The sequence below is a fragment of the Actinomycetospora lutea genome, from assembly GCF_028737205.1.
Taxonomy (GTDB): Bacteria; Actinomycetota; Actinomycetes; order Mycobacteriales; family Pseudonocardiaceae; genus Actinomycetospora; species Actinomycetospora lutea.
In genome coordinates, this window is the sequence record NZ_JAQZAL010000010.1 from 1 (window position 1) to 56332 (window position 56332).

Annotated in this window: 51 protein-coding genes and 1 pseudogene; 25 read left to right on the top strand and 27 right to left on the bottom strand. The window is 75.2% G+C overall.

Going from position 1 to position 56332, the window contains the following annotated elements; translation table 11 throughout:
* Window positions 1–73: 73 nt before the first annotated feature.
* Window positions 74–1252 carry an alkaline phosphatase family protein gene (locus tag PHK61_RS12545; RefSeq protein ID WP_274281317.1) on the top strand — a complete coding sequence of 393 codons (1179 nt, stop codon included), beginning with the start codon at window positions 74–76 and terminating at the stop codon, window positions 1250–1252.
* 28 nt (window positions 1253–1280) lie between these two features.
* On the opposite strand, the gene PHK61_RS12550 is transcribed toward PHK61_RS12545, so the two are convergent.
* The 3 genes and pseudogenes from PHK61_RS12550 to PHK61_RS31915 form a co-directional block, all read right to left on the bottom strand.
* Window positions 1281–3158, bottom strand: coding sequence for a sensor histidine kinase (locus PHK61_RS12550; RefSeq protein ID WP_274281318.1), 1878 nt, complete (start codon window positions 3156–3158; stop codon window positions 1281–1283).
* On the bottom strand, window positions 3155–3451 hold the full coding sequence (locus PHK61_RS31910; RefSeq protein WP_337993959.1) for a response regulator transcription factor: 297 nt from the start codon (window positions 3449–3451) through the stop codon (window positions 3155–3157). The genes PHK61_RS12550 and PHK61_RS31910 overlap by 4 nt, the downstream gene beginning before the upstream one ends.
* Before the next feature lie 64 nt (window positions 3452–3515).
* Window positions 3516–3803 (bottom strand): annotated as a pseudogene (locus PHK61_RS31915) (response regulator); the annotation flags it as partial.
* 167 nt (window positions 3804–3970) lie between these two features.
* On the opposite strand from PHK61_RS31915, the gene PHK61_RS12560 reads away from it, so the two are divergent.
* On the top strand, window positions 3971–4351 hold the full coding sequence (locus PHK61_RS12560) for a hypothetical protein (RefSeq protein ID WP_274281319.1): 381 nt from the start codon (window positions 3971–3973) through the stop codon (window positions 4349–4351).
* 91 nt (window positions 4352–4442) lie between these two features.
* Window positions 4443–4844: an ankyrin repeat domain-containing protein gene (locus PHK61_RS12565; protein ID WP_274281320.1), complete on the top strand. Its 402-nt coding sequence runs from the start codon at window positions 4443–4445 to the stop codon at window positions 4842–4844.
* Here PHK61_RS12565 and pntB read toward each other — a convergent pair.
* Window positions 4831–6234, bottom strand: a complete 1404-nt coding sequence (pntB, locus tag PHK61_RS12570; RefSeq protein WP_274281321.1) for a Re/Si-specific NAD(P)(+) transhydrogenase subunit beta — start codon at window positions 6232–6234, stop codon at window positions 4831–4833. The two genes, PHK61_RS12565 and pntB, sit on opposite strands and share 14 nt — an antisense overlap.
* Window positions 6231–7778 carry a Re/Si-specific NAD(P)(+) transhydrogenase subunit alpha gene (locus tag PHK61_RS12575; RefSeq protein WP_274281322.1) on the bottom strand — a complete coding sequence of 516 codons (1548 nt, stop codon included), beginning with the start codon at window positions 7776–7778 and terminating at the stop codon, window positions 6231–6233. Before PHK61_RS12575 ends, pntB begins: the two co-directional genes overlap by 4 nt.
* Window positions 7779–7995: 217 nt before the next feature.
* On the opposite strand from PHK61_RS12575, the gene PHK61_RS12580 reads away from it, so the two are divergent.
* From PHK61_RS12580 to PHK61_RS12595, 4 genes are read left to right on the top strand one after another with little or no spacing between them, the layout of a single operon-like run.
* On the top strand, window positions 7996–9087 hold the full coding sequence (locus tag PHK61_RS12580; protein WP_274281323.1) for an LLM class flavin-dependent oxidoreductase: 1092 nt from the start codon (window positions 7996–7998) through the stop codon (window positions 9085–9087).
* Between the two features lie 35 nt (window positions 9088–9122).
* Window positions 9123–11234: a molybdopterin oxidoreductase family protein gene (locus PHK61_RS12585; protein WP_274281324.1), complete on the top strand. Its 2112-nt coding sequence runs from the start codon at window positions 9123–9125 to the stop codon at window positions 11232–11234.
* On the top strand, window positions 11231–12871 hold the full coding sequence (locus PHK61_RS12590; RefSeq protein WP_274281325.1) for an FAD-dependent oxidoreductase: 1641 nt from the start codon (window positions 11231–11233) through the stop codon (window positions 12869–12871). The genes PHK61_RS12585 and PHK61_RS12590 overlap by 4 nt, the downstream gene beginning before the upstream one ends.
* A 17-nt stretch (window positions 12872–12888) precedes the next feature.
* Window positions 12889–13707, top strand: a complete 819-nt coding sequence (locus PHK61_RS12595; protein ID WP_274281326.1) for a maleylpyruvate isomerase family mycothiol-dependent enzyme — start codon at window positions 12889–12891, stop codon at window positions 13705–13707.
* Here the strand turns inward: PHK61_RS12595 and PHK61_RS12600 are convergent, their stop codons facing one another.
* Together PHK61_RS12600 and PHK61_RS12605 are read right to left on the bottom strand one after the other, a co-directional pair.
* Window positions 13708–14034, bottom strand: coding sequence for a hypothetical protein (locus PHK61_RS12600; RefSeq protein ID WP_274281327.1), 327 nt, complete (start codon window positions 14032–14034; stop codon window positions 13708–13710).
* Window positions 14035–14303: 269 nt separating this feature from the next.
* Window positions 14304–15284: an NADP-dependent oxidoreductase gene (locus PHK61_RS12605; RefSeq protein WP_337993958.1), complete on the bottom strand. Its 981-nt coding sequence runs from the start codon at window positions 15282–15284 to the stop codon at window positions 14304–14306.
* A gap of 50 nt (window positions 15285–15334) precedes the next feature.
* Between PHK61_RS12605 and valS the strand changes: the two genes are divergently transcribed.
* Both valS and PHK61_RS12615 read left to right on the top strand, forming a co-directional pair.
* A complete protein-coding gene (gene valS, locus PHK61_RS12610) occupies window positions 15335–17929 on the top strand; it encodes a valine--tRNA ligase (RefSeq protein WP_274281328.1) in 2595 nt (864 codons plus the stop codon).
* A 14-nt stretch (window positions 17930–17943) separates the two neighbouring features.
* Entirely contained in the window at window positions 17944–18930 is a 987-nt protein-coding gene (locus tag PHK61_RS12615) for a DUF6925 family protein (RefSeq protein WP_274281329.1), read from the top strand.
* 23 nt (window positions 18931–18953) lie between these two features.
* Here PHK61_RS12615 and PHK61_RS12620 read toward each other — a convergent pair whose 3' ends face one another.
* On the bottom strand, window positions 18954–19271 hold the full coding sequence (locus tag PHK61_RS12620; RefSeq protein WP_274200145.1) for an adhesin: 318 nt from the start codon (window positions 19269–19271) through the stop codon (window positions 18954–18956).
* Window positions 19272–19442: 171 nt separating this feature from the next.
* Here PHK61_RS12620 and PHK61_RS12625 point away from each other — a divergent pair, with 171 nt between their 5' ends.
* Window positions 19443–20360, top strand: coding sequence for a hypothetical protein (locus tag PHK61_RS12625; protein WP_274281330.1), 918 nt, complete (start codon window positions 19443–19445; stop codon window positions 20358–20360).
* Window positions 20361–20432: 72 nt separating this feature from the next.
* Window positions 20433–20942: a hemerythrin domain-containing protein gene (locus PHK61_RS12630; RefSeq protein WP_274281331.1), complete on the top strand. Its 510-nt coding sequence runs from the start codon at window positions 20433–20435 to the stop codon at window positions 20940–20942.
* Window positions 20943–20949: 7 nt separating this feature from the next.
* On the opposite strand, the gene PHK61_RS12635 is transcribed toward PHK61_RS12630, so the two are convergent.
* Window positions 20950–22086 carry a hypothetical protein gene (locus tag PHK61_RS12635; protein ID WP_274281332.1) on the bottom strand — a complete coding sequence of 379 codons (1137 nt, stop codon included), beginning with the start codon at window positions 22084–22086 and terminating at the stop codon, window positions 20950–20952.
* A 254-nt stretch (window positions 22087–22340) separates the two neighbouring features.
* Here PHK61_RS12635 and macS point away from each other — a divergent pair, with 254 nt between their 5' ends.
* From macS to PHK61_RS12650, 3 genes are read left to right on the top strand one after another with little or no spacing between them, the layout of a single operon-like run.
* On the top strand, window positions 22341–23510 hold the full coding sequence (gene macS / locus PHK61_RS12640) for a MacS family sensor histidine kinase (protein ID WP_274281333.1): 1170 nt from the start codon (window positions 22341–22343) through the stop codon (window positions 23508–23510).
* Window positions 23511–23550: 40 nt separating this feature from the next.
* Window positions 23551–24177: a response regulator gene (locus PHK61_RS12645; protein WP_274281503.1), complete on the top strand. Its 627-nt coding sequence runs from the start codon at window positions 23551–23553 to the stop codon at window positions 24175–24177.
* Window positions 24178–24224: 47 nt separating this feature from the next.
* Window positions 24225–24917: a VC0807 family protein gene (locus PHK61_RS12650; RefSeq protein WP_274281334.1), complete on the top strand. Its 693-nt coding sequence runs from the start codon at window positions 24225–24227 to the stop codon at window positions 24915–24917.
* Here the strand turns inward: PHK61_RS12650 and PHK61_RS12655 are convergent.
* Complete coding sequence (locus tag PHK61_RS12655; RefSeq protein WP_274281335.1) at window positions 24914–25459, bottom strand: PadR family transcriptional regulator; 546 nt, start codon at window positions 25457–25459, stop codon at window positions 24914–24916. The genes PHK61_RS12650 and PHK61_RS12655 overlap by 4 nt on opposite strands.
* A gap of 71 nt (window positions 25460–25530) precedes the next feature.
* On the opposite strand from PHK61_RS12655, the gene PHK61_RS12660 reads away from it, so the two are divergent.
* Window positions 25531–26904, top strand: coding sequence for a carotenoid oxygenase family protein (locus tag PHK61_RS12660; protein ID WP_274281336.1), 1374 nt, complete (start codon window positions 25531–25533; stop codon window positions 26902–26904).
* A gap of 40 nt (window positions 26905–26944) precedes the next feature.
* Here PHK61_RS12660 and PHK61_RS12665 read toward each other — a convergent pair whose 3' ends face one another.
* The 4 genes from PHK61_RS12665 to PHK61_RS12680 all read right to left on the bottom strand — a co-directional run bounded on the left by PHK61_RS12665 (window position 26945) and on the right by PHK61_RS12680 (window position 30827).
* Window positions 26945–27748, bottom strand: a complete 804-nt coding sequence (locus PHK61_RS12665; RefSeq protein WP_274281337.1) for a transglutaminase-like domain-containing protein — start codon at window positions 27746–27748, stop codon at window positions 26945–26947.
* 73 nt (window positions 27749–27821) lie between these two features.
* Complete coding sequence (locus PHK61_RS12670) at window positions 27822–29387, bottom strand: N-acetylmuramoyl-L-alanine amidase (protein WP_274281338.1); 1566 nt, start codon at window positions 29385–29387, stop codon at window positions 27822–27824.
* A 152-nt stretch (window positions 29388–29539) separates the two neighbouring features.
* Window positions 29540–30154, bottom strand: a complete 615-nt coding sequence (locus PHK61_RS12675; RefSeq protein ID WP_274281339.1) for a hypothetical protein — start codon at window positions 30152–30154, stop codon at window positions 29540–29542.
* A gap of 25 nt (window positions 30155–30179) precedes the next feature.
* Window positions 30180–30827 (bottom strand): hypothetical protein, encoded by a 648-nt coding sequence (locus PHK61_RS12680; RefSeq protein WP_274281340.1) that lies wholly within the window; start codon window positions 30825–30827, stop codon window positions 30180–30182.
* Window positions 30828–31056: 229 nt separating this feature from the next.
* Between PHK61_RS12680 and PHK61_RS12685 the strand changes: the two genes are divergently transcribed.
* Entirely contained in the window at window positions 31057–32604 is a 1548-nt protein-coding gene (locus PHK61_RS12685) for a carboxylesterase/lipase family protein (protein ID WP_274281341.1), read from the top strand.
* On the opposite strand, the gene PHK61_RS12690 is transcribed toward PHK61_RS12685, so the two are convergent.
* The 5 genes from PHK61_RS12690 to recC all read right to left on the bottom strand — a co-directional run bounded on the left by PHK61_RS12690 (window position 32605) and on the right by recC (window position 42784).
* Entirely contained in the window at window positions 32605–32862 is a 258-nt protein-coding gene (locus tag PHK61_RS12690) for a hypothetical protein (protein ID WP_274281342.1), read from the bottom strand.
* A gap of 72 nt (window positions 32863–32934) precedes the next feature.
* Window positions 32935–34224: an SLC13 family permease gene (locus PHK61_RS12695; RefSeq protein ID WP_274281343.1), complete on the bottom strand. Its 1290-nt coding sequence runs from the start codon at window positions 34222–34224 to the stop codon at window positions 32935–32937.
* An 87-nt stretch (window positions 34225–34311) separates the two neighbouring features.
* A complete protein-coding gene (recD, locus tag PHK61_RS12700) occupies window positions 34312–36168 on the bottom strand; it encodes an exodeoxyribonuclease V subunit alpha (RefSeq protein ID WP_274281344.1) in 1857 nt (618 codons plus the stop codon).
* The gene (locus PHK61_RS12705) at window positions 36165–39560 is read right to left on the bottom strand and encodes a UvrD-helicase domain-containing protein (RefSeq protein ID WP_274281345.1); all 3396 of its coding nucleotides are present in this window, start codon (window positions 39558–39560) and stop codon (window positions 36165–36167) included. Before PHK61_RS12705 ends, recD begins: the two co-directional genes overlap by 4 nt.
* A complete protein-coding gene (gene recC / locus PHK61_RS12710; protein ID WP_274281346.1) occupies window positions 39557–42784 on the bottom strand; it encodes an exodeoxyribonuclease V subunit gamma in 3228 nt (1075 codons plus the stop codon). The genes PHK61_RS12705 and recC overlap by 4 nt, the downstream gene beginning before the upstream one ends.
* A 117-nt stretch (window positions 42785–42901) precedes the next feature.
* On the opposite strand from recC, the gene PHK61_RS12715 reads away from it, so the two are divergent.
* A complete protein-coding gene (locus PHK61_RS12715) occupies window positions 42902–43843 on the top strand; it encodes a zinc-binding dehydrogenase (protein WP_274281347.1) in 942 nt (313 codons plus the stop codon).
* Window positions 43844–43979: 136 nt separating this feature from the next.
* On the opposite strand, the gene PHK61_RS12720 is transcribed toward PHK61_RS12715, so the two are convergent.
* The 8 genes from PHK61_RS12720 to PHK61_RS12755 all read right to left on the bottom strand — a co-directional run bounded on the left by PHK61_RS12720 (window position 43980) and on the right by PHK61_RS12755 (window position 49784).
* Window positions 43980–44525, bottom strand: a complete 546-nt coding sequence (locus PHK61_RS12720; protein WP_274281348.1) for a DUF3558 family protein — start codon at window positions 44523–44525, stop codon at window positions 43980–43982.
* On the bottom strand, window positions 44522–44863 hold the full coding sequence (locus PHK61_RS12725; protein WP_274281349.1) for a PE domain-containing protein: 342 nt from the start codon (window positions 44861–44863) through the stop codon (window positions 44522–44524). The genes PHK61_RS12720 and PHK61_RS12725 overlap by 4 nt, the downstream gene beginning before the upstream one ends.
* Before the next feature lie 85 nt (window positions 44864–44948).
* Window positions 44949–45611, bottom strand: coding sequence for a response regulator (locus tag PHK61_RS12730; protein ID WP_274281350.1), 663 nt, complete (start codon window positions 45609–45611; stop codon window positions 44949–44951).
* Window positions 45599–46741, bottom strand: coding sequence for a sensor histidine kinase (locus PHK61_RS12735; RefSeq protein ID WP_274281351.1), 1143 nt, complete (start codon window positions 46739–46741; stop codon window positions 45599–45601). The genes PHK61_RS12730 and PHK61_RS12735 overlap by 13 nt, the downstream gene beginning before the upstream one ends.
* Window positions 46742–46866: 125 nt before the next feature.
* Window positions 46867–47649, bottom strand: a complete 783-nt coding sequence (locus tag PHK61_RS12740; RefSeq protein ID WP_274281352.1) for a MerR family transcriptional regulator — start codon at window positions 47647–47649, stop codon at window positions 46867–46869.
* Window positions 47650–47683: 34 nt separating this feature from the next.
* A complete protein-coding gene (locus tag PHK61_RS12745; protein WP_274281353.1) occupies window positions 47684–48049 on the bottom strand; it encodes a hypothetical protein in 366 nt (121 codons plus the stop codon).
* Window positions 48046–49086, bottom strand: coding sequence for an S-adenosylmethionine:tRNA ribosyltransferase-isomerase (locus tag PHK61_RS12750; protein WP_274281504.1), 1041 nt, complete (start codon window positions 49084–49086; stop codon window positions 48046–48048). The genes PHK61_RS12745 and PHK61_RS12750 overlap by 4 nt, the downstream gene beginning before the upstream one ends.
* Window positions 49086–49784, bottom strand: a complete 699-nt coding sequence (locus PHK61_RS12755) for an SDR family NAD(P)-dependent oxidoreductase (protein WP_274281354.1) — start codon at window positions 49782–49784, stop codon at window positions 49086–49088. Before PHK61_RS12755 ends, PHK61_RS12750 begins: the two co-directional genes overlap by 1 nt.
* Window positions 49785–49878: 94 nt before the next feature.
* Between PHK61_RS12755 and PHK61_RS12760 the strand changes: the two genes are divergently transcribed.
* The 8 genes from PHK61_RS12760 (at window position 49879) to PHK61_RS12795 (ending at window position 56312) form a co-directional block, all read left to right on the top strand.
* Complete coding sequence (locus PHK61_RS12760; protein WP_274281355.1) at window positions 49879–50196, top strand: hypothetical protein; 318 nt, start codon at window positions 49879–49881, stop codon at window positions 50194–50196.
* Entirely contained in the window at window positions 50193–51350 is a 1158-nt protein-coding gene (locus PHK61_RS12765) for a putative T7SS-secreted protein (protein ID WP_274281356.1), read from the top strand. Before PHK61_RS12760 ends, PHK61_RS12765 begins: the two co-directional genes overlap by 4 nt.
* Complete coding sequence (locus tag PHK61_RS12770; protein WP_274281357.1) at window positions 51323–51721, top strand: hypothetical protein; 399 nt, start codon at window positions 51323–51325, stop codon at window positions 51719–51721. The genes PHK61_RS12765 and PHK61_RS12770 overlap by 28 nt, the downstream gene beginning before the upstream one ends.
* Before the next feature lie 69 nt (window positions 51722–51790).
* On the top strand, window positions 51791–52657 hold the full coding sequence (locus tag PHK61_RS12775) for a LysR family transcriptional regulator (protein WP_274281358.1): 867 nt from the start codon (window positions 51791–51793) through the stop codon (window positions 52655–52657).
* 110 nt (window positions 52658–52767) lie between these two features.
* Entirely contained in the window at window positions 52768–53859 is a 1092-nt protein-coding gene (locus tag PHK61_RS12780; RefSeq protein ID WP_274281359.1) for a hypothetical protein, read from the top strand.
* A gap of 9 nt (window positions 53860–53868) precedes the next feature.
* The gene (locus tag PHK61_RS12785; RefSeq protein ID WP_274281360.1) at window positions 53869–54774 is read left to right on the top strand and encodes a fumarylacetoacetate hydrolase family protein; all 906 of its coding nucleotides are present in this window, start codon (window positions 53869–53871) and stop codon (window positions 54772–54774) included.
* Window positions 54771–55748 (top strand): MBL fold metallo-hydrolase, encoded by a 978-nt coding sequence (locus PHK61_RS12790; RefSeq protein ID WP_274281361.1) that lies wholly within the window; start codon window positions 54771–54773, stop codon window positions 55746–55748. The genes PHK61_RS12785 and PHK61_RS12790 overlap by 4 nt, the downstream gene beginning before the upstream one ends.
* A gap of 165 nt (window positions 55749–55913) precedes the next feature.
* A complete protein-coding gene (locus PHK61_RS12795) occupies window positions 55914–56312 on the top strand; it encodes a hypothetical protein (protein ID WP_274281362.1) in 399 nt (132 codons plus the stop codon).
* Window positions 56313–56332 lie beyond the last annotated feature (20 nt).

The following is a 56332-nucleotide window of genomic DNA, read 5'->3' on the forward strand; positions in this document are numbered from 1 at the left end:
CTGCTCGCCAGCCTCGTGCTCTGGTCCCGGTCGTGATCCAAGAGACACGCCCTAGGCGGGCCATACTCCGCGCATGACGGTCGCGTCGGGTCCCGGCACGCTCGCCGACGTCACGCCCTCGTTGGCCGCCGCCCTGGGCGTCGCGGGGTTCGACGACGTGCTGGGCGTCGGCGAGGCCCGCGGGGTGGCGCTGCTGCTGGTCGACGGGCTCGGCGCCGAGCTGCTCGACGCCCACGCCGACCGGGCGCCGGCCCTGGCCGAGCTCGCGGCGCGCGGCCGCACGCTGGTCGCCGGGTTCCCGGCGACCACGGCCGTCAGCATCGCGAGCCTCGGCACCGGGCTGCCCTCCGGCGAGCACGGGATCGTCGGCTACAGCATGGGCGTGCCGCCGCTGGACGACCCCGCGGCGCCCGCCGACCTCGTGCTCAACACGCTGCGCTGGTGCGCGCACGGCGCCACCGACCCGGTCGACCTGCGCCGGGACCTCCCGCCCGAGCAGGTGCAGGCCGCGCCGACGGTGCTGGAGCGCGCGGCGCGGGCGGGCGTCGCGGTCACCACCGTCGCCCCGGAGATCCAGCGCCGCTCGGGGCTGACGCGCGCGGCGCTGCGGGGCGGGCGGTTCCACGGGGTGTCGGCGCTGGGCGACCTCGGTGCCGCGGTGCTCGACGCCCTGGACACGGACACCGCGGCGGAGCGGACGTTCTACTACGCCTACCACGGCGAGCTCGACATGATCGGGCACACGCACGGCCCGGGGAGCCGGCCCTGGCGCCTCCAGCTCGCGGTGGTCGACCGCCTCGTCGCCGCGATCGCCGAGGACCTGCCCGCCGACACCGTCCTGGCGGTCGTCGCGGACCACGGCATGATCGGCACGGACGCCGGCTGGCGCATCGACATCGACACCACCCCCGCCCTGCTCGGGGGCGTGCGGCGGCTGGCCGGGGAGGCGCGCGTCCGGCACGTGTTCGTCGCCGACGGCGCCCTCGACGACGTGGCCGCGGCCTGGCGCGCCGAGCTGGGCGACGCGGCGTGGGTGCGCACCCGGGACGAGGCGATCGAGGCGGGCTGGTTCGGTCCCGAGGTCACCGAGGCCACCCGCGGCCGCATCGGCGACGTGGTGGCGGCGGCGCAGGGCAACTGGACGCTCGTGCGCTCGCGGATCGAGCCGATGGAGACCGGGCTCGTCGGGCACCACGGCTCGCTCACCGACGCCGAACAGCAGGTGCCGCTCCTGCTCGCCCGCGCCGTGTGAGTCCGGGCCCACCGTCGCCGCGAAGGACTCACGGCGGGCCGACGAGCGGCAGGCGCGCGAGCACCCGGCCGCCGTCGGGGGTCGCGCCGGCCTCGAGCGTCCCGCCGAGCTGCGCGAGCCGCTCGCGCATCGAGGTCAGGCCGACCCCGGGCGTCCAGGCGGCGTCGCGGCACCCGTCGTCGGCGACGAGGAGCTCGAGGGTCGCGTCCTCGCGGCGGACCGTGACCCGCGCGTGGCGCGCCCCGGCGTGGCGCACGACGTTGAGCACCGCCTCGCTGACCACCCGGTAGGCCGCGACCTCCACCGCCGCGGGCAGCGTCCCGACCGCGCCGGCCTCGACCGTCACCGCCGGCCCGGCCCCGTCCTGCGTGACCCGCTCGGCCTGCTGGCGCACCGCCGCGACGAGCCCGAGCTGGTCGAGGACCGGGGGCCGCAGGTCGTGCACCAGCCGGCGCACCTCGGCGATGGCGCCGCCGACGTCCTCGCGCAGCGTGGCGAGCAGCTCCGCCGACCGCTCCGGGCGCGCGTCGAGCACGTTGCGCGCCGCGTCCGCGGTGTAGCCGACGCCCGCGAGCACCGGGCCGAGGCCGTCGTGCAGGTCGCGGCGCAGGCGTCGGCGCTCCTCCTCGGCGGCGAGCACGACGAGGCGGCGCGACTCCTGCAGCTGCGCGGCCAACCGGGCGCTCTGCAGCGCGCGGGCCAGCGGGCCGGCCACGAGGCGCAGCACGGCGTCGGTGGCGCGGGGCAGCTCGCGGTGGTGCTCGGGCAGCCCGACGACGAGGTCGCCGACGTGCTCGTCGCCGGCGTGCAGGGCGATCGTCGTGACCGGCTCGACCGGGCGCCCGGACGTCGCGACGACCTCGTCGTCGTGGTGCAGCGCCGCCCACGGCAGGTCGACCGAGGCCCGCAGGGCGTCGAGCCACTGCTGCGGACCGCCGCCGCGGCGGAACTCGTCGCCCAGCGACGACACCACGCCCACCGGGTCGGGGCGGCCGCCGAACAGGACCTGGTCGAGGGTCTCGCGCACCCGCACGAGGGCCGGGTGGAAGCCGGCGGCCACCACCACGCAGACCACCGAGGCCACCGCCCGCGGCGGCGGGCGCCCGGTGATCGCCTCCAGGGTCGCGAGCGTGCCGGCGAAGACGCCCAGCGCGAGGTCGACCATGACGATGACGACGGCGACCCCGGAGATCGCGCGGCGAACATCGGTGACGCGGGGCGCCACGAGCGCGACGACCAGCGCCGCCGGGATGCCGAGCCCGCACAGCAGGACCACGGTGAGCAGGGCGGTCTCGACGGCCGAGCCCGCGAACTGCTCGGCGGCGAAGAGCAGGTGCCCGCCGACGACCACGACCGTGCCCACGCCGAGGAGGACCCAGAGGATCCGCTCGCGGTCGAGGTCGCGCGAGCGCTCGAAGCGCGCCCACACCGCCCCGACCACCGCGGTGCACAGCAGCACCCCGGCCGGGAGGGCGACCGGCTCGACGGGCGCGACCACGACGGCGAGCCCGCACGCGGCGACCACCCCGGCCGCCACGCGGTCGGTGAGGTGCTCGAGGCGCCCGGTCGGGAAGGTGATCACCAGGCCGGGCACGAGCAGCGCCAGCACCGCGGCCAGCACACGCAGCTCGACGCCGCGCAGGCCCGGGTCGTGGTCGACCGCGGACTCGAGCACGGCCAGCACCAGCAGCGCGGCGCCGGTGACCGTCATCCCGGCGGCCGGGCCCCGCGCGCCGCCGAGACGGCGCACCACCGCGGCCCCGACGAGCCCCGCCGCACCCAGCACGAGCGCGCCGGCCGTCCACGCCGCGCCCGTGCCGGTCACCGGCGGGCGGGCCACGACCGCCCCGGCCGCCGCGAGCACGGCCGCGCCGGCGGCGAGCTCGCCGGCGGTCGGGCGCGTCACGGCGACCCGCCCAGCCCGCCCCGGCGCGCGAGCACCGCCGCCTCGGCGCGGGTCTCGACCCCGAGCTTCGCGAGGATCGCCGACACGTGGTTGCCGACCGTCTTCGCCGCGAGCCCCAGCTCGGCGGCGATCGCGCCGTTGCGCCGGCCCCGCGCCACGGCGGCGAGCACCTCGCGCTCGCGGACGGTGAGCTCGGGGAACGGGACCGTCGGCGCGGGGGCGGACAGGCGCGCGAGCACGTGCGCGGCCGCGCTCGGCGCCACGATCATCTCCCCGGCCACGACGGCGTGCACCGCGCCGGATCTCCTCCTGGTCGGCGCCCTTGAGCAGGTAGCCGCGCGCGCCGGCCCGCAGCGCGGCGACCACGGTCTCGTCGTCGTCGTGCATGGTCAGCACGAGCACCGCGACGCCCGGGCTCGCCGCCGCGATCCGCCGGCTCGCCTCCACCCCGTCGAGGTCGGGCATCTGCACGTCCATGAGCACGACGTCCGGCGCGAGCAGCTGGGCCTCGCGCACCGCCTCGCGACCGGTCGACGCCTGCCCGACCACCTCGACGCCGTCCACCGACTCGAGCAGCGCCGCGAGCCCGCGCCGGACCACCGGGTGGTCGTCGGCGAGCACCACGCGGATCGGCGGGCGGGACACGATCCCGATCGTGACACCTCGTGGCCACGGTGTCCCCGTCCTCGCGCGCCCGGTTCACCCGGGAAGATGCCCGATCCGGTCGGGACCGCGCCCGTTGTCACCGGACGTGTTCGGCGCGCACGCTCGTCGACGTCCCGCCGCCCAGCACCCGTACCAGGAGCACCGCCATGAGCACCCTCACGACCCGCGCCACGGTCGGGTTCTGGCTCGCCGTCGTCCTCGCGGTCGCCGACATCGCCGGCGTGTTCGTCCCGCTGCCCGCCGACGGCCAACCGGGGCCGCCGCTGGTGGTCATGGTCTTCTGCGCCGTCATGGGCGTCGTGACCCTCGCCGCCGCGGTGGTCGTCGCGCGCACGGGCAGCCGGGTGGGGGTCCGGGTGATCGCGGTGACGCGGATCCTCGCGGCGATCACCTCGCTGCCGGCGTTCTTCGTGCCCGACGTCCCGCCGCCCCTCGTCGCGTGGGGTGCGGCCACCGTCGTCCTCACGGTCGTCGCCGTGGTGCTGCTGATGAGCCGCGCCCGCGCCCGGGTGCCCGCCGGCTCCTGAACCCGTGGTCCCCCCGGGGCGAGGGACGCCCTCGCTGCTCCCCAGGCAGCGAGGGCGTCCCTCGCTGCGTCCGTCCCTAGACTCGGCGCCGATGAGCGACGAGCCGGACCAGCCCGACGACGCCGTCCGCGACCTCGCGAGCCGGGTGTTCGACCTCGCCCGCGCCGGCGATGCGGCATCGCTGGCGGCCTACGTCGACGCCGGGGTGCCCGCGAACCTGACGAACGAGAAGGGCGACACGCTGGTCATGCTCGCCGCGTACCACGGGCACGCCGGCGCGGTGGCCGCGCTGGTCGCGCGCGGCGCCGACGTCGACCGGCTCAACGACCGCGGCCAGTCGCCGCTGGCCGGGGCGGTGTTCAAGGGCGAGGACGCCGTGGTCCGCGCCCTCGTCGCGGGTGGCGCCGACCCGCACGCCGGCCACCCCACGGCGGTGGACACGGCCCGGATGTTCGGGCGGGAGGATCTCCTGGAGGTCCTCAGAGCGCCTTGATGATGTCCTCCACGCGCACGCGCGCGTCGCCGAAGATCATCGAGGTGTTCTCGCGGAAGAACAGCGGGTTCTGCACGCCGGCGTAGCCCACGGCCATCGAGCGCTTGAACACGACGACGTCCTTGGCCTCCCACACGCGCAGCACCGGCATGCCCGCGATCGGGCTGGCCGGGTCCTCCATCGCCGCCGGGTTGACGGTGTCGTTGGCGCCGATGACGAGCACGACGCTGGTGGAGGCCAGGTCGTCGTTGATCTCGTCCATCTCGAGCACGATGTCGTAGGGGACCTTGGCCTCGGCGAGCAGCACGTTCATGTGCCCGGGCAGGCGGCCGGCCACCGGGTGGATGCCGAAGCGGACCTCGACGCCACGCTCGACCAGCCGGCGGGTGAGGTCGGCGACCGGGTACTGCGCCTGCGCCACCGCCATGCCGTAGCCGGGGACGATCACGACCGACGAGGCGTCGGTGAGCATCGCGGCGACCTCGTCGGCGGTGACCTCGCGGTGCTCGCCCTCGACGGCCGCCGAGGTGCCCGACTCCACCCCGAAGCCGCCGGCGATGACCGACAGGAACGAGCGGTTCATCGCCTGGCACATGACGTAGGAGAGGTAGGCACCGGACGAGCCGACGAGCGCGCCGGTGACGATCAGCAGCGTGTTGTCGAGCAGGAAGCCCGAGGCGGCCGCCGCCCACCCCGAGTAGCTGTTGAGCATCGACACGACGACGGGCATGTCCCCGCCGCCGATCGACGCGACGAGGTGCCAGCCCAGCGCCAGCGCGACCGCGGTGATCGCGATCATCAGGCCGAGCGAGGGGGCCACGGTGAACCCGACCGTGAGCGCGGCGAAGGCCACCAGCGCGCCGAGGTTCAGGGCGTTCTTGCCCGGCAGCGCCAGCGGGCGCGACTTCATCCGCCCGGAGAGCTTGCCGTAGGCGACGAGCGAGCCGGTGAAGGTCACTGCGCCGATGAAGACGCCGATGCCGACCTCGACGGAGTGGATGCCCAGCAGCTCCGGCGCCACCGTGGTCTGGGCCGGCCCGAGTGCTTCGACCTCGAGGTAGCCGTTCCACCCGACGAGCACCGCGGCGAGGCCGACGAAGCTGTGCAGCAGGGCGATGAGCTCGGGCATGCCGGTCATCTCGACCACGCGGGCGCGCCACAGCCCGATGCCGCCGCCGACGACCATGGCGACGGCCAGCAGCGCGACGGCGCCCGCGGAGACCGACTCGGCCACCATGACCACGGTCGCGACGAGGGCGACCGCCATGCCGGCGATGCCGTAGGCGACGCCCGAGCGCGCGGTCTCGTGCTTCGACAGCCCGGCGAGGCTCATCACCGTGAGCAGCGCCGCGACGACGTAGGCCGCGGTGGCGGCGGCTCCGGCGCTCACTGGGCGGATCCCTTCGTGAACATGGCCAGCATCCGGCGCGTCACCGCGAAGCCGCCGACGATGTTGATGCTGGCCAGCAGCACGGCGACGAACGCGAGCACCGAGACCACGGTGCCGTGCTGGCCGAACTGCAGCAGCGCCCCGACCACGACCACGCCCGAGATCGCGTTGGTCACCGACATCAGCGGCGTGTGCAGGGCGTGGTGGACCTTGCCGATGACGTAGTAGCCGATCACGACGGCCAGCACGAACACCGTGAGGTTGGTGGCGAGCTCCGGGGGCGCGAACGCCGTCGCGACGAAGAGCAGCGCGAACGCGAGCGCGACGAGCCCGTAGCGCCGCGCCGGCGACATCGGCCGCTTCGGCTCCACGACCGGCGTCGACGCCGCCGGCTCGACCGGCACGCCCCCCGCCGCGGAGTGGGCCGCCGACACGGGGATCGGCGGGGGCGGCCAGAGCACGTCGCCGTGGTGGGTCACGGTCATCGAGCGGATGACCACGTCCTCGAGGTCGAGGACCAGGCGGCCGTCCTTCTCGGGGACCAGGAGCTTGAGCAGGTTGAGCAGGTTGGTGCCGTAGAGCTGGGAGGCCTGGGCGGGCAGGCGGGCCGCGAGGTCGGTGTCGCCGACGATGGTGACGCCGTTGTCGGTGACGACGACCTCGTCGGCCACCGAGCCCTCGACGTTGCCGCCCTGGCCCGCCGCCATGTCCACGACGACGCTGCCGGGCTTCATGCTCGCGACGTCGGCGGCGGTGAGCAGCCGCGGCGCCGGGCGGCCCGGGATCAGGGCGGTGGTGACGACGACGTCGACGTCCGCGGCCTGCTCGCTGTAGATCTCGGCGGCGCGGGCGTCGTAGGCCTCGGAGGTGGCGCGGGCGTAGCCGTCGCTGCTCGCCTCCTGCTCGACCTCGACGGCGAGGAACTCCCCGCCCAGCGACCGCACCTGCTCGGCGACCTCGGGCCGCGGGTCGGTGGCCCGCACGACGGCGCCGAGGCTGCTCGCCGCGCCGATCGCCGCGAGCCCCGCGACGCCGGCACCCGCCACCAGCACCGTGGCCGGTGGGACCTTGCCCGCGGCGGTGACCTGGCCGGTGAAGAAGCGCCCGAAGCGGTGGGCGGCCTCGACCACCGCGCGGTAGCCCGCGATGTTGGCCATCGAGCTGAGCACGTCGAGCGACTGGGCCCGCGAGATCCGCGGCACCGCGTCGGTGGCCAGCACGGTCAGACCGCGGGCGGCGAGGTCCTCGAGCACCGCGGGATGGCGGGCGAGGCCCACCATCGCCACCAGCGTCGTGCCGGCCGCCATGCGGTCGAGGCGTGCGGCGTCGGGCGTGCGGAGCGCGAGCACGACGTCGGCCGACCACGGGTCACCGAGCTCGGCCCCGGCGGCGACGTAGTCCGCGTCGGGGAAGCTCGCCAGCTCCCCCGCGCCCGGCTCGACGACGACCGTCGCCCCCAGATTGATCAGACCCACCACGGTGGCCGGGGTCGCGGCCACCCGGGTCTCGTGCTCCCCGGTCTCCCGGGGCACACCGATGCGCACGGTCGTGCTCCCTACTTCCCCACCGCCGGCGCCGTCGCCGGATGTTCACCGGATGATCGCGCCTGCGACCACCCGACGGTCGTGACCTTAGTCTCCGCAGGTGACATCCCCCGTGCGGGCTCGCTCACACCGGGTCCCGGGTGGTACATCGCGGACGACCGTCACACCGCAACACGACGGCGGAACACGCGCACGACGGAGCGACGTTGCACCGGACATGCGCGATCTCGAGCTCTCGGTCCTGGACCTCTCGCCGGTGCCCTCCGGCTCGTCGACGTCGGCGGCCCTGCACGAGACCGTCGAGCTCGGCCGGATCGTCGAGCGCGCCGGCTACCGCCGCATGTGGCTGGCCGAGCACCACGGCATCCCGAGCGTCGCGAGCTCCAGCCCCGAGATCCTCATCCAGGCCGTCGCCGACGCCACGAGCACGCTGCGCGTCGGCTCCGGCGGGATCATGCTGCCCAACCACTCGCCGCTGAAGGTGGCCGAGACGTTCCGCGCGCTGGCCGGCCTGCACCCGAGCCAGGATCCCTCGGGGACACGCATCGACCTCGGTCTCGGGCGTGCCCCGGGCACCGACCCGCGCACCGCGATCGCGCTGCGCCGCAGGGTCGGAGACCCGCTCCGCGGTGGCGTCGAGGCGCTCACGGCCGACGACTTCCCCGAGCAGTTCGCCGAGCTGCGCGGCTACGTCGACGGCCTGCCCGCCGACCACCCCTTCGCCGGCATCGAGGCGATGCCGAACGACGTGCCGCTGCCGCCGGTCTGGATCCTCGCCTCGAGCTATTACGGCGGGCAGGCGGCGGCCGCGTTCGGCACCGGCTTCGCCTACGCCGGGCACTTCGGCGGCGCCGACCCGGGCGAGGCGACGCGCATCTACCGCCGGCAGTTCCGGCCCAGCGACGCGGCGGGCGCGCAGGACCCGCACGTCATCCTCGCCGCCGCCGTGATGTGCAGCGAGGACCCCGGGCGCGCCCGCGCGATGGGCCGCGCGCACGCCCTGTCGATGGCGCGCCTGCGCACCGGCAACCCGGGCCCGCTGCCGAGCCCGGAGGAGGCGGACGCCCACGACTGGAGCCCCGTCGAGCTGCAGGTCGAGCAGGGCATGGCCGCGAAGATGACCGCCGGGACGCCCGACGAGGTCCGCGCCGACCTCGAGCGCCGCGCGCAGGAGGCGGACGCCGACGAGATCATGATCGTGAGCCCGATCCACGACAGCGACGAGCGCCGCCGCTCCTACGAGCTCATCGCGGACGCCTTCGGCGTGACGGGGACGACGGCGGATCGGGCAGCCGTAGCGTCCGCGTAACCACGCGGCAACGCCGCCCCCGCAGCGTGGGGGGCATGGCCGGGCCTCCTGCGCAGGGCGTCACGACGCACTGCCCGTACTGCTCGCTGCAGTGCGCGATGACGCTGACCCCGCGCGAGGACGGCGCCGGCCCGGTGCTCGAGGTGACCGGCGCGGCGTTCCCGACCAACCGCGGGGGCCTGTGCGAGAAGGGGCTGTCGTCCGCGGAGCTCCTCGCGCACCCCGACCGCCTGACCACCCCGCTGGTCCGCGACGCCCGCGACGAGCCGTTCCGCGCGGCGGGCTGGGACGAGGCGCTGCACCGGATCGCCGACGGCCTCACCGTCGCCCAGGAGCGCCACGGCCCGGACGCCGCGGGCCTGTTCGGCGGCGGCGGGATGACCAACGAGAAGGCCTACCAGGCCGGCAAGTTCGCGCGGGTGGCCCTGCGCAGCGCGTCGATCGACTACAACGGCCGCTTCTGCATGTCGTCGGCCGCCGCGGCCGCGACCAGGGCGTTCGGGATCGACCGCGGCATGCCGTTCCCCCTCGCCGACCTCGCCCGCGCGGACACGGTGCTGCTCGTCGGCTCCAACCCCGCCGACGTCATGCCGCCCGCGATGCGGTGGTTCGCCGAGGGGCGCGAGCGCGGCGCGCAGCACGTCGTCGTCGACCCCCGCCGCACCGCCACCGCGGCCGCGTCCGACGTGCACCTCCAGCCGGTGCCCGGCACGGACCTCGCGCTGGCGAACGGCCTGCTGCACCTCGCCGTGCGCCACCGGCTCGTCGACACCGCCTACATCGCCGAGCGGACCACCGGCTGGCCGGCCCTCAGGCGCGCGGTGCGCCAGTACTGGCCCGACCGGGTCGAGCGGATCACCGGTGTCCCGGTGCCGGCGATGGAGCGCGCGATCCGGGTGCTCGCCGCGTCCCGGGCGACGATGATCCTCTCCGGCCGCGGCGCCGAGCAGCACGCGAAGGGCTCGGACACCGCGCTCGCGTGGATCAACCTCGCGCTCGCGCTCGGCCTGCCGGGCCGCCCGCACGCCGGCTGGGCGACGATGACGGGCCAGGGCAACGGGCAGGGCGGGCGGGAGCACGGGCTGAAGGCCGACCAGCTGCCCGGCTACCGGCGGCTCGCCGACCCCGCGGCGCGCGCCCACGTCGCCGGCGTCTGGGGCGTCGACCCCGAGGAGCTCCCGGCGCCCGGCGTCTCGGCCTACGAGATGCTCGACCGCCTCGGCACCGCCGGCGGGGTCCGCGCGCTGCTGGTCATGGCGTCGAACGTCGCGGTCTCCGCGCCGCACGCCGCGCACGTGCGCGAACGCCTGCAGAGCCTGGACTTCCTCGCCGTCACCGACATCTTCCTGTCCGAGACCGCCGAGCTCGCCGACGTCGTCCTGCCCACCACCCAGTGGGCCGAGGAGAACGGGACGATGACCAACGTCGAGGGCCGGGTCCTGCGCCGACGCCGCGCCACCGACGCGCCCGACGGCCCGCGCAGCGACCTCACCGTGCTCGCCGACCTCGCCGGGCGTCTCGGGCGCGGCACCTTCGACGACGACCCGCGCACCGTCTTCGAGGAGCTGCGCCGGGCCAGCGCCGGCGGCACGGCCGACTACGCGGGCGTCACCTGGGAGCGCATCGACGCCGAGGACGGCGTGTTCTGGCCGTGCCCGTCGACCGACCACGACGGCACGCCCCGGCTCTTCGCCGACGGGTTCGCGACCCCCGACGGGCGGGCCCGCTTCCACGTCGTGCACCACCGCGACGCCGCCGAGCTGCCCGACGACGAGTACCCGTACCGCCTGACCACCGGCCGCAGCCGCGCGCACTACCAGTCGGGCACGCAGACGCGGCGCACCAAGGCCCTGCTCGACGCCGAGCCCGAGCCCGCCGTCGAGGTCCACCCCGACCTCGCCGCCCGGCTCGGCGTCGGCGAGGGCGGCGACCTGCTGCTGCGCACCCGGAGGGGCAGCGCCCGCCTGCGTGCGCACCTGACGACCGACGTGCGCCCCGACACCGTCTTCGCCCCGTTCCACTGGGCGGGCGAGCAGACGATCAACGACCTCACCAACCCGGCGCTGGACCCCGTCTCGCGGATGCCGGAGTTCAAGGTGTGCGCGGTCGCCCTGGAGGCCGCCGGGCAGCGCGAGGGGAGCCGATGACGCCCGCGCGCCTCGTGGTCGTCGGCAATGGGATGGCCGGCGCCCGCCTCCTCGAGGAGGTCCTCGCGCGCGGCGGCGGCGACCGGTACACGATCACCGTCTTCGGCGACGAGCCCCACGGCGGCTACAACCGCATCCTGCTCTCCGAGGTGCTCGCCGCCGGCGGCGCCGAGGACTCCGACGAGCTCTTCCTCAACCCCCACGACTGGTACGACGACCACGGGATCACGCTGCACGCGGGCGTGCGGATCGTGCGCGTCGACCGGCGCGAGAAGGTCGTCCTCGGCGACGACGGGTCGGTGACGCCGTACGACGTGCTCGTCCTGGCCACCGGCAGCCGCTCGTTCTTCCCGCCGATCGAGGGTCTGTGGGCGTCGCCGAGCGCCCTGACGCCCGGGGTCTTCGGGTTCCGCTCGCTCGACGACGTGACCGCACTGCTCGCGCACGTCCGCCGGCCGCGGACCGCGGTGGTCGTCGGGGGCGGGCTGCTCGGCCTCGAGGCCGCGGCGGGCCTGCAGGCGCACGGCGCCGCGGTCCACGTGGTGCACCCCACCGAGGTGCTGATGGACCAGCAGCTCGGCGCCGAGGCGGCGGGGGTGCTGCGCGGCACCCTCGAGCAGCGGGGGCTGCACCTGCACCTCGGGGTGCGGGCGAGCGAGATCCTGACATCGGATGGCAGCGTCTCCGGCGTCCGCTTCACCGACGGCTCCGAGCTCGCCGCCGACACGGTCGTCGTCACCGCGGGCGTCCGGCCCAACGTCGGGCTCGCCGCGGCCGCCGGGCTCACCACGCAGGCCGCGATCGTCGTGGACGACACGCTGCGCTCGGTCGACGACGAGGCCGTCCACGCCGTCGGCGAGTGCGCGCAGCACCGCGGCGAGGTCTACGGGGTCGTCGCCCCGCTATGGGAGCAGGCCGCGGTGCTCGCCGACGTGCTCACCGGCGCGGACCCGGCCGCCGCGTACCGGGGCTCGCGCCTGGCGACGAAGCTGAAGGTCGCGGGCGTCGAGGTCGCGCAGATGGGTCTCCGCGCGCCCGAGCGGTCCTCCGACGAGGTCGTGCGCTACGCCGCGAGCGGGCGCGGCGTGCACCAGAGCCTCGTCATCCGCGACGGCGCGCTGGTCGGCGCGACGCTGGTCGGCGACGTCAGCAGGGTCGCGGCGCTGACCCAGGCGCTCGACAGCCGGTCGGCGCTGCCCGCGGACCGCGCGCAGCTGCTCTTCGACCTCGGCGCGCCCGGGGCCGGCGCAGTCGCCGACCTGCCCGACGACGCCCGCGTCTGCCAGTGCAACCGGGTCTCCAAGGGCGACCTCCTGGCGTGCGTGGCGCGCGGCGCCGACTCGGTGGCGGCCTGCGCGGCCGCGACCCGCGCGGGGACCGGCTGTGGGTCCTGCCAGCCGCTGGTGAAGGAGATCGTCGAGGCGGCGCTCGAGGCGGAGGGCCCCGAGGACCCGATCGTCGTGGGCGGCGTGACCTCGCCCGACCAGCTGCGCCACATCGCCGACGTCGCCGAACGCCACGACGTCCCGGTGGTCGAGCTCCTCGGCGGGTCCGGCGTCGCGTTGCGCGGCGTGCCCCCGGCCACGCGGCGGGCGCTGCGCGAGGACCTCGACCGGTGGGTCCCCCGCGCGCCGTGACGCGCGAGGATGGCGTCATGCCGACGGTGCCGCGGTTCCTCGAGGAGATCACCCAGCACACGAAGGGCTTCGCCGACGCCGTCCGGGCCGCCGGCCACGACGCGCCGGTGCCGTCCTGTCCGGACTGGACCGTGCGCGACCTCGCCGACCACCTCGGCGGCGTCCACCGCTGGTGCACCGTGACCGTCGGCAACCCGGGGACGAAGCTCCAGCGCCGCGGGGCGACCACCCCGCCGATGCCCGACGACGAGTCCGAGGTGTCGCTCTGGCTGCTCGAGGGCGCCGCCGCGCTCGTGCAGGCGATCCGCGACGCCGGCGAGGACACGCTCGTGGGCGGCTTCGGCGGCCCGGTGCCGGTGTCGTTCTGGGCGCGGCGGCAGTGCCACGAGACGCTCGTGCACCGGGCCGACGCCGAGATCGCCGCGGGGGTGCTGCCGCTCACCGACGTCGACCCGGTGATCGCGGCGGACGCCGTCGACGAGCACCTGGAGATGGTCGCGAGGGGCGCGAAGCGGCGGCCCGACCTGCGCGCCGACGGCGCCACGCTGCACCTGCACGCCACCGACGAGGGGCTCGGCGAGGACCGGACACGAAGCAATCAGGGGAGCACGCCGATAGGGGAGCTGGACCATCGGCTCGGTGAGTGGGTCGTGACCCTCGGCGCCGACGGCCCGACGATCGAGCACGCGCACCGCAAGAGCGACACCGCCGTGCGCGGCCCCGCGCGGGCCCTGCTCACCGTGCTCACGGCCCGCGAGGGCCCCGAGGTCGCCGGTGTCGACGTCCTCGGGGCCCCGGACCTGCTCACGCGGTGGCGCGAGCACGGCGCGGTCTGATCAGAGGGTGCCGGTGAAGACGGCCGCGTCGTGGTCGAACGACGGGGTGACGTCGACCTGGGCCTCGCCGCTGTTCGTCGTGGTGGAGAACGCGACGTCGTAGGTCATGCTGCGGCCGGGCTGCAGCTGGTTCTGCGGAGGCATGCCCGACTCGGCGTCGACGATCTGGGTGGCCGGGCCGCCGCCGGTGCTCATGGCGGCGTGGAGCAGCACGGGGTCGAACGCGGCGCCGGTGTTGTTCGTGACCCGGACGGTGACGCTGTAGGCGTCGGGGTTGGTGTTCCCGGCGGCGTAGCGGGAGGGCTCGTAGGCCGTCGGCGCGCTCACGGTGACCGCGAGGCCGTCGGCGTAGGTGAAGGTCTGCCCGAACGCGACGGCGGAGGTCGCCGGCGCCGGGGTGCCGGCGGGTGCGCGGTGGCGGCTGGACGACGGTCATGGCGGTGGATCCCCCGACGAGATGAGTGGTGGCCGCCGATCGGCGGTCCTGCCGCCCATGTCGTCGGGGGTCCTCTGCCGTGAGCACCCGTCACCGGAACGAGGGAGGGTGTGCGCAGGCCGCCGTCGTCCACGGTCTCCGCGCGGATGCCGAGAACTGTTCAGAGCGTGAGCACGAGCTTGCCGAACGTCGAGCCCTTCTCCAGTTCGCGGTGTGCCGACGCCGCGTCCTCGAGCGGGAAGGTGCCCGCGACGCGCACGGTCAGCGCGCCCTCCGCCATGAGCCGGGCGATGCCGGTGAGGGCGACCCCGTCGGGCTCGACGAGGAAGTCGGTGATCCGCTTGCCCTCCGCGTGCGCCTGCTCCGTGAGCCCCGCGGGCACGCCGGAGGGCACGCAGACGAGCAGCCCGCCGGGGCGCATCACGGCGAGCGAGGCCGGGCCGTTGATCTCGGTGAGGTCGACCGCGACGTCGATGTCGCGGGTCGCCTGCGCGATCTCCTGCGTGTGGTGGTCGATGGCCTCGTCGAGGCCCAGGGCGGCGAGGTCGGCGTGCTTGCCCGCCGACGCCGTCCCGATGACGTACGCCCCCCGCGTCTTCGCGATCTGCACGGCGAGGTGCCCGACGCCCCCACCGGCCGCGTGGACGAGGACGCGCTGGTCGCGCTGCACGTCGGCGGCGTCGACGACGATCTGCCAGGCGGTCAGCGCGGCGAGCGGGGTCGCCGCGGCGGTGATGTCGTCGACGCCGTCGGGGATGTGTGCGAAGTGCCGGGACGGGGCGGTGACGTACTCGCCGTAGCCGCCGGCCTGGCGCGGGAACCAGGGCATGCCGAACACCCGGTCGCCCACGGCGAACCGCGTGACGCCCATGCCCACCGCGTCGACGACCCCGGCGACGTCCCAGCCGACCGTGAACGGCGGCGCGGTCATGTCCCCGCCGGCCGAGCCGAGCCCGGCGCCGCCGGCCCGGACCTTGGTGTCCACCGGGTTCACGCCCGCCGCCGTCACGCGCACCCGGATCTCGGTCGGGATCGGCTCGGGGACCGGGGCGTCGGTGACGTGCAGGACCTCGGGTCCGCCGGCCGTGTCCTGGGTGATGCGGCGCATGGTCCCGGCGTGCCCGGGCAGGCTGGTACGCACACCCGTGAGCAGGCCGGAAGTCGCGTGAGGTCGATTAGTAAACTGGTGTGATGGTGCAGTCCGACCCCGGCACGCGCGTGCCCGAGAAGCCGACCCTCGACGGCCTCGAGGACCGGTGGGCGCGCGTATGGGCCGACGAGGGCACCTACGCGTTCGACCGCTCCGCGACGCGCGAGCAGGTGTTCTCCGTCGACACCCCGCCGCCGACGGTGTCCGGGTCGCTGCACGTCGGGCACGTGTTCAGCTACACGCACACCGACATCGTCGCCCGCTTCCAGCGCATGCGCGGCAAGAAGGTCTTCTACCCCATGGGGTGGGACGACAACGGCCTGCCCACCGAACGCCGCGTGCAGAACTACTACGGCGTGCGCTGCGAGCCGAGCCTGCCGTACGACCCGGACTTCACCCCGCCCGAGAAGCCCGGCAAGCAGCAGATCGCGGTGTCGCGCCGGAACTTCGTCGAGCTCTGCGAGACGCTCACCGCCGAGGACGAGAAGGCGTTCGAGGCGCTGTGGCGGCGCAACGGCCTGTCGGTCGACTGGTCGCACGGCTACCAGACGATCGACGCCCGGGCCCGCGCGATCAGCCAGCGCGCGTTCCTGCGCAACGTCGAGCGCGGCCAGGCGTACGTGTCGATGGCCCCGACGCTGTGGGACGTCACCTTCCGCACCGCGGTCGCCCAGGCCGAGCTCGAGGACCGCGAGCACACCGGCGCCTGGCACCGGATCGCCTACCACCAGGGAGAGCGGAGCGACGGGGGATCCCACGGTGCGCAGGACGTCTTCATCGAGACGACCCGCCCCGAGCTGATCCCCGCGTGCATCGCGCTGGTCGCGCACCCCGACGACGAGCGCTACCGGGCGCTGTTCGGGACGACGGTGCGCTCGCCGCTGTTCGACGTCGAGATCCCCGTGCTCGCGCACCCGGCGGCCGAGATGGAGCGCGGCGCCGGCATCGCGATGTGCTGCACGTTCGGTGACCTCACCGACGTGCAGTGGTGGCGCGAGCTCGACCTGCCCAACCGCACGGTGATCAACCGCGACGGCCGCCTGCTGCGCGACGTCCCCGAGTGGATCACCTCGGAGCAGGGCCGGAAACGCTACGAGGAGATCGCCGGCGCGACGGTGCACACCGCCAAGGAGCGGATCGTCGCGATGCTCCAGGAGACCGGCGAGCTCGACGGCGACGTCCGCCCCGTCACGCGACCGGTGAAGTTCTACGAGAAGGGCGACAAGCCGCTCGAGATCGTCTCCAGCCGCCAGTGGTACATCCGCAACGGCGGGCGCGAGGCCACCATGCGCGACGAGATGATCGCCCGCGGCCAGGAGCTGCAGTGGCACCCCGAGTACATGCGCCACCGCTACGAGGACTGGGTGCGCGGGCTCAACGGCGACTGGCTGGTCAGCCGCCAGCGCTTCTTCGGCGTCCCGGTGCCGGTCTGGTACCGCCTCGACGACGAGGGCGAGGTCCGGCCCGACCAGGTCCTCACGCCCACCGACGACGCGCTGCCCGTCGACCCCTCCACCGACGTCCCGCCCGGCTTCACCGCCGAGCAGCGTGACGTCCCCGGGGGGTTCACCGGCGACCCCGACATCCTCGACACCTGGGCCACCTCGTCGCTCACCCCGCAGATCGCGGGCATGTGGACCGTCGACGACGACCTGTTCTCGCGGGTCTTCCCGATGGACCTGCGGCCCCAGGCCCACGACATCATCCGCACCTGGCTGTTCTCCACGGTGCTGCGCAGCCACCTCGAGCACGACGCCCTGCCCTGGGCGCACGCCGCGCTCTCGGGCTGGATCCTCGACCCGGACCGCAAGAAGATGTCGAAGTCCAAGGGCAACGTCGTGACGCCCATGGGGCTGCTCGAGGAGTACGGCTCCGACGCCGTCCGGTACTGGGCCGCCGGCGGGCGCCCGGGCGTCGACACGGCCTTCGACCGCGGCCAGATGAAGGTCGGCCGGCGGCTCGCGATGAAGCTGCTCAACGCGTCGAAGTTCATCCTCGGCGTCGGGGTGCCGGCCGGTGAGCCCGACCTGTCGGCGGTGTCGACGCCGCTCGACCGTGCGCTGCTGGCCCGGCTCACCGAGGTCGTGCAGAAGGCCACCGCGGCGCTCGAGGGCTACGACTACGCGGTCGCGCTCGAGCTCACCGAGCAGTTCTTCTGGTTCTTCTGCGACGACTACCTCGAGCTGGTCAAGTCCCGCGCCTACGGCGAGTTCGACGAGGCCGGCCGCGACTCGGCGCGCGCCACGCTCGCGGCCGCGCTGCGGGTGCTCCAGCGGCTGTTCGCCCCGGTGCTGCCGTTCGTCGCCGAGGAGGTCTGGTCGTGGTGGCAGGAGGGCTCGGTCCACCGCGCCCCGTGGCCGGACATCCACGAGCTCGCGACCTCCGCCGAGGTCGACCCCCAGGTCCTGACCATCGCCTCCGACGTCATCGGCGGCATCCGTCGGGCGAAGTCGGAGCAGAAGCTCTCGATCCGCACCGAGGTCGAGAGCCTCTCGGTGCAGGCCGCGCCGGCCGCGCTCGAGGCGCTGCGCGAGGCCCTGTCCGACGTGCGCGCGGCGGGCCGCGTGCGCGACGTGGAGCTGGTCGTGTCCCCGGACGGCGAGCTGGTCACCACCGTCGGCGGTCCGACCGCCTGACCGGCCCCGTCGGTATGGACGACCTCCTCGCCTGGGTGGACGACCCCGACGCGGGCTGGAGCGTCGGGACCTTCGGCGCGCTCGCCGAGTTCCTGCGCGACCCGGACGAGGCCGCCGCGGTGACGCGCACGCCGGGCGGGGCGTCCGTCGCGACGCCGCGCGGCGGGATCGCCGTGGACCTCACCGGCGACGTCGTGCCGGTGGCGTGGGAGCGCCGGGCCGGCGACAGCTGGAGCCAGGCCCTCGCGCTGTGCGTGCTCGCGGACGGCGGCGGCCGTTCGGTGATCACCGAGCTCGGCCCCGACGTCGACGCGCTGCGCGCCGAGGACCGCGAGGCCGTGCTCGTCGACCTCGGCGTCGGCGCGCCGCACCTCGCGGCGTGCGTGCGGACGAGCGATGCGGCATTGCTGGCGGCGTTGCGCGCCGTCGAGGGCCGGCCCCTGGCCGAGGCGGGTGCCGTGGCCGGGCTGCTGGTCGAGGCGGGGCCGCACCGGGTGTTCCGCACGGCGATCGCGCGCCTCGAGGTGTTCACGCCGATCCCGCCGCCCGACGGGACGAGCCCCGAGGGGCCGCACACCCACCTGATCCCGCGCCTGCTCGCGCAGGGGCGGACCCACGCGGCGACCGACCCGATCCCGCCCGGCCGCGCGCCCGGCGCGACGGTGCACCTCCCGCACCCGACCCGGTCGGTCGAGGGCGGGCGGATCCCCCCGCACCCGGGGCGTCACCGACGGGCGCAGGACGTGCTCGCGCGGTACGGGGAGCCGGAGGCGGTCGCGGCGAAGGCGGCGGTGACCGAGGCGCTGGCGACGTCGGCCGAGCCGCCGCCGTGGGCGCTGACGCGCGGGTACCGGGCGACGGTGGAGCTGGCGCTACGACAGACGGAGGAGCTGGAGCCCGCGCATCCGCACCTGGCCCGGTGGCGGGCCCGGGTGCCGCGGTCGGAGGGCGGGCCCGACGGTGCGGGGCAGCCGCTCACCCACGACCCGGCACAGGGATGACGCGCGCCGGGCCGCGCGGGCGCTCAGTCCTGGAGCTCGGACTGCGGCGTGATGGCGAAGCGGAACTCGTCGCCGTCGCCGCGCTCGGCGTCGGGCACGCGCTCCACGTCGAGGACCTTGTCGTCGAGGGCCGACGCGGCCTGGGGCTCGAGGAAGATGACGGCGCCGCCGCCCTCGAGCACCGTGTCGTCCGCGGCGGGCGTCGGGGCCACCGAGAGCTCGAGACCTTCCTCCGCCATGTTGGGGGTGGCCGCGATGCGCAGACCCGACCCCTCGGGCATCTCGTTGGACTCGAGGATGGACGAGATGGCTTCGGCCGCCGTCTCCGTCAGTGCCAGCATGCCTCGTTACCATACGGGTCACGGATTGGTCACGCACGCGGATGCGCGAGCCGTCACGCGACGGAAATCCCCAGCTCAGGCCAGAACGGCAGCCCGAACACGGAGGGGAACGACAGGATGGCCCTCCCGGTGAGCCCTGACCCCACCGATCGGCGTGCTGCGGTGCTCCGAATGCTCGAGGAGTCACCGGACGGGCTGACCGACGCCGCCCTCGCGCGGCAACTCGGTGACGGTGTCCGCCCGCAGACCGTCAACCAGCTCTGCCGGCGCCTGGTCGCCGAGGGAGCGCTCGAGCGCGTCGGCACCCGCCCGATCCTCAACCGCCTGCCGGCCCCTCCGCCACGGAAGGTGCGCCGCCCGCGCAAGCCCGCGGCGGTCGTGGTCCCCGACGAGGGCGCTCCGGCACCCGGAGCATCCTCGGCGCCGCAGGAGGACCCGGGGCCCGCGCCGAGGACCCGCCGCTCGCGGAAGAAGGAGCCCGCAACAGCGTCGCCGCCCGCCGAGGCCGTCCCCTCCGAGCAGAACGCGTCGACGACCGGAGCATCTCCCGCGGAGAAGGCGACGCCCAAGGCGCCCGTCGTCGACGGGACGCCCGCACCGCAGCCCGAGGACCAGCCCGAGGACCAGCCCGAGGACCAGCCCGAGGACCAGCCCGAGTCCCCGGCGTCCTGCGGTCCCCCGCCCTACGACGCGCTGCAGGCGTGGTCGCGGGTGGTCAACGTGCAGTCGCTCGTGGCCGGGTGGCTCGTGCGGCGGGGCGCGACGCTGCGGTGGGCGTCGGTCGACGGCACCGGGCCCGCGCGCGACCTCGTCGCGTCGCTCGACGGGGACGACGTGCACGTCGAGGTCACCGGGTGGCCGGCCGACGGGGCGCGGACGCACCCGACGACGATCGCCGGCGACTGGTTCGCCGCCGCCGAGCACGCCGCGGCCGAGCGGCGGCGCGCCCACCCGCGGGCGCGGATCGTCATCGCCCTGCCCGACACCCGGCGCTACCGCAGCCTCACCGAGCAGCGCGCGACCTCGCTGGACGGCGCGCGGGCCGAGGTGTGGTTCGTCGATGCGGCGGGGGCCGTCCACGCGAGGTGAGGCTGCCCTTCCGGTTCTGTGCGGCGCGCCCGGGGTAGCTCGGGGACGCCACCACGCGAACGGAAGGTCTCCATGTCCGCCGACATCACCGAGATGATCCTCGACGACCACGACTGGTTCCGGCGCCAGTTCCTGCACCTCGCCGACCTGCGGGAGCAGCCCGAGGAGGCCGAGAAGGTCTGGAATTCGCTGGCCGTCCAGCTCGAGATCCACGCCTCCGCCGAGGAGCAGCACTTCTACCCCTCGATGGCCCGCCGCGTCGACGACGAGGACGCGTCGGCCACCGAGGACGCGATCGGCGACCACGACGAGATCCGCGAGAGCACCGAGAAGGCGCGCCGGGCGGAGGTCGGCAGCCAGGAGTGGTGGGACGCCATCGACGAGACCGACCAGGCGAACAACCACCACATGGCCGAGGAGGAGCGCGACGACCTCGCGCCCTTCCGCAAGGAGACGACGCTGGCGTTCCGCCAGGAGCTCGGGGCCAAGTTCGAGCAGTTCAAGGTCGTGCACGCCGAGGGTCGCGGGCTGTCGTTCGAGGAGAAGGACCCCGAGAAGTACGTGGAGGCCGTCACCTCCTGATCGCGGCTCAGCGGCCGCCGTCACCGCCGGCACGGTCGAAGCCGACCGGGACGACGGGCGACAGCGACCCCGCGTCCGCGGCCGGCGCGGGGCCGGGAACCGGGGCGGTGGCCAGCACCGTCCCGGCCCCGGCCAGGCTGAGCACGAGCAGGCCCGCGAGGGCCGGGACCGCCCAGATCGGGAGGCGGTCGCGGCCCGACGTCTCGCGCGGCAGCGGGACGACCGCGGTCTCGCGGGGCGCGCGGCCGGGCAGCCGGAGGCCGTCGGTCGGGGTCGGGTCGTCGACGCCGTGCGGGCGCGGCAGGACCAGGGCGGCCGCGCCGTCCAGCGAGGTCGTGCCCGCCGGCGCGGGGAGCACCGCCCCGCCGGGGGTCGCGGCGAGCTGCTCGACGATCGGCGTGGTGCCGGGCGCGACGACGAGGGTGTGCGCGGCGTCCTCCGCGACGGTGCCCTCGACGGTGTCGCGCAGGGCCTGGTCGACGAGACCGGTGAACTCCTCGCGGGTCACGTAGACCTCGGCGTCGCCGGCGGTGACGACGAGCTCCTCGCCGTCGGTGGCGCTCATCAGCCGGCGGGCCTCGTGCAGCTCGTGGCCGAGGTGTGCCGCGTCGCGGCGACCGACGGCGTCGGTGCGCAGCCGCAGGGCCTCGGCGATCCCTGGCGCGACCACCGCGAGCTTGGCGTGCACGACGCCGGTGAGCAGGGCGTCGAGCCGCCCCCCGAGGTCGAGCGGGGCCCCCTCGCCGATCGCGACGCCGTCGTCCGCGGTCCGGATCGGCCAGGCCACGAGGTCGTCGCCGCGGGTGTCCACGACGGTCACCGGTGTCCCGGAGCCCCAGCCCGCGAGGTGCTCGCCGGCCCACGACACGGCGTCGGGCAGCCAGGACGGCTCGGGGAAGCGGGCGAGCCGGACCGCCTCGGTCAGCGCCGCGAAGCGCTCCTCGTCGAGGTCGCCGGGCACGACCAGGACGAGGTGGTCCGGCCGGCCGCCCTCCACCTCGACCGTGGCGAGGAGCGACGCGCTCAGGGTCCCGGCGTCACCGTCGGCGAGCTCGACGTCGATCGGGCGGTGGTGGTCGTCGTGGACGCGGACGGCCCGCAGCGATCCCGGCACCGCTTCCAGCACCATCGTCCACCGGTCCACGTCTCCCCCTCTGGTGCGCGGTCGTCCCCCGAGCAGGTGCCCTGGTACTGACCTGTTCGGCGCAGCGTCGCGCGACGTTAGCCCTTTCCGGGATCGTGATCCACGGTTGATACCTCACGGTAGTCCGCTCGCCGATCCGTGGGTGACGAGAAGGCGTGGCGGTCCGGGTAATTCCCCGCATCCGGCGCCGGGTGACGCACGCCAGGGTGTCCGGCGTGCCCGTTACGCTCGCGCCCCGCGCTCCGGGAGGTGACGTGACGACCGCCGACGTCTCCCTGCGCGCGCGGGCGCACCCCCACCTCGTCCCGCTCTGGCGCGGGCTCGTCGTCTACCGCGCGGTGGCGCTGGTCGCGGTGGTCGTGAACCTGGTGCGCTTCCACGACCAGTGGGCGCGCCCCTCCCTCGGGATCGCCGTCGTCGCCGCGATGGCGGTGTGGACCGTGGTGTCCTCCACGCGCTACCTGCGCACGGGCGATCCCGTCACCGCGTGCCTCGACCTCGTCCTGACCGCCCTGGCCACGGCGTCGACCCTGCTCGTCGACACGCCGCAGCGGGTCGCCGACGGCGGACCGGTGATCACCACCGTGTGGTCGGCGGGCCCGGTGCTGGCGCTGGCGATCGCGCTGGGCTGGCGGGGCGGGCTCGCCGGCGCGCTCGTCACCGTCACCGTCCTGTTCGGCGTGCGGCGTGTCGTCGACACCGACCTGCTGTTCGACGCGCAGCTCCTCCTGGTCGCCGGGCTCGCGGTCGGGCTGGCCGCGGACACCATGCGCCGCTCGGTCGAGAAGCTCCGCGCCGCCACCGCGCTCGAGGCGGCCACCGCCGAGCGCGAGCGGCTCGCCCGCGACATCCACGACGGCGTGCTGCAGGTCCTCTCGCTGATCAAGCGCCGCGGTGACGAACTCGCGCGTACCGACCGGGACGCGCCCGGCCTCGAGCTCGCCCGCCTCGCCGGCGAGCAGGAGGTCGCGCTGCGCCGGCTGATCACCTCGACGCCCGTGGCGGGCCCCGACGGGACGGTCGACCTCTCCTCGCGGCTCGCCGGGGTCGTGCCGGCGCACGCCTCGCTGGCCGTGCCCGCGGAGCCGGTGCTGCTGCCCGCCGCGGTGGTCGACGAGCTCGCCGCCGTGGTGCGCGAGGCCGCCCACAACGCCGCCGCCCACGCGGGCGAGGACGCCGGGCTCTGGGTGCTGGTCGAGGACGACGCCGCGCGCGTCACGGTCAGCCTGCGCGACGACGGCGTCGGGATCCCCGAGGGCCGCCTGGAGCAGGCGGCGGCCGAGGGGCACCTCGGCGTGGCCGGGTCGATGCGCGGTCGCGTGCAGGGCCTCGGCGGCACCATCGACCTGCACACCGCGCCCGGCGAGGGCACCGAGTGGGAGATCATGGTGCCGCGCAGCCTGCGGAGCCGGCACCGACAATGACCGTCCCCCGCACGAGGAGGAGCTCCTCGTGGTCCGCGTGATGGTCGTCGACGACCACCCGATCTGGCGCGAGGGCGTCGCCCGCGACCTCGCCGAGCGCGGCGTCGATGTCGTCGCCACCGCCCCCGACGGCGCGGCGGCCGTGCGGATCGCCCGCGCCGTGCGTCCCGACGTCGTCCTCATGGACCTGCAGCTCCCGGAGCTGTCCGGCGCGGAGGCGACCGCGCAGGTCCGCGCGGCCCTGCCCGACACCCAGGTGCTCGTGCTCTCGGCGAGCACCGAGCACGGCGACGTCCTCGGTGCCGTACGGGCCGGGGCGACGGGCTACCTGACGAAGTCGGCGGCGATGGAGGAGCTGGTCGACGCGATCGGGCGCACCGCCGCGGGGCAGGCGGTGTTCTCCCCGGGGCTCGCGGGCCTGGTGCTCGGCGAGTACCGCCGCCGTGAGGCCGAGGCCCCCGACGAGCCGCAGCTGACCCCCCGCGAGACCGAGGTCCTGCGCCTCGTCGCGAAGGGCCTGACCGCCCGGGCGATCGCCGCGCGGCTGACGCTCTCGCACCGCACGGTGGAGAACCACGTCCAGAACTCCCTGCGCAAGCTGCAGCTCACCAACCGCGTCGAGCTGACGCGGTACGCCATCGAGCGCGGTCTGGACGCCGACGACTGACATGTCCTGATTGACATGTCGCAGTGGACAGGTGGATGCTCCCCGTCATGGAGCGCGAGAGCGGCACCGAGGAGCGGGAGGGGCGCGGGGGCGTCCTGCAGCACTTCTCGGGCCTGCTGGGGGACGTCGGCCTGCCGCTCGTCGGCTACTACGGGCTGCACGCCCTCGGCGCGTCCGACTGGGTGGCCCTGCTCGTCGCCACCCTCGCGGCCGGCGTGCGGCTCGTGTGGGTCGCGGTCCGGGCCCGGCAGGTGACGTGGTTCGCCGCGGTCATGCTCGCGGTGTTCGGTCTCGGCCTCGTCCTGGCGTTCGTCGGCGGCGACCCGCGGTTCCTGCTGGTCAAGGACTCGTTCGGCACGGCCCTGGTGGGCCTCGTGTTCCTCGCGAGCCTGGCCGCCGGCAAGCCCCTGACGCTCTCGGCGTTCCAGACATGGCAGCCGCGCGGGGCGCAGGAGATGGAGGAGTTCTACCGGACCCTCCCGCCGATCAGGACGATGTTCCGCCGCAGCGCGGTGGTCTGGGGCGTCGGGCTGCTGCTCGAGGCGAGCCTGCGCATCCCGCTGATCTACCTACTGCCGATCGAGGTCATGGTCGGGCTGTCGACGGCGATGATGGTGACGACGATCGTCGGGCTCTCGATCTGGAACGCCTGGTACGGCCGGCGGGCCGGGGCGACGGCGCGCGCGTGGGCGGCCGAGCACCTGGACGAGCAGGACGACGAGCGTCCCGCCGTCGCCTAGGGACGTCCGGCCGGGGCCGCCACGCCGAGGCGCTCGAGGCTCCAGAGCGCCCACCCGTGCACCGCCTCGTACTGCCGCAGGCCGTACTCACCGGCCAGGCGGCCGAACGGCAGCGGGTCGCCCGGGGTGTGCTCGGCGTCCTCGGCCTCCATGATCGGGCGCAGGTTCTCGATCTCGGCGGCACAGTGCGCGGCGATGCCCTCGAGCAGGCGGCGGGCGTCGTCGGGCTCGAGCGACTGCACGAGGAACATCCGCAGCACGGTCTCGTCGCGCACCGACGTCTGCTCGGGCCAGTGCAGCATCCAGCGCCGCAGCTCGTGGCGGCCCGCCTCGGTCAGCGCGTAGGTCTTGCGCCCCCGCGCGCCCGTCTCCTCGACAACGACCTGCCCGGCCTCGCTCATCTTCGCCAGCTCCGGGTAGATGCGGCTGTGGCCGGCCTGCCACGCGTAGCGGCCGATGCTGCCGTCGAACGCGCGGGTGAGGTCGTAGCCGCTCGCCGGACCGTGGGCGAGCAGACCCAGCAGGGCGTGGCGCAACGACATGCGATGACGCTACCAGTCCGCCCGGACATGTCCATGTTGACATGTCGTCGGTCGCGGGTGAGGGTGGCCGGGTGACCACCACCCCCTCGTCGATCGGCCGCCGCCCGGAGCTGGGCGGGCGCTTCGCACCGGTGCCCGACGAGATCGACGCCGTCGACCTGCCCGTCGAGGGTGCGCTGCCGCCGGAGCTGACGGGGCGGTACGTCCGCAACGGCCCGAACCGCCTGCCGGGCGAGGAACCGGGCCACCTGTTCACCGCGCACGGGATGCTGCACGGCGTGCGCCTGCGCGACGGGCGTGCGGAGTGGTACCGCAACCGCTGGGTGCGCACCGGCGCGCTCGAGGGCCGGCCGTTCCTGTCCGACGCGGGCGTCGACCTCACCGCCGTCCCCGCCAACACCCACGTCGTCGAGCACGGCGGGCGGCTGTTCGCGCTGGTCGAGAACGGCCTGCCCCACGAGGTCGACGGCGAGCTCGCGACGCTCGGTCCGTGTGACTTCGACGGCCGGCTCACCACGGCGATGACCGCGCACCCCAAGACCGACCCGGTCACCGGCGACCTGCACTTCTTCGGCTACTCGCCGTTCCCGCCGTACCTGACCTACCACCGGCTCTCCGCCGACGGCCGCGACCTCGTGAGCCGCGAGGTCGCCGTCGCGGGACCGACGATGATGCACGATTTCGCGATCACCGACGAGCACGTCGTGTGGCTCGACCTGCCGCTGACCTTCCAGTGGGAGCGGATGGCGTCGGGCATGCCGTTCGGGTGGGACGACGGCTACGGGGCGCGGCTCGGCGTGATGCGCCAGGACGACCCGACGTGCACGGTGACCTGGTTCGACGTCGACCCCTGCTACGTGTTCCACGTCGGGGGCGCCTGCACCGACACCGACGGGCGCGTGGTGGTCGACGGCGCGCGCTACGCCCCGGCGGACGTCGCGCTGATGTGGGGCACGCCGGTGCCGGCCGAGCCGGCGGCGGCGGCCGCGGCCACGGGCGCCGCGCGCCTGCACCGCTGGGTGCTCGACCCGCGCGACGGCTCGGTCGCCGAGACGGCGCTGGAGGACCGGGGCGTCGAGTTCCCGACGATCGACGAGTCGCTGGTCGGGCGGCCCTCGCGCTGGCGCTACGCGATCGCCGACCGGGGGGTGCGCGGCGAGCGGGCCGGGGCGGTGGTCAAGGTCGACGCCGACGGGACGCTCGCGACGCACGAGCTCGGCCCGGACGTCGTGGCCGGCGAGGCGGTGTTCGTGCCGTCCGCGGCGCCCGGCCGGGCCGAGGACGACGGCTGGCTGATCACGATCACGACGACGCGCGACGGGGCGGCCTCGCGGCTGCTCGTGCTCGACGCCACGGACGTCGCGGGCGCCCCGGTCGCCGCCGTCACCCTGCCCCGCGGCGTGCCTTCGGGCTTCCACGGTTCGTGGTTCCCGGACCCCATGTGAGCGAACTTCGGGGCTATCGCCCCGAAGTTCGCTCACATGGTTAGTTGAGGTGCGCGAGCCAGCTGCGGGCGTGCCGGCGCAGGGCCGGGGCATCGTCGGGGAGCACCTCGGCCCACTCCTCGAGCAGCTCGGCGGCCTCGCGGAACGCCGCGCGCCGGCCCCGGACCTCGGCGAGCTCGGCGACCTCGACCGCGGTGACCCCGGGCAGGCCCAGGCGCATGCGCAGCACCCAGCCGAGCTCGGCGAGGTCGCCGCGCGAGCGGTGGATGCCGCGCAGGTTGGCCAGCATGCGCACGAGCACGGCGTCGGTGCCGATCGGGGCGAGCAGCGTGTCGTCGAACGGCACGTGGGGCCCGAGCCCGGTCGACTCGCGGAACCGGCGGATGCACTGCTCGCGGTCGAGCATCTCGCCGGTGAACGGGTCGAGGTGCTGCAGTGCGCCCACCGGGTGCACGAGGAAGTGGCCCGGCATGCCGACCGGCTCGAGCACGAGCCCGGCGCGCCGCCCGACCTCGATGCACACGACCGCGAGGGTGATCGGGATGCCGGTGCGCCGGTCGAGGACCTGGGTCAGCGAGGAGTTGCGCGGGTCGTAGTAGTCCTCGCGGTCGCCGTGGAAGCCCTCCTCGACGTACAGGCGGCGCACGAGCGCGTCGAGATCGCCCAGCCCCCTCGCCAGGCGGTCGAGCTCGGCGCGGGCGGCGTCGACGTCGGCGTCGGGGTCGGCCGCGCGGGCGATCTCCAGGGCGCCCTCGAGCAGGTCGGGCGTGCCGTTCCGGACCAGCGTCAGGAACCGGTGCACGGCTCCGTCGACGGCCGCGCGCCGTGCCGCGTCGTCGTCCACCCCGCGCATCCTGCCGTGCTCCGAGGCAGTGCGCTGAGGGGACGCTGAGGGGGCGCTGAGGGGACGGAACGGCTCAGACGCCGCCGCGCACCGCGCCCGTCGCCCGGTCCCAGGTCAGCGCGCCGTGCTCGAACGCCTGGGCGCGCCCGCCGGGCACGTCGTGCTCGGCCCCGGTCGGGTAGCCCAGCGGCGAACCCTCGGCACCGGCCCCGCGCCAGTGGTCGGCGATGGCGCCGGTGACGGTCCAGGCCCCCGTGCGTGGTGACCAGATCACGGTGCCGTGCTCGAAGGTCGTGACCCGCCCGGTCCCGTCGGCCGTCGGCGACTCGACCCGGGTCGGCTCGCCGAGCGACGCGCGCTGCGCCGACCAGGCCGTCCGGACGTCAGTCGCGGACCCGGCGATCAGCCGCTGCACCTGGTCGCGCAGCGGGTCCATCTGGGCGTAGCCGGTGTCGCCCGGGCACGAGGTGTTCCCGACGTCGCGGTGGGCGAACAGCGCGGGCACCGTCGTCGACTGCCCCTTCGGAAAGCGCGACGTCCCGCCGCCCGCCGAGGTGAGTTGCACCTGCTCGCGCGGGTCGCGGTAGAGCCCACCGAGCTTCCACGCCGCCAGCGAGGCGACGGAGTTCAGGGTGGCCGGGGTCGGGGCCTCGGTCATGTAGTTGCCCATCATCGCGATGCCCCACGTCTCGCGGTTGAACCCGCCCGCGTGGGCCGCCACGACGGCCTTGTCCATCCCGCCGGCCCGACCCTCGAAGATCGTTCCGTACCTGTCGACGAGGGCGTTGTAGCCGATGTCGCCCCAGCCCTGCTTCTGCGTGTGGTATGCGAAGATCGCGCGGACGATCGCCGGCGAGTCGGCCGGGCCGTAGTCGTTCGACTCGCTGGTGTGGTGGATCGTCACCGCGCGCACGGTGGGCGTGATCTCCGGCCCCCAGGTCGCCTTCGACTCGTCGGCGCCCCACTGCGACCGCGTGACGTACTGCGGCGCGGCGGGCCCGCGCGCGGCGCCCAGCGCACCGATCGCCTGGTCGTTGCTCCCGATCCCCGGGTCGATGCGCACGACCTGCACCTCGTCGGTGACGGGCAGGCCGGCGCGCAGCGCGCGCACCTGGACCGCGGTGCGCTCACCCACCCAGATCGGGTCGGTGCCACCGGGCGCGGTCCCGGGCGCGGCGTCCGGCGTCGCGTCCCGCTCGCTGCCCGCCGGGTCGAGGTCGGTCCACGTCCCCCACTGCCCGGCGGCGTCGGTGGAGCGCACGGCGACGGCGTCCGGCGCGGAACCGGACCAGGTCACGGCGACGAGGCGCAGCGGCTGGGCACCACGAACCTCGCGCGCGCCGGTCGCGTCCCGGCCGCCCGGCGTGAAGCCGACCGACGACACGCCCGCCGCCACCGGGGACGCGGGCGGCAGCGCGGCCGGCGGCATCACGGCGTGCGCGGGGTCGAGCTGGCGCACGCCCGCCGGTGCCGCATCCGGCACGACCGGTCCCGCCGGCACACCCGGGTCGCTCGGCGCCGGCCGGGCCACGGCCGGGGCGGGCAGCAGGAGCATCGCGGCCGCCGTCAGCGCCACCGTGCCCATCCGCGCCCGCGCCGCGCGCCGCACACGCCCCGTCGGGGCTCCGGACCCGGCCATCACGCACGCACCTCCCGCTCACTCGGCGGTATCCCGGTGATCCGCCGGCGCCCACCATGACCCCCACACGAGCACCACTGGCCACACCACGCGCCAAAGGCGCCCAGTCGGGTGACTTTGCGTGACAATCCGGGTGCGGTGCGTCAGACAGGTCAGAGGTGCGCCTGCGCGAACATCGCCACCGTCCGCATCGCCATCGCGTCCGCCCCGGCACCGATCGGACCCGCGACGACCGGGATGAGCTTGGTGACGTTGAGCGCGCCGCGGCGCGTGAAGCGCGAGGTCAGCCGGAAGCCGATCCGCGTGTCGAGCTGCGCGCGGACCTCCGGTGGCAGGCCGCGCAGCCCGTGCAGCAGGGAGGCGTTGACCAGGTCGAGCCCGGTCCGCTCGGCGAGCTCGATCCCGTCGCCGCCGAGCACGCAGACCAGGACGGCGGTGCGCACGACCGGGTCGGCGAGGTCGCGCCCGCGCAGGTGGGCCACGGCCGCGGACAGCCGCGCGCCGAGCAGGTAGAGCCCCGTGGTGCCCGCCGGGGCGGTGACGACGAGGGTCGCCGCGCCACCGAGGCTCGTCAGCAGGCCCGAGCTCGCCGCGAGCCGCACGTGCGAACCGACGACCCACCGGACCGCGGCCTCGGCGTCGTCGTCGGTGGCCGCCAGCGCGTCCTCGGCCACCGCCGCCGCCCCCGCGAACGGCCCGATCCCGCCGACGGCGCGGCGCCACAGCTCGTCGACCAGGGTGTCGGGGAGACCGCGCGAGCTCGCCACGCCCCCCAGTGTCGCGCCCCGCTGATCACCCGGCGAGGTCGCACGCCGCCGTGAGCGTGCCGACCCAGGGCCGGCCCCGGTCCCGGTCGCGGGCCCGCTCGAGGCGGGCGCGCTGCGCGTCCTGCCGCGCCCACGCGAGGACCTGCGGGTCGATGCGGGCGCCGTAGAACGCGTCGACGACGAGCTCGGCGAGGTGGTGGTCGGCGCTCGCGATCTCCTTGTACTCCCAGATCGCGAGCAGCCGGTCCGGCGGCTCCCCCAGGGCGCCGATGCTGTCGAGCATCGCGACCGCGGTCGCGCTCCCCGGCGCGTCGGGGTGCGTGTCGAGCAGCGCGGTCCACACGGCGTCGACGACGTCACGCACGGCGTCGCACTCGAGGTCGCGCCAGCCCGCCCACTCCTCGGCGATGCGGGTGAGCACGGTGCGCAGGTCGACGCGGTCGCCGGTGAGCGCCCGCCGCAGCAGCCACGGGGTCAGCGCGCGCAGGTCGTCCGCCGTGCCCAGGGTGTTGCCGAGGGCGAGCGCGAGGGTCAGCGGGTCGGCGTCCGCCACCCGCACCTCGCCGTGACAATGCGGGCAGCCGGCCAGCGTCTCCGGGGGCGGCCACGCCACGAAGGCGGCCTCGAGTCCCCACAGCGCGGCATCGACCCCCGCGTCGGTCTGCACGTCCATCGCGACAGATCCTGAGCATCCGCAACGCGACACGCTGGGCCGATAGGGCGAACATCGCTCTGTTGTGTGACCGAGCGTGGCCCGAGGTACCGCCGAGCGTGTCGGCACGCCCACTCGTCTTGTGGCTCAGAGGGCCCGCGGGCCCGCGCGACACGCCCGGGACGGGTGACGACGGGCTCCTCGGTCACATCCGCGGGCGGCGGCACCCCGCATCCCACATACTCGAGGTATGCGATCGCGGCAGCAGATCACCGTGCCGGGCCCGGAGGTCAAGACCACCGGCGGCGTCGTCCGCGGCATCACCACCCACGGCGTGCACACCTGGCGCGGCATCCCCTACGCCGCGCCGCCGGTCGAGGAGCTGCGGCTCCGCGCCCCGCAGCCGGTGGTGCCGTGGGAGGGCGTGCGCGACGGGTCGCGGTTCGGCCCCGTGCCGGTCCAGGAGCGGATCGGCGAGTTCATCGGCGCCGGCAAGGACACGCCGATGGGCGAGGACTGCCTGACCCTCAACGTCACCGCGCCGACCACGGCCCATCTCGATGGTCCGGCTCCGCAGGGCTCCGTGTCCGGCGACGCGCCGCGCCCGGTGATGGTCTGGTTCTACGGCGGCGCGTTCGTCGTCGGCGCGTCGTCGGCCCCGACCTACCGCGGCTACGACTTCGCCCGCCGCGGCGACGTCGTCTACGTCAGCGTCAACTACCGCCTCGGCGCCCTGGGCTACCTCGACTTCTCCGCCTACGGCACCCCGGAGCGGCCGATCGAGGCGAACCTCGGCCTGCGCGACCAGATCGCGGCGCTCGAGTGGGTCCGCGACAACATCGCGGCCTTCGGCGGCGACCCCGAGCAGGTCACGATCTTCGGCGAGTCCGCCGGGGCGATCTCGGTGACGACGCTGATGGCGACGCCGGCGGCCCGCGGGCTCTTCCACCGGGCGATCGCCGAGAGCTCGGCGCCCGGCATGGTGTTCGGTCAGCGGCGCGCGCGGGAGTGGGCCGCCCGCTTCGTCACCGCGCTCGGGGCCGACGACGACCCGCTCGCCGGGCTCCTCGACGCCACCCCCCGGCAGCTCCTGGGCGCCGCGCAGGTCCTGCGCAACGACCTCGGCGACCAGCCCGGCACCATCCCGACCGCGCCCGTCGTCGACGGCGACCTCCTGCCCGAGTCCCCGCTCGACGCCTTCGAGGCCGGCCGCGCCGCCGACGTTCCGCTGATCATCGGCACCAACGACACCGAGGGCCGCCTCTTCGAGCTGCCGCGCATGCGCCTCGACATGCTCGTCAGCGAGGAGCGCGCGCACCGCATGTTCGCGCTGACCCAGCCTGAGCTGCGCGACCAGGTGCTCGCCGCCTACGAGGGCCGGCCGTTCCGCAAGGATCTCGGCGGCGACTACATGTTCTGGTACCCGTCGGTACGGATCATGCAGTCCCACCGCGGGCCGGTCTGGGCCTACCGCTACGACCTGACGACGCCGGTCCTGAACCTCATAGGGGTGCGCGCCACCCACGGCATGGAGCTCTACGCCGTCTTCGGGCTCGCCGACTCGGGCACCGCGAAGTGGCTGACCGCCCTCGGCGGCCGGCGCGCGCTGCGGGCGCTGCAGCGGCGGGTCCAGGACGACTGGACCCGGTTCGCCCGCGACGGCGCGCCCGCCTCGCACTGGCCGACCTACGACGCGACGACCCGCCTGACGAAGATCCTCGATCGCACCGACCGCATCGAGTCCGACCCGCGCCGCGAACGCCGCCTCGCGTGGGAGGGGTTCCGCGGGTACGACTGATCAGCCCGCGCGGGCCCTGCGCTTGCGCTGCGCCGCGTACAGCGTGATCGCCCCGGCGACCACCGCGACCACGACGAAGACGATCCCGAGCACGACGCTGTGCTCGACCAGGAAGAAGATCAGGGCGACGCCGATCGACAGGATCGTCCCGATCGTGCCGATCCCGACGTTGAGCTTGAGCTCGCTCTGCTTCTCCGGGGTGTGGTCCGGCTCGGCGGCGGGGTTGCGGGCCCGGCGGGCTGCGCTGTCCTCGGTCATGGGGCCGGGGCTACCCGACCACCTGCTCCCCCTGAACCCCCGCAGCACCCCTGGAGCACCCCTGGAGCACCCCTACAGCCAGCCCGGCAGCACCAGCAGCGCCCAGGCCAGCAGCGGGCCCACGGCCACGACGATCCCGCTGTAGACGAGCATCCGCCGGTAGAACGCCTCGCGGTCGATGTCCTCCGGGGCCGAGGCCAGCACGAGCGCCCCGTTGGTCGAGAACGGGCTGACGTCGACCACCGTGCTCGCCACGGCCAGCGCCGCGACCATCCCGATCGCGCTCACCGAGCCCTGCTGGAGGAACGGCAGCGCCAGCGGGATCAGGACACCGAGGATGCCCGCCGACGACGCGAACGCCGACAGCACGCCGCCGAGGTAGCACAGCAGCAGGGCGGCGATCAGGGGCACGCCCAGCGCGACGATCCCGTTGCCGACGACGTCCACGGTGCCGGCCTCCTGCAGCACGCCGACGTAGGTGAGCACGCCGCAGACCAGCAGGACCGTCGACCACGCGATGCCCTTGGCCGCCTCGCGGTGCCCCGCCGGACACAGGATCCCGAGGGTCACCGCGATCGCCAGCGAGAGCACGCCGACGTCGAGGTTGAACGCGACCGTGCCGACGGCCAGCACCAGGATCCCGATGAGCGTCAGCACCTGCGGGCGCCCCACGACCGGGGCCTCGTCCGGCTCCTCGGTGTCGTGCTCGTCGGCGACGGTCTCCGGGTCGGTCCCCGCCGGCGCCCCGTGGGCGACCCTCACCCCGGTCAGCCTCCGGCCCCCGAGCAGCACGAAGATCACCCCGGCGATCACCACGTTCACCAGCAGCGGCGCGAGGAAGAGCGTCGTCGAGCTGAACGGGATGCCGGTCGGCACGACGACGCCGGCCACGAAGGTGCCGTAGACGCTGATCGGCGAGAACGCCCCCGCCAGCGACCCGTGGATCACCATCATGCCCATGAGCAGCAGATCCACCCCGTAACGGCGGGCGAACGGCATCGCCAGCGGCGCCACGATCGCCACCGCGAACAGCGCGCCGATCGCCGAGAACACCGCGGACAACGTGAAGAAGATCCACGGCGCGGCGACGAGGTGGCCCCGCACGAGCCGCATCGACCACCGCACGATCAGGTCGACCGTGCCGTTCTGGTGCGCGACCGCGAAGAGGTACGTCAGGCCGACGAGGATGAGGAACAGGTCGCCCGGGAACTCGGCGAGGACGTCGTCGAGGCTCATCCCCACCAGCAGCACGCCGACGCCGGCCGCGGCCACGAAGCCGAGCGCGCCGAGGTTCACCGGCAGCAGGGTCGCGATGACGAACATCGCCACCAGCACCACGATCGAGACGATCACGGCCGTCATCCACGCACCTCCCGCCGGCGGGCGGCGCCGCCCGCGAGGGGGATGATTCGCCCATACGGGTGGGGCTACGTCAAACCGGCGTGAAGTTCACGGCCGGCGGCGCAGCCCCGACGCGCGGCCGATCGGGCGGGCGATCGCGGCCCGCACCGCGTCCTCGCTCCCGATGAGCCGGACGTGCACCCGCGCGCGGGTCACCGCCGTGTAGAGCAGCTCGCGCGTGAGCAGCGGCGACTCCGCGGGCGGCAGGACCACCGAGACCCGCGCGAACTGGCTGCCCTGCGCCCGGTGGACGGTCATCGCGTACACGGTCGCGATCCCGTCCAGCAGGCTCGGCGCGATCTCGACCGGCGCGCCGCCCCGCGCGAACGCCGCCCGCGGGCCGCGCGGCGTCCCGATGACCACGCCGGTGTCGCCGTTGTAGATGCCGCGGTCGTGGTCGTTGGCGGTCACCAGCAGCGGGCGGCCGGGGTACCACTCCTCGTCGCGGTCGGCGACGGGCCCGGCCTCGAGGAGCCAGCGCTCGACGTCGGCGGCCCACCGGGTCACGCCGTAGGGCCCGCGGCGGTGCGCGCACAGCAGGCGGTGCTCGTCGAGCCGCGACAGGGCGAGGGCCGCGTCGCCGTCGAGCGCGGCGAGCTCGGTCTCCGCCGCGCTGCCGACGACGTCGTCGCGCAGCTCCGCGAGCCCGGCCGGGTCGCGCACGGTCAGGTCGCTGTCCTCGACGAACGCGACGTCGTGCTCGCCGGCGCGCAGGGCGGCCACGGCCTCGTCGGCGTCGCCGGAGCGGATCGCCGCCGCGAGCCGCGCGATCGTGCCGTGGAACCGCCAGGTCCGGTCGAGGACGGTGACCCCGCCGCGCACCGGCGGGCCCGTCGCGGCCACGCGCTCGAGCGCGCGGTCGAGCTCCGGCTCGGGGTCGGCGGGGGCGGCGACCAGGTCGCCGAGCACGGCGCCGGCCTCGACCGACGCGAGCTGGTCGGGGTCGCCGACGAGGACGAGACGCGCGTCGGGCCGGACCGCCTCGAGCAGCCGGGCCATCAGGGTCAGCGACACCATCGAGGTCTCGTCGACGATGACCACGTCGAAGGGCAGGTGCCGGTGCCGGTCGTGGCGGAACCGCGACGACCCGCGGATCGGCCCGAGCAGCCGGTGGATCGTCGACGCCGACAGGCCGTCGATGCGCGCGCGGTCGGCGGCGGGCAGGTCGACCTCGGCGAGCGCCTCCTGCATCCGCGCCGCCGCCTTGCCGGTGGGCGCGGCGAGGGCGACGCGCAGGCTCGGGTCCTGGTCGCGCAGGACCGCGAGCAGCGTGGCCACGGTGGTGGTCTTGCCGGTACCCGGGCCGCCGGCGAGCACGCTGGTCCAGCGCAGCGTGCACACCGCCACCGCGCGCCGTTGCGCGTCTCCGGGACCGGCCTGCGTGAACAGCCGGTCCAGCGCGCCACGCAGCCGGTCGGCGTCCACCGCCGGCGGCGCCGCGGCCGAGCGCCGGGCCAGGGTCTCGCGGACCTGCTGCTCCTGGCGCCAGTAGCGGTCGAGGTAGAGCAGGCCGTCGACGAGGCGCAGCGGGCGCCCGGTCGCCGTCCCGTCGTCGCCCCCGACCAGCGGCGAGGCCCGGCACGCCGCCGTCCACGGCCCGGGGTCGGGCCAGGGGAGGTCGGAGGTGTCGACGACCTCGTCGCCCTCGGCGAGCACGGTGCGGTCCACGGCGGCCAGATCGAGACACACCGACCCGGCGCGCAGGGCCCGCACGACCAGCGCCGCGGCCAGCAGGACCTGCTCGTCGTCCTCGCCGCCGAGACGCCCGAGACGGCGCGCGACGTGCACGTCGGTGGCGGCCAGCACACCGCGGACGTTGAACGCGGCGAGTAGCCCGGTGGCGCGCGTGGCGAACCGGATGCCGTCCTCGACGAGCAGGTCGGCCGTCACGGTCGCACCGCTCACCGGGCACCCCCGTCGAGCAGCGTCGACAGCTCCACGACCAGCGCAGGCGGCGGGCTCCACGCGAACACCCCGCACGTCGTGCCGTCGACGACCGGGGTGTCGGCGCCGCACATGCCGCGCAGGAACAGGTAGAGCACCCCGCCGAGGTGGGTCTGCGGGTCGTAGCCGCGCAACCGCCAGCGCAGGAAGCGGTGCAGGGCGACCGCATAGAGGATCGCCTGCAGGGGGTAGTGCGAGCCGATCATCGCCGTGGCCATCGCCGTCGGCCCGTAGTGCGCGACGGTCAGCGGGGCGCGGCCCGTCGGCCCGACCGGACCGAGCCAGTTGGTCTTGTAGTCGACGACGACGAAGCGGCCGTCGGGACCGCGGAGCACGCCGTCGATGCTGCCGGTGAGGTAGCCGCGCAGGACCTGCTCGCCGAGCCCGTGGGCGCCCGGGTGATCGAGGGCGTCCGGGTAGCCGGCGAGCGGGTCGTCGGCGGGCAGGTGCCGGCGCAGCAGCGCGGCCACGGCGGCGAGGGTGACCGGTGGCGCGCCCGCGCGGGTGCGGTCGCCGCCGGCGAGCGGCAGCTCGAAGTCGAGCTCGGCGAGCCGGTCGCGCGGGGCGACGTCGGCGAGGGTCGGCGGCCCACCGGCCGGCAGCGGCGTGGTCATCACCGGGAGCAGGGCGTCGGCGAGCGTGGCCGCGTCGACCTCGGCGTGCGGACGGTGCGCGAGCTCCGCGGCGGCGGCCTCGACCAGCGCGGCGTGGACGTCGCCGGTCCCGGTGTCGACGGTCTCGAGCACGGAGTGCACGAGCGTGCCGAAGGCCGGGCCGACCGGCAGGTCCGCCATCGGCGACGAGATCGGCTCGACCTCGTCGGCGACCTCCGGCACGCCGCCCTCGTCGTCGGGGTCGGCCTCGTCGGCGAGCGTGCGCTCCTCGGGCTCGCTGCCGACCGGCCCCGGTCCGTGGGCACCGACGGTGAGCGAGGAGTACGACGAGCGGCGCCACGCCAGGTCGAGGGGGCGGTCGAACGGGGCGGCGGCGAGCGCGTGGGCGGCGCCGGCGGCCGGCACGTAGGGCACGGGCCAGCGGGGCTCGACGCGTTCGACGGCGATGTCCCCGTCGGACTCGTCGGCGAGGCCCTCGAGGTGCGCGAGCACGCGCTCGTCCTCCCAGACCGGGTAGGCGCGGTCGGGGCTGGTGCCGGGCGCGGGACGGCCGACGAACAGGCGGTGGACCGCCGAGGGCTTGGTGTTCGTCGACGGCGCCCACCAGCACACGACCTGCCCCTGGGCGCGGGTCAGCGCGACGTAGAGCAGCCGCAGGTCCTCGCCGTCGTCCTCGTCGCGGGCGGCGGCAACGTGGTCGCGCCAGGCCGGGTCGGTCTCGCCGCCGACCGCGCGCACCCGCTTCCCGTGCTCGTCGTGGTGGGTGACGACCCTCGGCTCGTCGGAGACCCAGCGGTCCCACCCGAACGGCACGTAGACCACCGGGTACTCGAGCCCCTTGCACTTGTGGATCGTCAGCACCTGGACCGCGCTCGCGTCGGATTCGAGACGCCGGCTGCGCTCGGGCCGCAGCTCGCCGGTGCCGGCGGCGGCCTCGGCCATGCGCGCCCGCAGCCACTCGACGAGCGCGACCACGCCGAGGCGCGACTCGGCCGCCGCCGCGTGCAGGACCTGACCGATGTGGCGGACGTCGGTGATGCGCCGCTCGCCGTCGACGCGCGCGAGCACCCGCGCCGCGAGGCCCGTCTCGGCCGCGACCGCCTCGAGGAACGCCGCGACCCCGCGGTCGTGCAGCACCGCACCCCAGCGCCGCAGCGCGGCGCCGACCTCGGGGAGCACCGTGTCGGCGTGCGCGTCGAGGTCGGCGGCGGCGTGGCCGAGGAACACGGTGAGCGCGGCCGCCCGCACCCGCGTCGGGCGCCCCGGCTGCTCGACGGCCTCGAGGAGCGTGAGCCACTCCTCGGCGCTCTCGGTGGTGAACACGCTGGTGGCGCCCGCGAGCACGGACGGGATGCCGGCCGCGGTGAGGGCCTCGCGCACGAGGCTGGCGTTGGCGTTGGTGCGCACGAGCACGGCGATGTCGCCGGGCCCCAGCGTCGGGTCCTCGCGCCCGTCCTCCCAGCGGGAGTCGGCGGCGACCAGCTCGGCGATGTCGGCGGCGAGGTCGGCGGCGACCTTCTCGCGCACGCCCCCGACGATCGGCAGGCTGCTCCTGTAGGTGCTGCGCAGGCCCTCGCGGGGCAGCACGCGCAGCCGGAACGGCGCCGGCCGCGGCGCCCCGACGAGCCGGCGCTGCGGGTGGGCGGAGGCCACCGGCGGCACGACGATCTTCTCGTCGCCCAGCGCCGCGCCGTTGAAGATCTTCTCGAGCGCCCGGACCAGCGGCGCGTCGCTGCGCCAGTTGGTCGCGAGCCCCGACTTCGTGCCCGCCGAGTCGACGGCCTGCAGGTAGCTGACGACGTCGGCGCCGCGGAAGGCGTAGATCGCCTGCTTGGGGTCGCCGATGAACGTCAGGGCGCTGTGCCCGTGGAAGGCGACGCGCAGGATCTCCCACTGGATCGGGTCGGTGTCCTGGAACTCGTCGACGAGGACCACCGAGAACCGGTCGCGCAGCCGCGCGCAGGCCGCCTCACCCAGGCTCCTGTTCGTCAGCGCGGTGCGCAGCCGGGTGAGCATGTCGTCGAAGGTGAACAGGCGCCGCCGCCGCTTGCGCCGCTCGACCTCCTGGCGCACGGCGCGCGCGAACGACGCCCGCGCGCCGGCGGGGCCCTCGATGTCCTGCTCGGGCGCGATCCCGGCGGACGGGTCGTTGACGACGGCGCGGCCGATCTCCAGCGCGACGGTGCGGTCGAAGTGGGGCGCGGGCGCGCCGGGCACGGCGTACTTGCGCAGGTAGAAGTCGTCGACGACCTCGGTGACCACGTCGTCGATGCGCTCGACGAACGTGCCGTCGGGATCGGTGTCGCCGACGATGCCCAGCCCGGTGAGCATGTCCTGGCAGAACTGGTGGGTGGTCGCGATCGTCGCGGCGTCGAACCCCGCGAGCGCCGCGGTCAGCCGGGCGCGCCGTTCCGCGACGATGTCGTCGTCGGCCCGCGCCAGGTGCTGCGTGACGGGGTCCTTCTCGTCGAGGCGCGCCGCCTCCGGGTCGGCCAGCCCGCGCTCGGTGCGGACGAACCGCTCGCGGACGCGTTCGCGCAGCTCGCGGGTGGCCTCGCGCCCGAAGGTCACGAGCATGACCTGCGGCAACGTGGCGTGGCCCTCGGCGACGTAGCGGGCCGCGAGCGCGGCGATCGTGAACGTCTTGCCCGTGCCGGCGCTGGCCTCGAGCACGGTGGTGGCGGTGGGCAGCGGGCCGCAGACGTCGAACGAGGTCGGCGCCTCGAGGGTCGCGGTCACCGGGACGCCATCTCCTCGACCTCGCGCAGCGGGGTCCACAGCCGCGTCGCGAGCCCGGCGAAGCGGCTCGGGGCGTCCCCGTCGGCGGGGCCGACGAGGTCGTCGAGGGCGCGCCGGCGGCCCCACACCAGCACGTGCGCGGGGTCGTCCTGCTCGGCGCCGTAGCGGTCGGTCCACCGGTCGCGGGCGCGGTTCATCGCCGCGACGTCGCCCTTCGTGGCCCGCGCCTGCGCGTACGCCTCCGACGTCCGGCACATCAGCGGCAGCGGCTCGAGCATCCCGTCGGCGTGCAGCGCGAGGAGGTCGGCGAGGACCTTCTGCGCCACCTCGGGCTCGAGCGGGCCGAGCGTCGACATCGCCGTCGGGGCGTCGCGGCCGCCGCGTCCGACCGTGACCGCCCGCCACGGCCGGTCGGGGTGCGCGGCGGTGAGCGCGAGCAGGCCCACCCACGCCCGCAGCCGGTGCTTCGGCGCGAGCCGCGAGAACGTCACCGTCACCAGCGTCGTGTCGTGCACCCCGCCGACCGACCCGACGAGGCCGTCGGTGGTGATGTCGACGTCGACCGCGGCGGTGCTGCGCAGCTCGGCGACGGCCCGGGTCAGCGGCTCGGCCTGGCCGCCGAGCTCCCGGACGAGCCGGTCGCCCAGCGGGCCGGGCGGGAGCTCGCCGCGCCGGCGCTCGCCCTCCATGCAGGCGGTGACGTCGCGGCCGGCGAGGCGGTCGCGCAGCAGGCGCTCGCCGATGGCCCAGCGCGCCAGCCCGTCGGGCTCGACCGGCACCGCCTCGACCGTCTCCTCCTCCTCGCCGCGGGCGAACACCCCGAGGCGCTGGCGCAGGAACGCGCGCACCGGGTGCTCGACGAACCGGGCGAGGTCCTCGAGATCGAGCACCTCGCGCGCCCGGGCGGGCAGCGGGCCGGGCAGGAACGGGACGGGCGCGGTCCGCTCACGGCGCAGGGCCCGCGTGCCCGCCAGCGCCGCGCCGTCGAAGGAGAAGGGGCCGTCGGCGTCGAAGTCGCCGGCGTCGAACGGCTGCAACGGGTTGCGCCGCGTGAGGTGGTCGCGGGCGCGCCGGCCGTCGCCGAGGTCGAAGCTCGCGTCGAGGGTGTCGAGCAGCTCGCCGATCGGCACCGCCGGCGGCCGGTCGGCACCCGTGCGCTCGTCGGCGCCGGAGTGGACGACGACGAGGTGGTCGGTGGCGGCGACGATCGCGTCGAGCAGCAGCTGGCGGTCCTCGGCGGCCGGGTCGCGCTCGCCGACGCGCGGGTCGCGCGCCAGGACGTCGTCGCCGTCCGCCCGGGTCTCGCGGGGGAACACCTGGTCGTCCATGCCGAGCAGGCACACCACGCGGTGGGGCACCGAGCGCATCGGCATCAGCGTCGCGACGGTGAGCGTGCCGGTGCGGAAGTTGGCGCGCGTCGGGCGTCCGGCGAGCCGGTCGGCGAGGACCGCGCGGACGTCGTGCAGCGTCATGGCGGGGTCGTGCAGGGCGCTCTCGAGCACGGCGGTGAGCTCGCCGCGGGCCTGCGCGAGCTGCCAGGCGTCCGCGGGGACGGTCGCGGTGAGCCCGTCGAGCCCGAGCCGCAGGGCGTCGATCCACGCGGAGAGGGGCTTCTCGCCGCGCAGGCCCTCGATCACCGCGCCGACCCGGTCGGCCAGCTCCCCGAGCCGCCCGACCCGCTCGACGTCGCCGGAGTCGACCTCGTCAAGCGGCAGCGCGTCGCCCAGCCAGTCGCCGCCGTCCGCGGACATCGCGACACCGACCAGCAGCCGGTCGAGCCCCTGGGACCAGGTGTTGTCGGGGAACCGGGCGAGGGAGAACGCGGCGCGGTGGGGCGCGTCGAGCCCCCAGCGGACCCCGGAGCGCTCGGCGAGCTCGCGCAGGCGCGGGAGGTCCTCGTCGTCGAAGCGGAAGCGGCGCCGCACCGGGTCGGACTCGGCGAGGTCGAGCAGCTGGGACGCGGTGACGCGCGCGTCGGCCAGGTCGAGCAGCGTCGCGAGCGTCCCGAAGAGCGGGTTGACCTCGCGCAGCGAGCGGTCGGCGAGGCGGACCCGCAGCCGGTGACCGGGGTGCGCCGCCTCCTCGCCCTCGCCGGGCCCGAAGGAGGCGGTGACGAGCGGCGCGAACGTCTCGATGTCGGGGCACAGGACGATGACGTCGCGCGGCTCGAGGGTCGGGTCGGCGCGCAGCAGGCCGAGGATCGTCTCGCGCAGCACCTCGACCTGGCGGTCCGGCCCGTGGCAGCGGTGGATGCGGATGCTGCCGTCGTCGGTCGCGGGTTGCGCCGAGGGCGCGCGGTCGTGGCGCAGGTCGTCCTGGAGGCGGGCGAGGAGCGTCCTCCCCGGCGCGTCGAGGGCGTGGTGGTGGTCGGTGTACGGGAGGCGCGTGAGACGCAGCTGCAGTTCGCGGACGTCGCGCCCGAGGCTCGCGAGCAGGGGGTGGGCGACGCTCTCGGCGCTCGTGTCGTCGGCGCGCCGATCGGCGTCCCGCCGCTCGAGATGCGTCCAGAGCGCCGGCGAGGGGTGCGGCAGCCAGAGGTGCACCTCGTGGTCGACGGCGAGCGCGTCGAGGACGCCGAGCTCGGTGTCGGAGAGGCGGGTGGCGCCGAAGAGACTCACGCGCGTCGGGAAGCCGGTGGGGGGCGCGATGTGGGCGACGGTCTCGGCGGGGCTGCTCGCGGCCAGGCGCGTCCGCAGGCGGCGCCACAGCTCGGGCTGCCAGCGCAGGTCGTCGGGCGTCCCCGCGTCGTCACCGGCCGCCCAGGCGCGGACCAGCGCGGGCCGGTGGTCGGCGTAACGGGTGAACAGGCGCGCGAGGTGGCGCGCAGCGGCGAACCGTCGCCCGCGCCGCGTGCCGGTGGTGTCGCCGACGACGCCGAGGAACGTGCCCAGCGGGGCGCACCAGGGCTCCTCGGCGCACTCGTCGATGGTCTCCAGCAGCGGCCAGACCAGCCGCTCGGGCCGCCACGGGTCGTCGTCCGGGAGGGCGAGCACCCGGGCCACGACCTCGCCGGGCGAGGGGAACACGACGTTGGCGCACACCCCGTCGTCGCCGCCCGTGACACCCAGCCGGTGGGCCAGACGCTGGGCGAGCCACCGCTCGATCCCGCGCGTCGGCACCGCGACGAGCTCCGGCTCGAAGGGGTCGTCCAGCGGGTCGGCGAGGACGTCGGCCAGGGCCTCGACGAGCCGGTCGGCGCGCTCGGCCCGGTGCACGTGGAGCACCCCCGCACCTCCCGATCTCGCTGTGGCGCCGACGCTAGACGAGGGGTCCGACGGCGTTCGTGTCCGGGGACCCGTGTCGCTTGACCTCGACCGCTGTCCAGCGTCGAGCCTCGGGGCATGGACGTGGTGCAGGTCGAGAGATTCGGTGGACCCGAGGTGCTGCGGGCCGCGACCGTCGCGGACCCGTCGCCGGGAGCGGGCGAGGCGGTGATCGAGGTGACCGCCTCCGACGTGATGTTCCTGGACACGCTGCTGCGCGCCGGGTGGGGCGAGGACTTCTTCCCCGTCCGCCCGCCCTACGTGCCGGGCAGCGGGGTGGTGGGCCTCGTCGACGGGCGGCGCGTCGTCGCCGACACCAAGCAGGACGTGGGCGGCTCCGAGATCCCTGTCGGCGGCTACACCTCGCGGGCCGTCGTGGCGGAGTCGGAGCTGATCCCGGTGCCGGCGGCCCTGACCGATCAGCAGGCCGTGGCGCTGCTGCACGACGGTCCGACGCTGCAGTCGTTGCTGTCCGACGTCGGCGCTCCTCGGCGGGTGCTCGTGGCCGCCGCGGCCGGGGGCGCCGGGGTCCTGCTGGTGCAGGAGCTCGCTGCTCGCGGCGTGCACGTCGTGGCCGCGGCACGCGGGGAGGCGAAGACGTCGCTGCTGCGCTCGCTCGGGGTGGCGGAGGTCGTCGACTACGGGTCCTCGTCGTGGACGTCCCGGGTGGCGCCGGTCGACACCGTGCTCGACGGGGCGGGCGGCGCGCTGGGCCGGGCCGCGTTCGAGCTGGTCGCCGATGGCGGCCGCTTCGTGTCGTACGGGACGGCGGGCGGGGAGTTCGCCGCGCCCGACCCGGCCGTCGCTGCCCGTCGGGGCGTCACCGTGGGCGGCCTGACCGACCTGCCCCGGCTGACGCGCGCCCGCCGGCGCGCCCTGGTGGAACGGAGCCCGGCCGAGGCGGCGGAGGGGCGGTACCGGCCGGTGATCGGGCAGACGTTCCCGCTGGCGCGTGCGGCGCAGGCGCACGCGGCGATCGCGGCGCGCGAGGCGGTCGGGAAGACGCTGCTGGTGCCGTGAGGGGCGGTGATCGCGACCCCGGTGACGGGAGCGGGCAGATCCGACCGGTTTCGTCACCGGGACGGTGATCTCGGGCGAGGGGAGGACGCGCCTGGTGGGTCGTGCAACCCGTGTCCTCGGACACGGGTTGCGGGAGCTACTCGCCGGGGAGGGGAGGGAGCGCGGCGACGAGGAGCTGCCCAGCCCGCTCGGCCTGCTCGCAGGCGCTGCGCGGATCGCTGGCGGTCGAGTCGGACACGAATCCTTGCCCGATGGCAGTGCCGACGGTGACGGTGCAAGTCGTCGAGTCGGGGTAGCTCTGCTCACTAGTAGCCGGCAGGCCAGCAACTTGGATCGGCGTGAACACCGCGAACTGGCGCGTCCGATACGTGTCCACGAGAACGTCTCGATCGGCGATGACGATGATCGTGAGATAGCGAGCGCCATCAGCCGATCTCCAGTCGCAGGCGCGGTCCCCGGTCTGCAGAGTCTTCGGGCGTCCGTTCGCCGTCATCCCGATATCGGCCAGGTCGGCAGCAGTCAACGCCAGACACGGATCGCTCTTCTGTCGGACATCTCGAGGCGCCGCCACCAGTGGGGCCCCGAACCGATCGGCGGTCGGCGAAGGCGCCGGAGCGGCCGGAATGCCGCAGGCGGCGACCAGTGCGACAGCGAGGGCCGCGAGCCCTAGGAGCCGGCTCACGACGAGATCGACAGCCCGGAGTTCGCGGCATCGTCGGCTTCTTCATAGGCGGCGAAACCCTCGCGCAGCGAGAGGATCATCCGCTCGAGCTCTGCGATGCCGGCCTCCAGCGCGTGTTGGAGTGAACCTGGCCCGCCCGTCGCCTTGAGGCCGAGGACATGAGCGGCATCCCGACTGACCAGATCGTTCGTCGGCGGGTCGACATGGCCCAGCTGAGTCGCCTCCTGCCGGATGCTCCTCAACTCTTCGAGCGCTCCTTGCAACTCCCGGATCGCTTCGGGCGCACGGGTGATGTCGACGTCGAACGATCCGCCACCGACGGGCACCGGTTGCGTCATGACGGCCCCTCCCGAACGTCGCCGACCCGCGAGCACGCTAGCGACGAGGCCCGCCGCGCGGGTGCGGATCCGCGGAGATCGACGCTCACCTCTCCGCGTCGTGCACGAGCAGCGCGATCTGGGTGCGGTTCTCCAGGTCCAGCTTCGCGAGCACGTGCGACACGTGCGCCTTGACCGTCGACAGGCTCATGGACGCCTCGGACGCGATCTCGGCGTTGGACCGCCCGCGCGCGATCGCCACCGCCACGTCGTACTCCCGCTCGGACAGCGCGCGCAGGGCGTCGCGGGCACGCTCCCGCTCGCCCGCGTCGGCGCCGGCCTGGTCCATGAGCCGCCGGGTGACCGTCGGCGACAGCATCGGGTCGCCCGCGGCCACGCGCTGCACGGCCTCGACGATCTCGGCCGGCGGCGTGTCCTTGAGCAGGAAGCCACCGGCGCCGGCGCGCAGCGCGTGCAGGACGTTCTCGTCGCTGTCGAAGGTCGTCAGGACGAGGACCTCGGGCGGGTCGGGGCGCTCGCGCGCCCGCCTCGTCGCCGCAAGGCCGCCGAGGCGGGGCATGCGCAGGTCCATCAGCACGACGTGCGGGGCGTGGGCGTCGACGAGGGCCGGCACCTCGTCGCCGTCGGTCGCCTCGCCGGCCACGCGGATGCCGTCCGCGCCGTCGAGCATCATCGTGAGCGCACTCCGCACGAGGGCGTCGTCGTCGACCACCAGCACACGGATCTCCGGGGCGCTCACTCCGGCCACGGTAGTTCCGCGAGCAGGCGGAACTCGCCGTCGGCGGTCCGCCCGTGCTCGAGACGGCCACCCACCGACGCGGCGCGCTCGACGAGCCCCACGAGACCGGTGCCGCGCCCGTCGGGCGCCACCGCGCCGACCGGCAGGCGGTTGACGACCTCGACCCGCAGCACCTCGCCCTCCGCCCCCGCGACGACCACCGACACCGGCACCCCCGCCGCGTGCTTGCGCGCGTTCGTCAGCCCCTCCTGCACGATCCGGTAGGCGGTGCGGCCGAGCGTCTCGGGCGGATCGCCCTCCACCGACGAGGACAGCGACACCGACAGCCCCGCCTCCCGCGACTCCTCGACCAGCGCCGGGAGGTCCGCGGACGTCGGCTGCGGGCGCGCGTCGCCGGAGACGCCGACCAGGTCGTCCGCGCGCAGCACCCCGATCACCTCCCGCAGCTCCTCCAGCGCCTGGTGCGCTCCGGCGCGGACGACGCCGGCCGCGCGCGCGATCTGCTCGGCGGGCGCGTCGGGCCGGTACTCCAGCGCGCCGGCCGACGCGGCGACCAGCGAGAGCCGGTGACCGAGCACGTCGTGCATCTCGCGGGCGATCGTCGCGCGCTCCTGCCGCCGGGCCGCGGCGATCCGCGCCGCCTGCTCCGCCTCGGCGCGTCGGCGCTCCTCCTCGCGGGCGGCCGTCCGCAGCCGCACCAGCGCACCCCAGGCGACCAGGGCGGCGTGGGTGACGACGTCGATCACCAGCAACCAGCCGTAGGGCAGCCCGGGGATCGGACGGACGAGGCCCTGCACCGCGTGGGCGACCGCGCCGGCCGCCCCGACCGCCACCGCAGTCGCCAGCGGCCGGACGGTCGCCACCCGCAGCACGCCGATCGTCGCGGCCGGGGTCGCCGCCGGCGAGAACGCGGCCAGCACCGCCATCGCCAGCGCCCCGGCGACGGGCCGCCGGATGAGCAGCGGCACCAGCGCGCAGGCGACGAGCGTGGCGCCGGCGTCGACGACGATCGCGAGCGTCGACCCGCGGATGTCCGTCCGGCTGATCAGGGTCAGGCCGCCGAGGACCAGCACCACGGCCCCCGTCGTCCACGCCGCCCACCGCTCGGCGGACCGGTCGGGCGGGCAGGTCGCGTCCACGGGCCGGGACACTAGGTCGGTCGCGCGGCAGGGCACATCCGACCGAAGTGCAGGCCGACCCCGACCTCCGGCCACCGCCGCGCGCCCACGCCCGACGCGACCGGCCGCGGCGACCTGGCGCCGGCTCAGCCCTGACGCGCCGCGTTGGCGTGGACCGCGTCGTGGACGTACTGCGCGAGCCCGGTCGCCTGCTCCTCGTAGGTCCTCGCGAAGCGCTCGTCGTTCACGTACATCTCCGAGATGCACGCGTGGAACTCCGGCGAGCAGTCGAAGAACCACCGCGCCATGTGCTGCCGGTGGGCCTCGGCGACGTCCATGGCGCGCTCGCCGTCGGCCGGCTCGCCGGCCTGCAGGGCGGCGACGAAGCGGGCGTTGACGTCGTCCATCTCCGCCTTGATCGCCTCCCAGTCCGCCTTCGTGTACTGCGCCGTGCGCTGCTGCGACTGGCGCCACGCCTCGGTGTCGCCCCGGCGCTCCCGCGCCTCCTGCTGGTACTCCTCCTTGAAACCCTCGCCGAACAGCTCCCGCTGCTCGTCGGGCGTGAGCTGGATTCCGGACACCTCTGCCTCCAGGGCTCGGTCGATGGCCGTGACGAGCTCGGCGAGCTCGTCCAGCCGGGACATGACCTCGGCCCGTTGCCGGCGCAGGTGCGCGGCGACGTCGGCGTCGGGGTCGTCGAGGAGCACCGCGGCCTCCTCGAGCGAGAACCCGAGCCGCCGGTACACGACGACGTGCTGCAGGCGCACGAGGTCCTCCTGGGTGTAGAGCCGGTACCCCGCCGCACTGCGACGGCTCGGGCGCAGCAGCCCGATCTCGTCGTAGTGGTGCAGGGTCCGGATCGTCACCCCGGAACGCTCGGCGACCTGACCCACCGTCCAGGTGGTCGTCCCCGCTGCCGTCTCGGTCATGGGAACCACCCTCGGCCCTTCCGTCGCGTGAGGGTCAAGTCTCCCGCACGAACCCGATGAGACGGGGCACGAGGACGTCCGGACGGAAGTCGCCGACGACGTCCTGCTCGGGCTCGCCGTACATCGCCAACCGCTCGACCTCGCAGTGCTCCATCACGTCGGCGATGTAGGGGTCCGAGAGCTCCCAGTGGCGCACGATCGCCGCGGAGTCGGGGTAGAGCTGGAAGCTGTGGGCGAGCAGGTGCTCCTCGTCGACGAACACCTGGACCGCGAGCTGCGGACCGTGCTCCTCGACGAACGCGACGGCCCGCTCGACCGCGGCCCGGAACTCCGCGACGTGGCCCTCGGTGATCCGCATCGTGTTGTGCAGCAGCAGGGGCGCGTGCCGGGTGGACCTCACGACGCCTCCCCGGGCAGCAGGAGCGTCGAGTCGCCGAACTCGTGCCAGAGGTAGCGCGCGGCGACCGCCGCCGCGTACGTCTCCCCGACCAGCGCCGGGCCGGCCACCGCCTCCAGGAGCGCGAGGTGGCTCGCCTCCGGCTCGTGGAGGCCCGAGATGAGGCCGGTGATCGTGCGGGCCGGACGGTGGGCGCCGAGGACGAGGTCGGTCCACCCGTGTCCCGGAGACACGGTTCCGTCGGGTGCGGCGACGGTCTCCAGCGCGCGCACCACCGTCGTCCCGACCGCGACGACCCGTGACCGGGCCTCGTGCGCCGAGTTCACCAGCCGTGCCGTGGCCGCCGGCACCGCGTAGGGCTCGGGCGAGGGCGGCTCGTGCTTCTCGGGGCTGGACACCCCGGCGTGCAGCACGAGCGGCGCGATCGTGATCCCGCGCGCCATCAGCCGCACGAGCAGGCGCTCGGACAACGGTCGGCCCGCGCTCGGCATCTCCGCGCTGCCCGGGACGGTGGCGTAGACGGTCTGGTGATCCGCGAGCGGGAACCGGCCGGCGAGGTGCCCGTAGGCGATCGGGCGGCCGTAGGTCGCGAGGTACCCGGCGAGCCCGACCGGCGGCCACGGGCGCGCCCGCCAGAGCCGCCGCGGCGCGTGCCCGTCCGGATAGGGCGCGATGAGCGTGAGGACGAGCCCCGGCGGGCCGAGCCGGTCGCCGGCGGCGACGTCGGTCTCGGGACCGTCCGGACGGCGCGGCTCGACGACCCAGTCGCCGTCGTCGAGCGCGGTCGCGACGTGCAGGGTCATCGCCCGCCCGTCGTCGTGGCGGACATCGAGGGCGGCCGGGAGCGTCGCGGAGGTGTTGACGACGAGCAGGTCGCCGGGGTCGAGGATCTCCGCGAGCTCGTCGAAGCGGTGGTGCTCGACCGCCCCGGGGCGCGCCACGAGCAGGCGCACCCCGTCGCGGGCGAGCCCGCGGTGCTCCGGCGGCTCGTGCGCCTCGCCGCGGGGCGGGAGGACGAACCGGGTCGACGGCAGCACCATCACGACGTCACCGCCGGGGTCAGGTCGGCGGCGCGGTAGCGGCCGCTGGGGTGGTCGCCGTCGATCAGCGCGCGCAGCGCGGGCACGACGGTCGCGGGCTCGGGGCGGTCGCTGATGTCCTCGCCCGGGAAGGCCTCCTGGTGCATGACGGTGCGCATGTCGCCGGGGTCGACGACGTGCACGCGCCACTGCGGGTTCTCGACGGCCAGCACGGCGCCGAGGTGCTCGAGCGCGGCCTTCGAGCTGCCGTAGCCGCCCCAGCCGGCCATCGCCTCGGCGCCGGCGTCGGAGGTGATCGCGAGGATCCTGGCGCCGGGCCGCAGCAGCGACCGCAGCGCCTGCACCAGGCCCAGCGGGGCGAGGACGTTGACGCGGTAGACCTGCTCGAGGACGTCGAGCGGGTAGTCGGCGAGCTCCGGCTGCGGGCTGGGGCCGAGCAGGCTCGCGTTGAGGACGAGCAGGTCGAGGCCGCCGAGGTCGTCGGCCGCCTCGGCGAGCACGGCGCGGTGCGCGGGGTCGGCGACGTCGCCGGGGACGTCCACCACGCCGGGCAGGCCGGCGACGGCGCCGGCGAGCTGATCGCCGTGCCGCGCGTCGACGACGACCCGCCACCCGGCGGCGGCGAGGTCGGCCGCGAGCGCGAGCCCGAGTCCGCGGGAGGCGCCGGTGATGAGTGCGGTGGGTTGCTGAGCGTTCATGTGCTCGACCGTGCGACCTGCACGAAGGTCGAGGTCAAGCACCGGTCTCCCGAAATCGCACCCGGGGCGGAACCGCAGGTGCCACCCTCCGGGCATGGCCGGTGGCTACGCGGTGGATCTCGACGCCCTCCACCGCGCGGCCCAGGGGGTGCGGGCCACGGTCGACCAGGTCGGGGGCACCCGGCTCGACGGCGTCGGGACGGCCGCCGGCCACGAGCGGCTCGGCGCGGCACTCGCGGAGTTCGCCACGCGATGGCAGCGGGGCGTGGAGGCCCTCGTCGAGGACGGCCGGGCGGTCGCCGACCGGCTGGGCGCCGCCGAGCACGGCTATCGCCGCGCCGAGTCGGGCGCGGTCCGCCGCCTCGACGGCCTGCTCCGGGGCTCCGGTCCGGACCCGGGTGGTGGTGGATGACGGAGCTGGGGGTCACCGAGGACCCGGTGGCACTCGTCCCCGGCAACCCCGTCGTCCTCCGGACCGCCGGCGAGACCTACCGCCGCTACGGACGGATGCTCGCCGACGCCGCGGGCGGGCTCGGCCGTCTGGGCTCGCCGGAGGGGTGGTCCGGGCCGGCGGCGGACGGCTTCCGCGCCGCCTTCGCGCCCGAGCCCCGGCGATGGCAGGACGCCGCCACGGCGTTCGGCGACGCCGCCCGCGTCGTCGACGACCACGCCGACGCGATCGAGTGGGCGCGCGGACGGGCCGGTGAGGCGGTGGCTCGCTGGCGGGAGGGCCGGGCCGCGTCGAGCGCCGCGCGAGCACAGTACGACCAGGCCGTCGCCGGCGGCGCCGTGCCCGTGCCCTTCGTCGACCCCGGTGAGAGCGCACGCGCCGATGCGCAGGCGGTGCTGGCGGACGCGCGCCGCCAGGTACGCGCATCCGGGGACAGGTCGGCCGCGGCCGTCACCGCTGCGTGCGGCGCCGCGCCTGCCGCGCCCGGGTTCCGGGGCCGGATCGCCGACGGCGCGGGGGCCGTCGCCGCGGGGCTCGGCAACGCGAGCGCGTCGGTCGGCAACGCCCTGCTCGACCACCCCGCGAACGTGGCGGCGATGCTCGGCGGGGGCGCGCTCGCGGGTGTCGGTGCCGTCGGTGTGGCGGGCGCGGCCGGCGCCACCGCCACCGGCGTCGGCGCTCCCGTCGGCGTCCCGCTCGGCGGGCTCTCCGCGGCCGGCGTCGCGACCGGGGCCGCCATCGCCGGCCTCGGTGCCGCCGACACCGTCCGGCACGCCCTCACCGACGACCGCGTCGCACCGTTCACCGTGGCGACGGACGCGGACGCCGACGAGGCCGCACCGTTGTCGCCTCCGGACCGCATCACGACGGTGGGCGACCCGGGAATCAACCCCAACGTCCGACAGCTGGCGGACGATCAAGCCGTACGCGAGTTCTACGACGAGCTCGCGGAGGACGGCACACCCGTCACCTGGGATGGGTACCGCGGAACCTCGGTACGCCTCCCGGACGGCACGGAGATCGGTCTCCGGGGTCTGTCGAACTCCGGTGGGACGACAATGGACGCGAAACTCCCGAACGGAGAGCAATGGAAGGTCCACATCCCCCGACGCTGACCGAACAGGACGGCGCCGCGCAGATCCTGCTGCGCGGCATCGACGACTGGGTCAGCCTCGCCGAGGCCCGCTTCGTGGTCCACCTCGCCGACGGCACTGACGTGCCGTACCGGGACCGCGACCCCGTGACCCTCCGTGAGGCGACGTTGGACGCGATCGCGATCCTGCTCGACAACGACCTGGCACGAGCCGGCGCGCTGGGCGAGGAGTTCGAACCCTGGAATCTCGCTCCGGACGACGCCATGTCACGGCTCCGCCGGGAGTGGTGGGACCCGGAGAAGGACCTCGTCCCCGGCAACATCTGCTGGCTGGAGAACACCCCGGCCGGGACCGAGGTCGGCCTGGCGCTCGAGGCCGCTCGCGGTACTTGAGTCCGGACCCGTTCCTCCCGACCCCGGACCGCAGTAGCGTCGCCGGTCACGGAGCCAGGGCGGTCGGGCATGGACATACGAGAACTCCGCTATGTGGTGACCCTCGCGGAGGAACGGCACTTCCGGAAGGCGGCGGAGCGGCACTACATCGCTCCCCAGGCCTTCGGTCGGCGTGTCCGCGCCCTGGAGAAGGAGGTCGGCGCGCGGCTGTTCGACCGCACCAGCCGGCGGGTCGAGCTCACCGCCGCGGGTGCGCGGCTGGTCGAGCGGGCCCGCGACGTGCTGGCCCGTGTCGACCACCTCGCCGCCGCCGTCCGCGACGCGCCGCCCGCGCCCGACGACGCCGTGGTGCGGGTCGGTGTCCTCGGCTTCGGGGCGGCCGACCGCTGGCCCGACCTGCGCGAGCTCGTCCGCGCCCAGCTCCCGGGGCGCACGCTCGTGCACATCGAGCTGGACTGGGACACGCAGTACGAGGCCGTGCGTGACGGGGACGTCGACGTCGCCGTCATCCACGACGTCGGGCCGGTGGAGGGCGTGCGCCTCGACCGGCTGTTCGTCACCCCGCGGGTCGCCGTCGTCCCCGCCGCCTCGCCCTTCGCCGACGCGGACCGCCTCGACGAGGACGACGTCGAGGGCCACCCGTGGGTCGCGCCCGCGGGCCGTCACCCCGGCCTCGGCGCCTGGGCCGGGTTCACGGGCCAGGCGTCGCGGCGCAGCCCGGTCGTGCGCACCCCGGCGGCGATCCCCGCCGCCGTCGCCACCTCGGGGATGCTCGGGGTCCACGGCGAGCTCGCGCGACGCTTCTTCCCCCGCCCCGACGTGTGCTTCGTGCCGCTCGCGGGCCCGGAGGCGCAGGTCTCGGTGGCCACGCGCGCCGACGACGACTCGCGCACCGCCGTCGCGTTCCGCCAGGCCGCCGGGCTGCTCGCGACCTGACCGTGTCAACCCCGGATCGCAACCGAACCGGCACGTGATCCGGGTCGCGGTCCGCGCCACGGTGGGCACGACAAGCTCGACGACCCCCTCGACGATGTGGGAGGCCCACCATGGCCCGCCGGCTCAGCGACCACTTCGGCCACCTGTTCCCGACCACCGCGGTGGGCTCCTACCCGCGGCCGAAGTGGAACACCTTCGACCTCGGCGGCGAGGACATCCGCGTGGCGATGCGCCGCGGCGACTTCGCCGAGGCCTACAGCGACGGCGTCCGCGCCATGATCGGCGACCAGGTGGACGCCGGCGTCGACCTGCCCACCGACGGCCACCTCTGGTACGACCGCCACGAGGGCTTCATCTCCTCGTTCCTGCTCTACCCGGCCTACCACCTCGACGGCATCACGGTGGAGCCCGCGCCCAACCACCTGTTCGACATGTTCGGCACCGAGACCGCCGCGCCGTTCGCCGGCACCTGGAGCGAGGTCGCCGTCGACGGCCCGATCGGGCGCGGCACCATGCACCTCGCCGACCTGTGGACCAGCGCCCGCGCCGTCAGCCCCCGCACCGTCAAGTTCTGCAGCGGCATGGGCCCGGCCAACCTCGCCGGCTGGCTGACCGACCGCCACTACCACGACAAGAAGGCCCTGTACCGCGACCTCGCGGCCGCCTACAACGCGGAGTTCAAGGACGCGGTCGCCGCCGGCGTGGAGGTGCTGCAGCTCGACGACGTCGGCTTCACCCTGCACCAGCCCGAGGACTACCCGCTGGTCGTCGAGACGCTCAACCAGGCGCTCGACGGCGTCGAGGCGCTCACGATCTTCCATATCTGCCACCTGGCCAGCGGCGTCCCCGTCGGCATCACCCCGTACGCGGGCTTCCACGAGCTCGTCGCGAACGAGCTGCAGGTCGACGCCGTCGAGTACGCCTTCGCCGAGACCGGGTTCCCGGACGACGACTTCGACCTGTGGTCGCGCTACCCCAGCGACAAGGGCATCGGCGTGGGGTGCATCGACATCAAGCGCCTCGTCGTCGAGACGCCGGACGCGATCGTCGCCGGCGTGCGCAAGGCCCTCGAGCACGTCTCGCCCGACCGCGTGCACCTGACCTCGGACTGCGGACTGTTCTCGCTGCCGCGTCCGATGGCGCGCGGGAAGCTGGTGTCGATGGCGAAGGCGGCCGAGCAGCTGCGGGCCGAGTTCAGCTGAGGAGGAGCGTTGCGCTGGAGCACGTACCGGACGACCGACGGGGACGAACAGGTCGGCCTCTGGCGGGGCGACCGGCTCCACCCCGTCCCGGGGACGTCGTCGCTGCTCGAACTGATCGCGCGCGAGCGGCTGGCGACGGCGGCCGAGCAGGTCGGCGAGCCGATCGACCCGAGCACCGTCGTCCTCCTCCCGCCGATCCCCCGGCCGCCGTCGATCCGCGACTTCATGGCGTTCGAGGAGCACGTCGTCACGGCCAGCGCGGCGATCGGGCTGACCGTCGACCCGCTCTGGTACCAGCAGCCCTGCTTCTACTTCACCAACCCGGCGTCGCTGCGCGGCCCGCACGACGAGATCCCGGTGCCGCCCGGGAGCGCCGCGCTGGACTACGAGCTCGAGATCGCGGCGGTGATCGGCCGGGAGGGGCGTGACGTGGCCCCGGCCGACGCGGCCGACCACATCGCGGGCTACCTGCTCTTCTGCGACTGGAGCGCCCGCGACCTGCAGGGCACCGAGATGAAGCTGAACCTCGGCCCGGCAAAGGGCAAGGACTTCGCCTCGAGCTGCGGGCCGTGGATGGTCACGCCCGACGAGCTCGTGCCGACCGCGGCGATGGCGGCCTCGGTGAACGGCCGGCCGTGCAGCGCGGGCCGTCTCGACGCCCTGTACTGGAGCTTCGCGCAGATGATCGCCTACGCCTCGCGCGGCACCCGCGTGGTGCCGGGCGACCTCATCGGTTCGGGCACGGTCGGCACCGGCTGCCTGCTCGAGCTCTCCCGGGTCCACGGCGGCGACGCCTATCCGTGGCTGCAGCCCGGCGACCGTGTCCACCTCGAGGCCGAGGGGCTCGGCGCCATCGACGCCGGCATCGTCCCGGGCCCGGCTCCCGTCCCGCTCCGACCGGAAGGCACCTCGTGAGCAGCAGCACCGTCGACATCACCGTGCCCGGACCCCCGCGGTGCGAGGAGGTCTCCGACGGCATCCACGCCTACGTCCAGCCCGACGGCACGTGGTGGATCAACAACACCGGGTTCGTCGTCGGGCCGCAGGGCGTGGTCGCGATCGACGCGTGCTCCACCGAGCGGCGCACCCGCGCGTTCCTCGACACGATCGCGTCGGTCACCGACCGGCCCGTGCGCACCCTGGTGAACACCCACCACCACGGCGACCACACGTTCGGCAACGCGCTCTTCGGCGGCGCCGCGATCGTGGCGCACGAGCGGACGCGCTCGGAGGCGATCGCGTTCGGCCCGGCGCGCGAGCTGCCCTACTGGCACAACCCCGAGTGGGGCGACCTCCCCCTCGACCCGCCGTTCGTCACCTACACCGACCGGATCGCCGTGCACGCCGGCGACCTGCGCGGCGACGTCCTGTACGTCGGCACCCCGGCGCACACGACCAACGACTCGATCGTCTGGTTCCCCGACCGCTCGACGCTCTTCTGCGGAGACCTGATCTTCAACGGCGGCACGCCGTTCCTGCTCATGGGCTCGGTGGCGGGCGCGATCGACGTGCTCGAGAACGTCATCGCGCCGCTGGAGGCGCAGACCGTCGTGCCCGGGCACGGCCCGGTGTTCCACGACCGCGCCCCGCTCGACGCGACGCTGGACTACCTGCGCTTCGTCCTCGACGTCGCCCAGCGCGGCCGCGCTGCCGGCGTCAGCCCGCTGCAGGCGGCCCGCGACACCGACCTCGGCCGGTTCACCGACTGGCCCGACGCCGAGCGCATCGTCGGCAACCTGCACCGCGCCTACGCCGAGCTCGGTGGGATGCGCAGCGAAGCGGAGCCGGACCCGTCGCCGGCGCTGGAGCGCGGCGGGCAGATCGACGTGTTCGGGGCGCTCGACGACATGGTGACCTACCACGGCGGCCCGCTGACCTGCTTCGCCTGAACCCAGCGCACCGTCGTCTCCACGCTCGGTTGCCACTCGCGGGGACGGTCTCGTAGAAGCTGTCCCGGGCGTCACCCCCGGGCCCGAAATCTCCTCCTGCCCGCCGGTTGCCATCCGCCACCGGCGTTCGTAGATGCTCGTGAGGACCCTGACAGAGGAGCAGTCATGAGCATCAGTAGGTGGTGGTCGCGGGTACGACCGCAGCAGTCGACGACGGACGAGCACGAGTCCGCAGCGGACGCGCTCGCGTTCCTTCCGCCCGAGGCCCAGGACGTGCTCGCGAGTCTTCACGGAGCGCCGCCGACCGTGTGCCAGGCGGTTGTTCAGCTCCTGCCACTCGGCTCTCGCATCGCACTGGAGCAGAACGGTCTCGCACGCCAACGGGACGTTCCCGGCGACCACTACCGGCTGGTGCTCACCTCCAAGGCCTTCGAAGTGATGGAGGTTGCCGCAGCGTGCGCGGAGGGCTACGACCTCGAGACCGACATCGAGGACGACGAGCTGGACCAGCGGGCGCGTGCAGCCCTTGTTGCCCGGTCCGCCACACGGGACCCGCGCACCTGATCGCCGGGCGAGCGCGCGTG

What these genes read in the sequence shown, in the direction of transcription:
- PHK61_RS12545 (WP_274281317.1), top strand. Translation starts at nt 74, where the DNA reads ATGACGGTCGCGTCGGGTCCCGGCACGCTCGCCGACGTCACGCCCTCG.
- PHK61_RS12560 (WP_274281319.1), top strand. Translation starts at nt 3,971, where the DNA reads ATGAGCACCCTCACGACCCGCGCCACGGTCGGGTTCTGGCTCGCCGTC.
- PHK61_RS12565 (WP_274281320.1), top strand. Translation starts at nt 4,443, where the DNA reads ATGAGCGACGAGCCGGACCAGCCCGACGACGCCGTCCGCGACCTCGCG.
- PHK61_RS12580 (WP_274281323.1), top strand. Translation starts at nt 7,996, where the DNA reads ATGCGCGATCTCGAGCTCTCGGTCCTGGACCTCTCGCCGGTGCCCTCC.
- PHK61_RS12585 (WP_274281324.1), top strand. Translation starts at nt 9,123, where the DNA reads ATGGCCGGGCCTCCTGCGCAGGGCGTCACGACGCACTGCCCGTACTGC.
- PHK61_RS12590 (WP_274281325.1), top strand. Translation starts at nt 11,231, where the DNA reads ATGACGCCCGCGCGCCTCGTGGTCGTCGGCAATGGGATGGCCGGCGCC.
- PHK61_RS12595 (WP_274281326.1), top strand. Translation starts at nt 12,889, where the DNA reads ATGCCGACGGTGCCGCGGTTCCTCGAGGAGATCACCCAGCACACGAAG.
- valS (WP_274281328.1), top strand. Translation starts at nt 15,335, where the DNA reads ATGGTGCAGTCCGACCCCGGCACGCGCGTGCCCGAGAAGCCGACCCTC.
- PHK61_RS12615 (WP_274281329.1), top strand. Translation starts at nt 17,944, where the DNA reads ATGGACGACCTCCTCGCCTGGGTGGACGACCCCGACGCGGGCTGGAGC.
- PHK61_RS12620 (WP_274200145.1), bottom strand. Translation starts at nt 19,271, where the DNA reads ATGCTGGCACTGACGGAGACGGCGGCCGAAGCCATCTCGTCCATCCTC.
- PHK61_RS12625 (WP_274281330.1), top strand. Translation starts at nt 19,443, where the DNA reads ATGCTCGAGGAGTCACCGGACGGGCTGACCGACGCCGCCCTCGCGCGG.
- PHK61_RS12630 (WP_274281331.1), top strand. Translation starts at nt 20,433, where the DNA reads ATGTCCGCCGACATCACCGAGATGATCCTCGACGACCACGACTGGTTC.
- PHK61_RS12645 (WP_274281503.1), top strand. Translation starts at nt 23,551, where the DNA reads ATGGTCGTCGACGACCACCCGATCTGGCGCGAGGGCGTCGCCCGCGAC.
- PHK61_RS12650 (WP_274281334.1), top strand. Translation starts at nt 24,225, where the DNA reads ATGGAGCGCGAGAGCGGCACCGAGGAGCGGGAGGGGCGCGGGGGCGTC.
- PHK61_RS12655 (WP_274281335.1), bottom strand. Translation starts at nt 25,459, where the DNA reads ATGTCGTTGCGCCACGCCCTGCTGGGTCTGCTCGCCCACGGTCCGGCG.
- PHK61_RS12670 (WP_274281338.1), bottom strand. Translation starts at nt 29,387, where the DNA reads ATGGCCGGGTCCGGAGCCCCGACGGGGCGTGTGCGGCGCGCGGCGCGG.
- PHK61_RS12680 (WP_274281340.1), bottom strand. Translation starts at nt 30,827, where the DNA reads ATGGACGTGCAGACCGACGCGGGGGTCGATGCCGCGCTGTGGGGACTC.
- PHK61_RS12685 (WP_274281341.1), top strand. Translation starts at nt 31,057, where the DNA reads ATGCGATCGCGGCAGCAGATCACCGTGCCGGGCCCGGAGGTCAAGACC.
- PHK61_RS12690 (WP_274281342.1), bottom strand. Translation starts at nt 32,862, where the DNA reads ATGACCGAGGACAGCGCAGCCCGCCGGGCCCGCAACCCCGCCGCCGAG.
- PHK61_RS12695 (WP_274281343.1), bottom strand. Translation starts at nt 34,224, where the DNA reads ATGACGGCCGTGATCGTCTCGATCGTGGTGCTGGTGGCGATGTTCGTC.
- PHK61_RS12715 (WP_274281347.1), top strand. Translation starts at nt 42,902, where the DNA reads ATGGACGTGGTGCAGGTCGAGAGATTCGGTGGACCCGAGGTGCTGCGG.
- PHK61_RS12725 (WP_274281349.1), bottom strand. Translation starts at nt 44,863, where the DNA reads ATGACGCAACCGGTGCCCGTCGGTGGCGGATCGTTCGACGTCGACATC.
- PHK61_RS12740 (WP_274281352.1), bottom strand. Translation starts at nt 47,649, where the DNA reads ATGACCGAGACGGCAGCGGGGACGACCACCTGGACGGTGGGTCAGGTC.
- PHK61_RS12750 (WP_274281504.1), bottom strand. Translation starts at nt 49,086, where the DNA reads ATGGTGCTGCCGTCGACCCGGTTCGTCCTCCCGCCCCGCGGCGAGGCG.
- PHK61_RS12755 (WP_274281354.1), bottom strand. Translation starts at nt 49,784, where the DNA reads ATGAACGCTCAGCAACCCACCGCACTCATCACCGGCGCCTCCCGCGGA.
- PHK61_RS12760 (WP_274281355.1), top strand. Translation starts at nt 49,879, where the DNA reads ATGGCCGGTGGCTACGCGGTGGATCTCGACGCCCTCCACCGCGCGGCC.
- PHK61_RS12765 (WP_274281356.1), top strand. Translation starts at nt 50,193, where the DNA reads ATGACGGAGCTGGGGGTCACCGAGGACCCGGTGGCACTCGTCCCCGGC.
- PHK61_RS12770 (WP_274281357.1), top strand. Translation starts at nt 51,323, where the DNA reads ATGGAAGGTCCACATCCCCCGACGCTGACCGAACAGGACGGCGCCGCG.
- PHK61_RS12775 (WP_274281358.1), top strand. Translation starts at nt 51,791, where the DNA reads ATGGACATACGAGAACTCCGCTATGTGGTGACCCTCGCGGAGGAACGG.
- PHK61_RS12780 (WP_274281359.1), top strand. Translation starts at nt 52,768, where the DNA reads ATGGCCCGCCGGCTCAGCGACCACTTCGGCCACCTGTTCCCGACCACC.
- PHK61_RS12795 (WP_274281362.1), top strand. Translation starts at nt 55,914, where the DNA reads ATGAGCATCAGTAGGTGGTGGTCGCGGGTACGACCGCAGCAGTCGACG.